Origin of the sequence: Burkholderia plantarii (assembly GCF_001411805.1) — a bacterium.
Lineage (GTDB): Bacteria > Pseudomonadota > Gammaproteobacteria > Burkholderiales > Burkholderiaceae > Burkholderia > Burkholderia plantarii.
Map to the genome: position 1 here is coordinate 57,672 of NZ_CP007214.1, position 57,196 is coordinate 114,867.

53 protein-coding genes, 1 tRNA gene and 1 pseudogene (2 of these 55 only partly in view) are annotated in these 57,196 nt (G+C 62.7%); 19 read left to right on the forward strand and 36 right to left on the reverse strand.

Features of this window, described 5'->3' with window-relative positions; genetic code table 11:
- The 4 genes from bpln_RS32820 to bpln_RS38095 all read left to right on the forward strand — a co-directional run.
- A protein-coding gene (locus tag bpln_RS32820; protein ID WP_148654283.1) for a hypothetical protein crosses the window boundary here: on the forward strand, nt 1-324 show its 3' portion. The gene continues 39 nt to the left of window position 1, outside the view; only the last 324 of its 363 coding nucleotides appear in the window; its start codon lies off the left edge, out of view; its stop codon occupies nt 322-324.
- A gap of 178 nt (nt 325-502) precedes the next feature.
- Complete coding sequence (locus bpln_RS32825; RefSeq protein WP_055141347.1) at nt 503-784, forward strand: type II toxin-antitoxin system TacA family antitoxin; 282 nt, start codon at nt 503-505, stop codon at nt 782-784.
- Nucleotides 781-1,275 (forward strand): GNAT family N-acetyltransferase, encoded by a 495-nt coding sequence (locus bpln_RS32830; protein WP_055141348.1) that lies wholly within the window; start codon nt 781-783, stop codon nt 1,273-1,275. Before bpln_RS32825 ends, bpln_RS32830 begins: the two co-directional genes overlap by 4 nt.
- Before the next feature lie 281 nt (nt 1,276-1,556).
- Complete coding sequence (locus tag bpln_RS38095; protein ID WP_244131996.1) at nt 1,557-1,838, forward strand: ProQ/FINO family protein; 282 nt, start codon at nt 1,557-1,559, stop codon at nt 1,836-1,838.
- Between the two features lie 272 nt (nt 1,839-2,110).
- Here the strand turns inward: bpln_RS38095 and mobF are convergent, their stop codons facing one another.
- Genes mobF through bpln_RS34825 form a run of 3 tightly spaced genes read right to left on the reverse strand, consistent with a single transcriptional unit; the run spans nt 2,111 to nt 7,544 of the window.
- The gene (mobF, locus tag bpln_RS32835; RefSeq protein WP_244486994.1) at nt 2,111-5,029 is read right to left on the reverse strand and encodes a MobF family relaxase; all 2,919 of its coding nucleotides are present in this window, start codon (nt 5,027-5,029) and stop codon (nt 2,111-2,113) included.
- A 12-nt stretch (nt 5,030-5,041) separates the two neighbouring features.
- Nucleotides 5,042-7,102 (reverse strand): type IV secretion system DNA-binding domain-containing protein, encoded by a 2,061-nt coding sequence (locus bpln_RS32840; RefSeq protein ID WP_055141350.1) that lies wholly within the window; start codon nt 7,100-7,102, stop codon nt 5,042-5,044.
- Nucleotides 7,095-7,544, reverse strand: coding sequence for a hypothetical protein (locus tag bpln_RS34825; RefSeq protein ID WP_082465560.1), 450 nt, complete (start codon nt 7,542-7,544; stop codon nt 7,095-7,097). Before bpln_RS34825 ends, bpln_RS32840 begins: the two co-directional genes overlap by 8 nt.
- A 1,869-nt stretch (nt 7,545-9,413) precedes the next feature.
- Between bpln_RS34825 and bpln_RS34830 the strand changes: the two genes are divergently transcribed.
- Entirely contained in the window at nt 9,414-9,695 is a 282-nt protein-coding gene (locus bpln_RS34830) for a hypothetical protein (protein ID WP_082465561.1), read from the forward strand.
- Nucleotides 9,696-9,848: 153 nt separating this feature from the next.
- Here the strand turns inward: bpln_RS34830 and bpln_RS34835 are convergent, their stop codons facing one another.
- From bpln_RS34835 to bpln_RS32915, 16 genes are all read right to left on the reverse strand, one after another.
- Nucleotides 9,849-10,127 (reverse strand): DUF3717 domain-containing protein, encoded by a 279-nt coding sequence (locus bpln_RS34835; RefSeq protein ID WP_082465562.1) that lies wholly within the window; start codon nt 10,125-10,127, stop codon nt 9,849-9,851.
- Between the two features lie 19 nt (nt 10,128-10,146).
- Nucleotides 10,147-10,223: transfer RNA gene (locus bpln_RS32860), tRNA-Arg, on the reverse strand.
- Nucleotides 10,224-10,228: 5 nt separating this feature from the next.
- A complete protein-coding gene (locus tag bpln_RS36945; protein WP_209444944.1) occupies nt 10,229-10,366 on the reverse strand; it encodes a hypothetical protein in 138 nt (45 codons plus the stop codon).
- 61 nt (nt 10,367-10,427) lie between these two features.
- The gene (locus bpln_RS32865) at nt 10,428-10,805 is read right to left on the reverse strand and encodes a hypothetical protein (RefSeq protein ID WP_055141354.1); all 378 of its coding nucleotides are present in this window, start codon (nt 10,803-10,805) and stop codon (nt 10,428-10,430) included.
- A gap of 56 nt (nt 10,806-10,861) precedes the next feature.
- A complete protein-coding gene (locus tag bpln_RS32870) occupies nt 10,862-11,137 on the reverse strand; it encodes a hypothetical protein (protein WP_055141436.1) in 276 nt (91 codons plus the stop codon).
- A 14-nt stretch (nt 11,138-11,151) separates the two neighbouring features.
- Nucleotides 11,152-11,442, reverse strand: coding sequence for a hypothetical protein (locus bpln_RS37550; RefSeq protein WP_244486995.1), 291 nt, complete (start codon nt 11,440-11,442; stop codon nt 11,152-11,154).
- 704 nt (nt 11,443-12,146) lie between these two features.
- Nucleotides 12,147-14,378, reverse strand: coding sequence for a ParB/RepB/Spo0J family partition protein (locus bpln_RS32875; protein ID WP_055141355.1), 2,232 nt, complete (start codon nt 14,376-14,378; stop codon nt 12,147-12,149).
- Between the two features lie 579 nt (nt 14,379-14,957).
- Nucleotides 14,958-15,143 carry a DUF6900 domain-containing protein gene (locus tag bpln_RS32880; protein WP_055141356.1) on the reverse strand — a complete coding sequence of 62 codons (186 nt, stop codon included), beginning with the start codon at nt 15,141-15,143 and terminating at the stop codon, nt 14,958-14,960.
- A complete protein-coding gene (locus tag bpln_RS36950) occupies nt 15,140-15,313 on the reverse strand; it encodes a hypothetical protein (RefSeq protein WP_158512105.1) in 174 nt (57 codons plus the stop codon). Before bpln_RS36950 ends, bpln_RS32880 begins: the two co-directional genes overlap by 4 nt.
- 49 nt (nt 15,314-15,362) lie before the next feature.
- On the reverse strand, nt 15,363-15,869 hold the full coding sequence (locus bpln_RS32885) for a hypothetical protein (protein ID WP_055141437.1): 507 nt from the start codon (nt 15,867-15,869) through the stop codon (nt 15,363-15,365).
- A 27-nt stretch (nt 15,870-15,896) separates the two neighbouring features.
- The gene (locus tag bpln_RS32890; protein ID WP_055141357.1) at nt 15,897-16,553 is read right to left on the reverse strand and encodes a DNA methyltransferase; all 657 of its coding nucleotides are present in this window, start codon (nt 16,551-16,553) and stop codon (nt 15,897-15,899) included.
- Nucleotides 16,554-17,434: 881 nt separating this feature from the next.
- Nucleotides 17,435-18,262, reverse strand: a complete 828-nt coding sequence (locus tag bpln_RS32895; RefSeq protein WP_055141358.1) for a DUF932 domain-containing protein — start codon at nt 18,260-18,262, stop codon at nt 17,435-17,437.
- A 576-nt stretch (nt 18,263-18,838) separates the two neighbouring features.
- A complete protein-coding gene (locus bpln_RS32900) occupies nt 18,839-19,300 on the reverse strand; it encodes a hypothetical protein (RefSeq protein WP_055141359.1) in 462 nt (153 codons plus the stop codon).
- Nucleotides 19,301-19,485: 185 nt separating this feature from the next.
- On the reverse strand, nt 19,486-19,848 hold the full coding sequence (locus bpln_RS32905; RefSeq protein ID WP_055141360.1) for a hypothetical protein: 363 nt from the start codon (nt 19,846-19,848) through the stop codon (nt 19,486-19,488).
- A 55-nt stretch (nt 19,849-19,903) separates the two neighbouring features.
- Nucleotides 19,904-20,560: an LPD29 domain-containing protein gene (locus tag bpln_RS32910; RefSeq protein WP_055141361.1), complete on the reverse strand. Its 657-nt coding sequence runs from the start codon at nt 20,558-20,560 to the stop codon at nt 19,904-19,906.
- A 79-nt stretch (nt 20,561-20,639) separates the two neighbouring features.
- Nucleotides 20,640-21,125, reverse strand: coding sequence for a hypothetical protein (locus bpln_RS32915; protein ID WP_055141362.1), 486 nt, complete (start codon nt 21,123-21,125; stop codon nt 20,640-20,642).
- Between the two features lie 884 nt (nt 21,126-22,009).
- On the opposite strand from bpln_RS32915, the gene bpln_RS33425 reads away from it, so the two are divergent.
- The 3 genes from bpln_RS33425 (at nt 22,010) to bpln_RS32930 (ending at nt 24,545) form a co-directional block, all read left to right on the forward strand.
- Nucleotides 22,010-22,486, forward strand: coding sequence for a hypothetical protein (locus bpln_RS33425; RefSeq protein WP_063891384.1), 477 nt, complete (start codon nt 22,010-22,012; stop codon nt 22,484-22,486).
- Between the two features lie 141 nt (nt 22,487-22,627).
- Nucleotides 22,628-22,978 carry a Fis family transcriptional regulator gene (locus bpln_RS32925; RefSeq protein ID WP_244132009.1) on the forward strand — a complete coding sequence of 117 codons (351 nt, stop codon included), beginning with the start codon at nt 22,628-22,630 and terminating at the stop codon, nt 22,976-22,978.
- Between the two features lie 1,285 nt (nt 22,979-24,263).
- Nucleotides 24,264-24,545 carry a hypothetical protein gene (locus tag bpln_RS32930; protein ID WP_055141364.1) on the forward strand — a complete coding sequence of 94 codons (282 nt, stop codon included), beginning with the start codon at nt 24,264-24,266 and terminating at the stop codon, nt 24,543-24,545.
- A 138-nt stretch (nt 24,546-24,683) separates the two neighbouring features.
- On the opposite strand, the gene bpln_RS36480 is transcribed toward bpln_RS32930, so the two are convergent.
- Nucleotides 24,684-25,304: a hypothetical protein gene (locus tag bpln_RS36480; RefSeq protein WP_148654284.1), complete on the reverse strand. Its 621-nt coding sequence runs from the start codon at nt 25,302-25,304 to the stop codon at nt 24,684-24,686.
- A gap of 516 nt (nt 25,305-25,820) precedes the next feature.
- Between bpln_RS36480 and bpln_RS36485 the strand changes: the two genes are divergently transcribed.
- The 3 genes from bpln_RS36485 to bpln_RS32935 all read left to right on the forward strand — a co-directional run bounded on the left by bpln_RS36485 (nt 25,821) and on the right by bpln_RS32935 (nt 28,280).
- A complete protein-coding gene (locus bpln_RS36485) occupies nt 25,821-26,129 on the forward strand; it encodes a hypothetical protein (RefSeq protein ID WP_148654285.1) in 309 nt (102 codons plus the stop codon).
- 205 nt (nt 26,130-26,334) lie between these two features.
- Nucleotides 26,335-26,622, forward strand: a complete 288-nt coding sequence (locus tag bpln_RS36490) for a hypothetical protein (RefSeq protein ID WP_148654286.1) — start codon at nt 26,335-26,337, stop codon at nt 26,620-26,622.
- A gap of 179 nt (nt 26,623-26,801) precedes the next feature.
- Nucleotides 26,802-28,280, forward strand: a complete 1,479-nt coding sequence (locus bpln_RS32935) for an ISNCY family transposase (protein ID WP_055140382.1) — start codon at nt 26,802-26,804, stop codon at nt 28,278-28,280.
- A 279-nt stretch (nt 28,281-28,559) separates the two neighbouring features.
- On the opposite strand, the gene bpln_RS32940 is transcribed toward bpln_RS32935, so the two are convergent.
- The gene (locus bpln_RS32940; protein ID WP_148654287.1) at nt 28,560-28,832 is read right to left on the reverse strand and encodes a hypothetical protein; all 273 of its coding nucleotides are present in this window, start codon (nt 28,830-28,832) and stop codon (nt 28,560-28,562) included.
- A gap of 261 nt (nt 28,833-29,093) precedes the next feature.
- Here bpln_RS32940 and bpln_RS34850 point away from each other — a divergent pair, with 261 nt between their 5' ends.
- Nucleotides 29,094-30,332 carry a DUF1173 family protein gene (locus bpln_RS34850; protein ID WP_158512106.1) on the forward strand — a complete coding sequence of 413 codons (1,239 nt, stop codon included), beginning with the start codon at nt 29,094-29,096 and terminating at the stop codon, nt 30,330-30,332.
- 187 nt (nt 30,333-30,519) lie between these two features.
- Here bpln_RS34850 and bpln_RS38100 read toward each other — a convergent pair whose 3' ends face one another.
- The gene (locus bpln_RS38100) at nt 30,520-30,789 is read right to left on the reverse strand and encodes a tyrosine-type recombinase/integrase (protein WP_055141366.1); all 270 of its coding nucleotides are present in this window, start codon (nt 30,787-30,789) and stop codon (nt 30,520-30,522) included.
- Nucleotides 30,790-30,975: 186 nt separating this feature from the next.
- Here bpln_RS38100 and bpln_RS32950 point away from each other — a divergent pair, with 186 nt between their 5' ends.
- A complete protein-coding gene (locus bpln_RS32950) occupies nt 30,976-31,254 on the forward strand; it encodes a hypothetical protein (protein ID WP_055141367.1) in 279 nt (92 codons plus the stop codon).
- A gap of 45 nt (nt 31,255-31,299) precedes the next feature.
- Nucleotides 31,300-31,743, forward strand: coding sequence for a hypothetical protein (locus bpln_RS32955; protein WP_055141368.1), 444 nt, complete (start codon nt 31,300-31,302; stop codon nt 31,741-31,743).
- A 121-nt stretch (nt 31,744-31,864) separates the two neighbouring features.
- Here bpln_RS32955 and bpln_RS32960 read toward each other — a convergent pair whose 3' ends face one another.
- The 5 genes from bpln_RS32960 to bpln_RS32975 form a co-directional block, all read right to left on the reverse strand.
- A complete protein-coding gene (locus bpln_RS32960) occupies nt 31,865-33,139 on the reverse strand; it encodes a hypothetical protein (RefSeq protein ID WP_055141369.1) in 1,275 nt (424 codons plus the stop codon).
- Nucleotides 33,136-33,498, reverse strand: coding sequence for a hypothetical protein (locus bpln_RS32965; protein ID WP_055141370.1), 363 nt, complete (start codon nt 33,496-33,498; stop codon nt 33,136-33,138). The genes bpln_RS32960 and bpln_RS32965 overlap by 4 nt, the downstream gene beginning before the upstream one ends.
- A gap of 773 nt (nt 33,499-34,271) precedes the next feature.
- Complete coding sequence (locus tag bpln_RS32970; RefSeq protein ID WP_055141371.1) at nt 34,272-39,818, reverse strand: sacsin N-terminal ATP-binding-like domain-containing protein; 5,547 nt, start codon at nt 39,816-39,818, stop codon at nt 34,272-34,274.
- Between the two features lie 54 nt (nt 39,819-39,872).
- Nucleotides 39,873-40,463, reverse strand: a complete 591-nt coding sequence (locus bpln_RS36495; protein WP_148654288.1) for a hypothetical protein — start codon at nt 40,461-40,463, stop codon at nt 39,873-39,875.
- A gap of 99 nt (nt 40,464-40,562) precedes the next feature.
- Entirely contained in the window at nt 40,563-41,282 is a 720-nt protein-coding gene (locus bpln_RS32975) for an SOS response-associated peptidase family protein (RefSeq protein WP_055141372.1), read from the reverse strand.
- Between the two features lie 74 nt (nt 41,283-41,356).
- Between bpln_RS32975 and bpln_RS32980 the strand changes: the two genes are divergently transcribed.
- Nucleotides 41,357-42,376, forward strand: a complete 1,020-nt coding sequence (locus bpln_RS32980; RefSeq protein WP_055141373.1) for an IS110 family RNA-guided transposase — start codon at nt 41,357-41,359, stop codon at nt 42,374-42,376.
- Nucleotides 42,377-43,010: 634 nt separating this feature from the next.
- On the opposite strand, the gene bpln_RS32985 is transcribed toward bpln_RS32980, so the two are convergent.
- From bpln_RS32985 to bpln_RS32995, 4 genes are read right to left on the reverse strand one after another with little or no spacing between them, the layout of a single operon-like run.
- Complete coding sequence (locus bpln_RS32985; RefSeq protein WP_055141374.1) at nt 43,011-43,652, reverse strand: DsbA family oxidoreductase; 642 nt, start codon at nt 43,650-43,652, stop codon at nt 43,011-43,013.
- 23 nt (nt 43,653-43,675) lie between these two features.
- On the reverse strand, nt 43,676-44,587 hold the full coding sequence (locus bpln_RS34865) for an oxidoreductase (protein ID WP_082465565.1): 912 nt from the start codon (nt 44,585-44,587) through the stop codon (nt 43,676-43,678).
- Between the two features lie 29 nt (nt 44,588-44,616).
- Entirely contained in the window at nt 44,617-45,270 is a 654-nt protein-coding gene (locus tag bpln_RS32990; protein ID WP_055141375.1) for an NAD(P)-dependent oxidoreductase, read from the reverse strand.
- Between the two features lie 4 nt (nt 45,271-45,274).
- On the reverse strand, nt 45,275-45,892 hold the full coding sequence (locus bpln_RS32995) for an FMN-dependent NADH-azoreductase (protein WP_055141376.1): 618 nt from the start codon (nt 45,890-45,892) through the stop codon (nt 45,275-45,277).
- A gap of 109 nt (nt 45,893-46,001) precedes the next feature.
- Here bpln_RS32995 and bpln_RS33000 point away from each other — a divergent pair, with 109 nt between their 5' ends.
- From bpln_RS33000 to bpln_RS33015, 4 genes are all read left to right on the forward strand, one after another.
- Nucleotides 46,002-46,436, forward strand: a complete 435-nt coding sequence (locus bpln_RS33000; protein WP_055141377.1) for a winged helix-turn-helix transcriptional regulator — start codon at nt 46,002-46,004, stop codon at nt 46,434-46,436.
- 607 nt (nt 46,437-47,043) lie between these two features.
- Entirely contained in the window at nt 47,044-47,763 is a 720-nt protein-coding gene (imuA, locus tag bpln_RS33005) for a translesion DNA synthesis-associated protein ImuA (RefSeq protein WP_055141378.1), read from the forward strand.
- The gene (locus tag bpln_RS33010) at nt 47,681-49,159 is read left to right on the forward strand and encodes a Y-family DNA polymerase (RefSeq protein WP_055141379.1); all 1,479 of its coding nucleotides are present in this window, start codon (nt 47,681-47,683) and stop codon (nt 49,157-49,159) included. The genes imuA and bpln_RS33010 overlap by 83 nt, the downstream gene beginning before the upstream one ends.
- A gap of 6 nt (nt 49,160-49,165) precedes the next feature.
- A complete protein-coding gene (locus bpln_RS33015; protein WP_055141380.1) occupies nt 49,166-52,315 on the forward strand; it encodes an error-prone DNA polymerase in 3,150 nt (1,049 codons plus the stop codon).
- A gap of 286 nt (nt 52,316-52,601) precedes the next feature.
- Here bpln_RS33015 and bpln_RS36505 read toward each other — a convergent pair whose 3' ends face one another.
- From bpln_RS36505 to bpln_RS38540, 5 genes and pseudogenes are all read right to left on the reverse strand, one after another.
- Nucleotides 52,602-53,135: a hypothetical protein gene (locus tag bpln_RS36505; RefSeq protein WP_148654289.1), complete on the reverse strand. Its 534-nt coding sequence runs from the start codon at nt 53,133-53,135 to the stop codon at nt 52,602-52,604.
- Between the two features lie 256 nt (nt 53,136-53,391).
- Nucleotides 53,392-53,676 (reverse strand): hypothetical protein, encoded by a 285-nt coding sequence (locus tag bpln_RS36510; protein WP_148654290.1) that lies wholly within the window; start codon nt 53,674-53,676, stop codon nt 53,392-53,394.
- 1,386 nt (nt 53,677-55,062) lie between these two features.
- Nucleotides 55,063-56,163, reverse strand: a complete 1,101-nt coding sequence (locus bpln_RS36515; protein ID WP_148654291.1) for a hypothetical protein — start codon at nt 56,161-56,163, stop codon at nt 55,063-55,065.
- Nucleotides 56,164-56,682: 519 nt separating this feature from the next.
- A pseudogene (locus tag bpln_RS38360) lies at nt 56,683-57,046 on the reverse strand (DDE-type integrase/transposase/recombinase); the annotation flags it as partial.
- 135 nt (nt 57,047-57,181) lie between these two features.
- On the reverse strand, nt 57,182-57,196 hold the end of the coding sequence (locus bpln_RS38540) for a hypothetical protein (RefSeq protein ID WP_148654292.1). 192 nt of this gene lie beyond the right edge of the window; the window shows 15 of its 207 coding nt (coding positions 193-207); its start codon lies beyond the right edge, outside the window; it ends in the stop codon at nt 57,182-57,184.

Below are 57,196 nucleotides of genomic sequence, written 5' to 3' on the forward strand. Positions count from 1 at the left end.
TTGGTGAAGCATATCTACGGCGAGATGAGCCAAGGCCATTTTGATGATCTAGTACGCCAAGGTCTCGCTGGGCCGAGCACCGCGTCAGAGTACAAAGCTGCGCTGGACGCCTGTTTGGGTAATGAGGCGATGGCACCGATTCCTGATCAAGCCCTGTTGGAAGGGTACGTATTTGAGATCGGTGGGAATGCGCCAGACCAGTTATCTATCGAGGTGCCGATCTTTACGGACGATGGGCGCTCGGATGCTTTTGCGGTTTTCCGGGTGAAGAGAGACGAGTCTGCAGAGCCAATACTGTACCTATACGACATATTGATGCCGTGAGAAGTCGCGCTGACCGGCCGTTGGGAAAGATCGAGTAATCGAAACATCACAGGACTCGATCGGCGCGGCAGAAGCCCGCCAGGTCGAGCCCGACTGCGCCGGGGCGGATTACATCTCGGCCCGTACTGACAATGTCAGTACAATTGCCCTATACTCGTGTCTTCACCGGGAGCAACTCATGACCTCGACCACCCCACGCGACACCCTGAACCTACGCATTCGTCCCGACGATCGCAGCTTGATCGACCGCGCCGCAGTAGCCGCCCACAAAACGCGTACGGATTTCGTCTTGGACGCAGCACGGGCCGCCGCCGAACAGACCTTGCTCGACCAGGTTGTTTTGAGTGCCGAGCCGCAGGCCTACGCGGCCTTCCTGGCGCGCCTCGATGCGCCCGCCCAACCGAACGCGGCATTGCGGCAGACCATGCAGACGCGCGCGCCCTGGGACCCCGCCGCATGACGGGCTGGCGCGCGCCCGAACCGCTCAGCGACGCGCATGGACTCGACGATTTCGATTCCGGCGTCGCGAGCCTCGACACGTGGCTCAAACGTCGTGCATTGGCCAATCAACGAAGCGGTGCGTCGCGGACCTTTGTGGCGACGAGAGACGGGCGGGTGGGGGCGTACTACGCACTCGCGTCCGGCGCGGTTACGCCCGAGGTCGCACCGGGCCGCTTCCGGCGCAACATGCCCGATCCGATACCCGTGGTTGTGCTCGGGCGTCTCGCCGTCGATCGCGCTCATCAGGGCAATGGGGTTGGGCGTGCGCTGGTACGCGATGCCGGTTTGCGTGTGCTGCACGCCGCAGCGGCCATCGGGATTCGCGGCCTGATTGTCCATGCGCTCACGGATTCGGCCAAGGCGTTCTACGAGCGGGTCGGCTTTGAGGCGTCGCCGATCGATCCGATGCTGCTCCTGATCACGCTGGCCGACCTCGAGCACGCCTTGTGATGACATCGGGCCTACGAGGCAACTGGCGAGCACCGAGTCAAACTGCAGCCGCTCGGCCCCCACACAACATTTGAATACCTGAGATGGCACCGATTAAGCCCGAACCGCCGCATTCGCCACGCAGCCGCCTCACGCTCAAACGCCCGAGTCCTGCACCAGCGCCAGCGAGTGCCGCCGAGCTGCCTGAACCCGAGCCGCGAAAGGGGCCGCCCCCGAAACGGGTTCCCTATTTCCCCGATCGCCCTCCGCTCCCGGTCGAGGCTACCCTGGCTAAGCTCCAGATGCACTTCCCGGTGGCGTTTCCGCCAGAGCCGGCCGCCCCGTTACCTTTGTGCGTGCGGGTCCAGCGCAAGTTTTGGCGATACTTGGCGCAATACGACATCGGCGAGGACGAATTGGACGCGGCGCTGGCTGTTTGGTGCTCGGCGCCGCGGTACCTGCGAACCATTGTCGAGGGCGCAACGCGTGTCGACCCCGAGGGCCGACCGGCAGGGCGGGTGCCGGCCGCCAATGCAGCGAATGCGATCGAGCGATTGCACGCCTTGTCGCGTCAGTCGACCTGACTTGGCCACGATCGTTTGACATGACCCTCGCGTCGCACATGCACCGCACCGGTTCCAGCCGATAGCGCCGCCCGAGCCGAGCGCGTACAGCCGCACTCACGGCGCTGCGCGCGTCTCAGAGGCCTGCCGACGGCGACCATCGCCCGGATGTACTTCGATCGCGAGACGACGCACTACGTGGACGCACCGCATACAGCAGGGCGCAGCCCTGCATTCGTGGGAAGTGCCACCCCAGGACGCCCGGCCAACAGCCGCCGGCGGACGTCCCGGGCTCAATCTATATCGAACTGAGTCTGCTGTAGCACCTGCTGTTGCCGCCGAGGCTGCGGCGCTGGATTGGCCGATTGAGGTTGCAGCGAGGCGTTAGCAAGCTGAGCCTCCTCATGCTCACGTAGCGTCTGGATCGCGCTCGACTTGTCCTGATGCTGGCTGACTGCCCAGCGGGCGGTCTCGGCACCGGTCGTGTAGACGAGCAGATCGTCAACGGCGCGGGTGATGCCGACGTAAAAACTGCGGTCACCGAAAATTCGCCGCACGGTCATCGCAATGTCCGATTGTCGGCGTGGGTCGTCAGGGTCACGCCCAAGCTTTTCGGATGGGATGTGCAGTATGGCCTGCTCGCGCGTCGCGCCCTGGCCAGCGTGGACCGTTACCGCGTAGGCATGATCCCAGTGACGTTGGGCGTCGAGATCCCACGGGATCTCCTTTCCGTCCGCGAGACGAAGAACTGCCTGGTTGCCGTGGATGGAAACCACCGTCGCCTCGTGGCCGTTCTTGACCAGTTCGTCTCCGCGCGTGAAGCGGATGACATCGCGAGCCGCCAGCGCGCGCTCCTCCGAGAGATAGACCTCGACGCGGTTGTATTTTTTCGGCTCCCACTCCATCAGAGAGCCATCGGCTTTGCGGAGCACAACGATGCCTTCGTCCGGTCGGGTCGCGACGACTGTCATGTATTCGCCTCGGGCCGCGAGGATCTTTTGGTAGTCCCGGCCGAACCGCACCGTCATTTCCTTCGTGTAATACTGCGCCTCCTTTTGCTTGGCGCGGGTCATCTCGCTTTCCGACCGGAAAATCGTGTGATCCGACTCCTGCGTATCAAGTTCGCCACGCTCCTGCAACTCGGAACGAATCGCGTTGTTGATGTTGACGCGGTCCTCGTTGAACGGCGTGATGATGATGGTCTCGTTGCGTCGATCGCCTCGCTCGACGTACCGGCGCGCCAAGTTTTGCACCAGCAGCTCCCCATCGGGAATTTCAATGACGCGGCCGGCTTGCTCGAGAAAATCGAAGGCACGGGCGTTGCGGCTGAGATCGAGATCGGTCAGCTCCTCGCCGGGCGCCAGGTCTGCGGTACCGACCGTGATCGCCACCGCCTGCTGCAGCTCGGGGTTTCGCTGACGCTGGATCTGCGTCATGAGCGCCGTCGAGAGGCCCTCGTCCTGCAAGACCTCGAACGGCTTGCCGGCCTCGATCGCCTGCAGTTGCAGCTTGTCACCGAGCAGAATGACCTTGGCGTCGGCTCGCTCGGCCATTTTGATCAGTCGGGCCATCTGGCGCTGGGCGAGGAACGACGCTTCGTCGACGAGCCAGAGTTCGGGCTCGCGCTTCATGTCCGGGACGTACTCGCGCAGCAACTTCAGATCGTCCTGCCGGCGCTGCTCGTGGATTTCGAACATCGTAACCGTGTCTGCATTGATCCCGCCATCGGCCGCGAGTTGCAACGCGGCCTTGCCGGTGGCCGCCATCCCACGAACGACGTAGCCCCGCTCGAGCGCCACTTGGACGGTGCCCTTGACCATCGTGGTCTTACCGACGCCGGCGAGCCCCTGAACGCCGGCGATGCGGTCCTCGCTGGTCAGGGCGAGTTCGATCGCCGCTCGCTGGCCGGTCGTATAGTTGAAAGTCGGGTCATTGCGTTCAGCCCGGGCGGCCTCAACGGCGTGATCAATGCGTGCGCGAACGACGTCGAGCGGCGCGATCGCCGGCGTCGTGCCTTGCTGAGACAGTGCTTGCTCGACTGTCCAGCGCTCGGTGTTCAGCATTTTCTCGGTGGTGATGTTGCCGTCCGGCAGGTTGACGATCTTGCCGTCCTCGACCAGTTTCTTGTACGCGGTCAGGATCGCAGCCGGGGAGGTGCGGCCAACGGCGTGCTCGATGGCGGTCTTGACCATGTCGTACCGGTTCAGGACGATCTCGCGCTCGCCGAGGTGGGCGGCAGAAAACCGAAGCGCATCAATGCCCGACATTTCGACAACACGGGCATCGGTGCCGGCCTCGCGTGCCTCGTGCGCCTTCGCCTGGATCGCGCCGTAGTCCAGGCCGACCGACTGCGCGCGCTCGCGCCAAGTCTGGGAGAGCAAGCCGTGGTCGACGTCGCGCTTGCGCTCGCGCGTGGCGAGCACCGCCCGTTCCTTCTCGGCCGGAGTCGCATTGGCCGGGTCAATGCCGTGCGCCACCAACCACCGATCGCGCGCGGCGGAGCGTTGGCTGAAGTGCTCGATCTGCTCGCGGGTGACGCCCACCAGCTCGAAGTTACCGTTCTTGTCCGGCGCCGTGATCGCATAGCCGCGCTTCTGCAGCCCGCGCGCGAGCGAGGCGGTGTAGACGGCGCCGATGACCTTCTGCTGCAGGTACAGCTCGTCGTTGGTGAGCGCACGCCACTCGCCGTCTTCTCGTTGCGTGGCATTGAGGATGACAGCGTGCGTATGCGTGTCCGGATCCAGGTCACGACTGGTGTTGTGGCGGAACAGGGCGGCGACGATGTTCCCGGTCTCCTCGGTGATCGTTTCCCCGTCGACCGTCTTGCGAGCCTGCGCAGCATATTCCTCGATGTACTCGAGTGCTTCCTTGACAGCCTCCTCGTGCGCGAGGCGGACCTGGTGATCTTCGAACACCTCGGCGGCGATGCTGACGCTCTTGGGCGCCGAAAACGTCAAATCAATGCCAGGCCGGTGGACCCACTCGGGTTCGCCGTTTTCATCGCGAACGACGCGGCCCAGCTGCTTGCCAGCAACGCGGCCGGACAGCAGCTCGAAGAATTCCTTCTCGTCCACCTGGCCGTCGAGGCCGAGCGAGGCGGCCCCTTTGCCGAACCACTGGGAGCGCTCGAGGCCCTGTTCGGTGGTGTAGTAATTGTCTTTTGAAAAGTAGTGCAGCGCCTGGCCGGCGCTGCCTACGTTGTGCATGCTCATCATGGCGCGGTCTCAGAAAATGTCGAAGTGGCCATTGGAATCGTCGGGCGCGCTGCCGAAGCCATCCGACTCGCCGCTGGTACGCCCCTGAACTTCGCCCGTGTCCGCGTCGACGACTTCACCGGACGGGAGCATGATGAGATTGCCCGGCGCGGCACCGGCACCGGCAGCGGCGGAAGCGCAAGCGGCGGAAGCGGCCGGCGCGGTCGCCGCAGCAGAAGGCGGCGAAGAGGGGACGGGAGGGGCCGATGCCGCCGGCGCCGATTGGACCGCCGCAGCAGTTGAGGAAGACGTCGCCGCCGGCGCCGGCACGGCGATCTGCGGATTCGGGGCCGCGGACGGCGGGAGCCACAACCCGGAAGCCTGGCGCGGAACGAATGGTGTCGCGATCTGCGCGATCGGAACGTATCCGTATTTCACGCGCGCGACCGGATAATCGCCCGGCGTCACGAGATAGCCCTCCATATCGGGCAACCGCAAGATCTCGGACGCGAGCACAATGTCCCGCAGGTTGCGGCGCGCGAAGACGCTCATGCTGTCGCGACGTTCGTCAATCCCGATGGTCGCGTTTTCCTCCTTTTCATCGATATCGGCCTGGCCGATCGCATTGACCAATGCCTTTGCCGAGTCTCCATCGGTCACACGCAAGAGCAGCTTGGTTTGGCAGCCCGAGATGATGGTGCGCGCGAGGTGATCGCCATAAGTTTCGAAAAGTTGGGAAAAATCCTGAAGTCCGAGCACGAAGCAGCCACCGAATTTGCGTGTTCCGGTGACGGCCATCTTCATGATCTCGAGCTTCTGCAAGCCCGGTAGCTCGTCGTAGAAATACCAGAAGCGCTCGGCGTGAATCGGATCCAGCGACAGCAGTGCCTGGATCGCGACGTCGCACCACAAACTGATGACTGGAAGCAGCGCGGATTTTTGTTCCTCATTGACGGTGATGAACAGCCAAGAGTCATCGTCCTCCTTCTGTGTCCACTCGCGAATCGAGAATGGCTCGCCCTCGTCATGGAGGAAGCGGAAGCTGTCCAGCTGATTTTGCACGGTCATCTTGAGGCTCATGCCGGTCCGCTCGGTAACGGGATCGACATACGTTGCGGCCGCCTCGCGAATCAAAAGCGCATGAAGTTCGTCGAGGTTGCTGCGCGAGATCGCTTTATATAGCTCAGCATTCGTTCGCTTGTTTGACTGGCCGAGCGCGCGTAGTGAATCCTTGAAGACCATCCGAGCCGCGATCGCGAAAAAAGGCTGCGGGTCCTTCGGTGGCAGCGGGATGAGCGCCTCCGCGATGTTGTCGTAATGGATCTCTCCATGAATCTCTCGCCATGGATTCCAATTCGGACTTCTCGCGTCGAGGGGGTTCAGGATCACATCCTTTCCTTCGCGGTAAAACGCCGCGGTGAACTCGCCCGAAGAATCGTAGACGACAGCCTTTTTACCGCGCGCTCTTACCTGCGCCATCAACTCGAAGAACTGCCGCGACTTGCCGGTACCCTGTGCGCCGGCGATGAGCGTATTGAGATTTTCGGCGCCTCTGCGCATTGGCACGCCGGCGATCCGATAGGGGCTCGCATCGTTGCGAGCCACCAATTCGGATTTGAGCTGTTTTGCCTTGACTAGGCGAGCGCCACGCACCTGATGATCGGTGAGTCGCTTGCGGCCGTACTCCATCCAGAAAAGCGTGACGAGCACGAAGCAGCCGATAGTGGTCAAGCCCCCGTAGAGAGCGGCATTGTAGATTTCGACGTTGACGGAGTCGGCGGCGTCTCGTGTAAAAGCGAGCGCCTCGGCCGGTTGCATGGAGGTGCTTGCCGAGTCGGAATTGAAAGTGATCGTGCGGTTCGCCATTGGCACAACGGTCAGCAAATCGGCCTGAAGGTGCTTGAGCGCGAGATACCGATCGTCAGCGGAAGTGGCGAGAAACAGCGAGCCCGCCGCGACCAGGATTCCGGCAATCAGCGAACCGGCCAGAACGAAGAGGACACCGCTGGCGAAGAGTTTTGCCTGCTGCCACCATAGGGCAATGCCGCGCGAAAAAGTAGCGGTGGTGCTCGGAGCGCGGGCGTTATTCATGGCCGCCCCCGGTCAATTCGCGAATTTTGGCCCGGGCCATGTCCTGCGCGCGATTGCGCATCTGCGGGTCGCGGTCGTGGGCGATCGCGCAGAGAATCTCGTTTCCGGTGAAGACGGCTTCGAGCTGGGCGTCCTGAACTTTGTTCAGCCGTATGCCGCCCGGTTGGGTCCGGTCCGGCGCGGGAGACGCTGGACGAGGGGGCGGCGTCGCCGCGACCTGTGCCACCAGTTCCTGCACGGCAGCCATCAGCGCGAGGATGCGCTGCTCGAGCTGGACCACATTGTCGTTGAGAACGCCTTGGGCGAGATATCGCCGAACGTATTCGGAAAGCGAAAGCCCGGCTTCGTGAGCCTTGGCGCGATAGAAGGCATCCGTTACCGGATCAGCCTTGATTGACCATGGGCTGAGCGCGCGCTTGCCCGGCGCTTTGAGACGCGGCATGGAGACCTCATGTCGAGAGATCCCTACCTTGAACCCCGAGAATTTTTTTGTCGGCTCGGCGAGAAATCTAGCCGTCCGTGTGGCGTGGATCGTAGCACGGCGAGCACGAGTCGGCACGTTTCCAAACGGGATTTTCTGCCTGCCTCGCTTTTACGGCCGGCTTGATTTTTCGCATTCTGGTAATACGCAGGAATGCTATACAATTATTTGAATTCAAAGGCTTATTCGACTGCCTATGCTCCTGAGTAACCGGTTTGGTGTATTACCGGCATGATTTAGGCGTATTACCGACAAATGTCCCGATGGGCAAACCTTTGCGCGGGGTGGTGCCGAGTTTCGAGGCGGCAGAGCGTATGCCAAGGCGTCATACCGCTAAAAGCCTTGCGGAGCAAGGCTTTTAGCGCCCGCAACGGAGTTGCGTGGTGTGTGACCGCCTACTCGGGGAGTGGGGCCTCAGCCCCACGCGGGTCCTGAGTAGGCGCGTTCATCTGGATGGGGAGGTCGGTCTCTGCCGACCGGACCGGTTTTTCAGCAGGCGTCGCGATCGCCATCGCAGCCAGCCGGAGCGGTGCTTCGTGGCTGGTGAGGCGGGAGCCTGGGTGAACGACATGGGGACTTCGCAGGACGGTTGCGGTTGTGGGCGTGACGAGAAAAGTGAGCACGGGAGGCGAGCGTCGATCACTCCGTCGTGGGCCGATTTTTCACGCGGGGGCGGAGCGCAGACAGGGCACGGGTAGTGAGAATTTCGGAGCGACGAGCGTGGTTATGCCACGCAGGTTTTCCACATGTCCACGGGTCCGGACCGACGCCGCGATGCATCCACATCGCAGAGCGTCGGCCGCGCGCCGTTACCCACAACGGTGTTTGTTGTGGATAACGGGAGAAGCGCGGGGACCGGTGCGTCATGTGGGAAACCTGCCCGCGTTGCGGAGGGGAGGCGGGCGAGATCGGATCGGTTTTGCTGTGAGGCGTGGGCGTCCGAGGGCGTGTCTCGAGAGGGTGATTTTCGGCGGCCGCGACGGTGGCGGCCGGCCGCGGTGACACAGCGCAGCGTGAGCTGCGCACCTGGATTTCCGCGCCGGGCGGCCCGCGCTCGATAGGAGCGGGCCGCCCGGCGCGGCGGCTGTGCGGCTGGCGCGAGCGCGGATTGGCGATCGCTGGCGCGGGCGGCCCCACCGCGCGCGCTAGCGCGCTCGTCCCTCACGACCGGCAGTACGCCCGCGAGCAGCGGGCGCGTTCGCCTGGCTGGCAGTTCCGCGCCGGGCGGCCCGCGCTCAGTAGGAGCGGACCGCCCGGCGCGGCGGCTGCTCGGATGGCGCGAGCGCGGATTTGCGACCGCCGGCGCGGCCGGCCCCACCGCGCGCACCAGCGCGCTCGTCCATCACGACCGGCAGTACGCCCGCGAGCAGCGGGCGCGTTTGCCTGGCTGGCCGTTCCGCGCCGTGCGGCCGGCGCACGTTGAAAGCCGACCGCCCGGCGCGGCGGCTGCTCAGGTGGCGCGAGCGCGGATTTGCGACCGCCGGCGCGAGCGGCACCACCGCGCGCGCCAGCGCGCTCGTCCGTCACGACCGGCAGTTCGCACGCGAGCAGCGGGCGCGTTCGCCTGGCTGGCCGTTCCGCGCCGGGCGGCCCGCGCTCGGTAGAAGCGGACCGCCCGGCGCGGCGGCTGCTCGGATGGCGCGAGCGCGGATTGGCGACCACCAGCGCCGACGGCCCCACCGCGCGCCAGCGCGCTCGTCCATCACGACCGGCAGTTCGCACGCGAGCAGCGGGTGCGTTCGCCTGGCTGGGCGCTCGCATTTTCGCGCCAGCGCGGTTCAGCTACACTTCGCGCAAGGGGGAGGGAACCACCATGGAGTAGGACCTACGATGTCGGACGCCACGCAAAAGACGCCGCGCGCACCGCGCGACCTTGACCGCGAAATCGAGCGAACACAGGCAAAACTGAAGAAGCTCGAACTGGAGCGAAAGGAGCAGGCGCGCAAAGCCGCCGAGCGCAACGAACGCGCCATTCTCGACAGCCTGCGTGATGCGAAGCTGCTGGAACTGCCGGCGGAAAAATGGCAAGAGAAGATCAGGGATATCGCGCGGCTTCTCTCGGGCGCTCCCTCAGTGAAACCGATAGCCGAGCAGAGTACGCACAGCACGTAATTCGCGCCAGAGACTGAGTCGGGGCAATCTGGTGTCGCGCACTTATTGCACGGCACGGGATTGCCCCGATTTGTCGGCGCGGGCACGAGCTGGATAATTCCCGCGCGCTCGGCTATCCGGCGGGCCGGCCATTCGAGCGCCCGCCACCCCGAGTCAGGCAGACCGTCCATCAAGCGCAGCCTGTTGTTCGGCCGTCAGTGCTGTCAGGGGGATCTGGGCCTGTCGATTCATGATCATCCATGCGTAGGGCTCGGCCAATACTCGCGCCTCACGGCACAGTCTGGCATCGCCGTCAGTGCTCGGACGACGTGCGCGCCACGTGTTGATCGCGGCCTCGACCTGTTCAATCGTGATCGCGTTTGCTTCCGTCTGAGTCGCTCCTTGGTGGCCGCCAATTGGCGGCAGTTCGGTTAGGCTTCGCCTCAAAACCATTGGTTCAACAACCTGTCGGTGGCGCGTCAGAAGGGATTCGAACCCCCGACCCTCGGATTAGAAATCCGCCGCTCTCTCCGGCTGAGCTACTGACGCGTGATTCAAACTGCTTCGACGTTGATGTCGCTTTCCTCGATGCCGTGATGCCGGCAGTAGTCCGCGTGGTCGATGAACCGGTGTCGCGCGCAAAAGCGATCGAGCGCTTCGTCCATGTCGGCGGCCATTACCGTCGTCTTCATCGCGGCGCCGTCGCGCCAAACATTGAACAGAGCCATATCGTTCTCCTGTACGGATGGGGGCTCACCAGTCGATGGTCTCGTTCATCCACACTGCGGCGCACACGCCGAGTGCAGCGGCGACCGCGATGTCGGGGCGCCCCAAACCGAGAGCGATGATGAGCAAGCCGGGCGCGGACGCGGAACCGACGACGACGACCTTCTTCAGTGCGGCGCGCACGGGCAGCTTGCCCCGGTTGGGCGCGAACGTTTCAACCGCGACCATCGCAGCGGCGATGGCGCCAACGAACGCCGCCGCGAGTTCGGGCATGCGGGTCTTGGCGCCGACATAGATAGCAAGAATCGCGAACGTGCCGGCAATCGCGAGAAAGCGAGTGATGATGGTCCGGATCGTGGCGCGAACACGGGCGTGTGCGGGGGCGAATCGTGCGGTGGAATCCATGATCAAATCTCCTGTCGTGTGATGGATGCGCCGGGCTCGGCGCCCGGCGCGTTGGCTTAGCTGCAAAGGCAGCCGATGAGTTCGCGCATCGCGCGTTTGGTCTTCGCTTCGCCGTAGCGTTCGCCGCCCGCATACGCCTGTTCATAGACTTTGATCACCACGTTGATCTGCCCAGCAGACCAGTTGAGCGTCGGCAGAGAGAACGCGAGATCACTGCCATCGTCAGCGTGGTACACGGCGATCAAGGGCGCCGCCGATGTCTCGGCAAGCGTCACGGCAAAGAAACCCTCGGCGATTCCGTCGATGTGATGCGTTTTTGCTTGATTGCTCATCGTGATTTCTCCGGTCAGTGCCAAACCGGCGCCCATGCACCGGTCGATTGGCGGAAAAGGGTGATGCGGGCCGGGCGGCCGGCGACGATCGCCTCAACGCGCACGGCGCGTGCATCGTCGTCGGGGCGGGTCCAACGGTGAAGCACGCGGAACGCCGCATCGGCGGAACAGCCGAGCCAGTGGGCCGCAGTCGCGCGAAGCCGGGACGGTTGACGAATGCCTGCCTGGCGGTGAGCCTCGGGGGGTCCGGGGGGAACGCCCGGGCCGTTGGTGTGGTTGGTTCGGTCGGGGGTGGTTGCGCTCACGGTTTCGTCCTTTTGTGCTGGGTTGTGGATCTGCCATTGGGAGCCGCCTCGACGCGTTTTTAGCGCACGCCGGCCGGGGTGCAAGGGCGCGCCTCTGGCGCGGGCGCAGCCTTTACCCTTGCGCCCCGGCCGGCGTGCGCTATGCGTCGAAAAGGGGCGGCTCCCAATGGCAGATCCACGCGCTTAACCCAGTACAAAAGGATGGAGCGCAACCACACGCTTTCCCCGGCCGGACCGACCACACGGCCCGGGGCGCTTCTGCCCCGGGTCCCCTCGCCCGGCTTTGCCGGGCGCTGGACCTGCTGTTCGCCCGCGAGCAGCGGGCGCGTAACCCCGGATGAGAAGTTGGCAAGCGAAGCGCGCAGCGCCGGAACGGCGCGGAGGCGTCATGGGATTGAAGCCCGAAGGGGCGAGACTCGCGTAGCGAGGCTCGACGCGCAGCGCGAAAGCCCGGTCCGTAGCGCAGCGAAGGAGACGCCCATCGCAGCGCGCGGCGGCGGCACCACGCAGGTAACGAGCCGGTCGGTGAGACCGAGGCAGAGAACTACCGGTGAGGATTTACGGGGGAGCGGACATTGCAAAGGTGAGCATGTCCGGGAACATGCTGGTGCTGCCGAGCCGAGCCGGCCGCACCGCCGCCGCGCGAAAGCGAGACGGCGGGCGCGGGGCGGCCGGCCGGCATACCCGCCGGCGCCGGCGCGTGCTCAGTCGCGAGCAGGCATGCCTTCGGCCTCGGCGTCGGCGACCTCGTCGCGATCGATATGGGGCGTGTTGGCCCGGTCGGCGGCATCGTCCGTAGTGCTGTCGTGGGCGCCAACGTCGTTCCCGCTACCGGCCGGGTCATCGGTGTCCGCCTCGTCCGTGGCCGGTTCATCGGGCTCGGACCGGTCCTCGTCGTCCTCATCGGCGCGCCCGACACGCCACAGTTCGCGCGGGCGGGTCTTGGCGGCGACAAAGTGCTCAGGGAGCCATCCGGTGGCGCTAACGAGGCGTTCGGCTTCAGCAGCGGCGGCGTCCTTCTTCAACTTCAGGATGCGCATACCCTCGGCAGGCGAAACGGCGGCGGTCACGACGTCGGCGATGCGGGCCTTCGGGACGTGGTCGAAGTAGCTGGCGCGGGTGGGCTTCCAGTCGTCGGCGAGATTCAGGCCGAGCGCGGGGATAAGTGCGTTGATGCTGTGCGGCGCTTCGTCGTGCGCGACACCGTCGAGGCTGGCGGCGACGTACTGCGCGAGGATCGAGAGCAGGCGTTCGTCGGTCTGTTCGATGCACCAGCCGAGCAAGGCGTCGGTGTCAGTTGGAATGACGCCGCCCCATGCGCCGCGCTGCTCGGTCGCGAGCCGGTAGGCGAGATCGTCGGCGAGTTCCGGCGCGTGCTTGCCAACCTTGCCGGTGTTGTCCTGCCACTGGATATCGATCGCGCTCCCGGCGGAGCCCGGTGCGTACTCGGAGACGAGGAACCGATGAACGAGCGCGGCGAGGGCGACGTGCGGCTGACGCGCGATCGCCATGGCGATGGAGGCGGTACGGCGGGCGTTGAGGCGCAGGGTAAGCGCGGCAGAGTGCGGTCCCTTCGTGGCTGGCGCTGCTGCGGGGGAGCCGCCGGGCGGCGACGTGGCGTCATCTGCGCCGGGGCCGTCGTCGTCCTCGCCGTCGTTGTCCTCGCCTTCGTCGTCTGCGCTGTTGCCGCCCTTTTCGGGGTCGGTCGTGTCGCGCGTGATCCATCCCCGCTCGATGTTGGGCACGCCGTCGCTGCCGATCGAGACAACCGCGCCGGCGGTGGCCATCTGCAAGGGCGTATACACCTGCAAAGATTCTTCGATCTGCACGTGGCGGTGTTCGAGCGCGGCGAACTCGTCGCCAAGCCGCTCGAAGGTATCGTGGTCAATTTCCTCGTGTTCCTGCTCGGCCTGAATCGCGTCCATGCGGGCGGAGATGGCGTCCATCTCCTGCTGCTGCTCGTCGGTCGGCGGCACAGCCATCGCCGGCAGGCGTTGGAGCGTGGCGCGCGCGGCGTAGTCGAAGATCGGTACGGCCTTGACCCATGCCCATCCCTCTTCCTTGACCGTGGCAGCGACGGTTTCGAGCAGGTCGGCGGCGACGCGCTCCATCAAGGCATGGTCGGCATACCACGCGGCGCCTTCGTCGGAGAACAGGTCGCGGCGCACGGTGCCGCCGGCCGCCTCGTAGGCGTCGATGCCGACGAACAGAGCGATGCGGTTGCTTTGGAAATCGTGCTCGCCGGCGACCAGCTTCCGACGAATCGTGGAAGCGGACCGCTCCCATTCCGGGGCGTCGAACCACGCGCGGTCCTGCTCGTCGTGACTGTCGGAGACGGCGAGGGCTTGCATCACGTCGAGGCGGATCTCGTCGTTGCGAAAAAGCTCGATCAGCTTCGGGGAGACGCGCGCCAGCTTGAGGCGCTGACGCACCATGGTTTCGCTGATCGCGTAGATGGCCGCGACCTCGGGGATGGAGCGGCCGGCATCGACCAGCGCGCGGAACGCGTCGCACTGGTCGGCCGGGTGCATCGGCTGCTGCGTCACGTTTTCGCTGGTGCTGATCAGCACGGCCGCGTCGGTCGAGACGACGAGGCAACGCACCTCGGTGTCGAGCGAACGCTTACCTCGCTCGACCGATAGGAGCATCGCGAGCCGGCGGGACTCGCCTGCGGCGACGCCATACGTCTGCGCGCGCTTCGCGCCGACCTTCATGGGGTGGACAACGAGGTTTTGCAGCAGACCGACAGCCTCGATGTTCGCGGCCAAGGTTTGCACGCCGGTGCGCTTCGCGCGGCGCACGTTGAACGGGGACGCAACGAGACGCCTGAGAGGAATCAGGCGTTCTTCGCCTGCCAGCTGGTGGGCCTCGGGGGGTGCGGGGGGAACGCCCGCGTCGTGAGCGAGAGCCGGGATTTCGGTGATCACTGCGTTCATGCTACCTCCTTGCTGTGGTGGAAAAATTGCTGCCTTGTGGAGCCGCCTCGACGCATGGGTGCGCGAGCGGGAAGGCATGGCAGGGGCGCGCGCCAGGCCGCATGCGGAGCGCAGGCGAAGCCGCGCACCGAACGGGCGCAGGGCGCGGCGAAGCGAACCCTTGCGATGTCGGCCCGCCGCGCTATGCGTCGGGATGAGGCGGCCCACAGGCAGCGCCACCGCAGCTGAGGGGGTGTAAGGCAGGGATGGGATGCCGAAGCCCGGGGCTCGCCGGCGCGGGCCGTGATCGGCCCGCGGCCCCTTCCGCGCGGCAGGCCGCGCGGCTGGCGGGGCGGCCAGCGCCGGGGCGGGCCGCGCGAGCGGCCAGGCCCCAGGAGCGACCGCACTGGGACACCGGCCGCCGGCGAGCGGCTTGCGTGACAGGCAGCGCCTGGCGCGCAAGGTGCGGCCAGGCGGCCCGGCTGGATAGTCAGCCAGGCGGAGGCCCAGCGAAGGCGTACCGGCGCCCAGCTGGGGTCGTGGTCGGCACCGCGCGCGGCAGGCCGGCGGTGGCCGCCGCCGGCACTGTGCCGTCAGTTGCTACCGGCCTGGTTCGTCCCGCGATCGTCGGCCGGCCTCGTAGGCCGCGGCGAGCGCGTCGCGAACGCACCAGACAGCGACGTCGTGAAAATCGAGGCGATCGTGGTTGCGGGTCGTCAGGGTCGGAATCAGGAGATGCCGGCGTGCGATGTCCTCGAAGAGGACGAGCAGGTCGTAGGGGATCATCGCGCGTCCTTCCGGACGTCCTGGCCGAGTTCGAACGCATCGCGCAGCGCGTGGATGAGTTCGGCGACGGAGACGGTGACGGTGTCGTCGTCGGTGGTGCCGGTCATGCGCGAGGCGAAATGCTTATCGACGACGGTACAGAGCAAGTGCTTGATGTAGAAGTGGTGCATGGGAACCCCGCAGATCGGCCGGCCGCGGCGAGCGGCCGGCACGGTATGGTCAAGAGAGCTGCACGGCGCCGCGATTGGACGCGAGCGTCAGCGCGAAATACCAGTTGCGATACGTTTCGGCCAGCATCGGGGCGGCGTCGGCGTCGACGATTCGCATGAAACGTTCGAAGTCTTCCGCCAGCTTCGCGCAGACGAATGTGCCGAGCGTCCCGGACACGATCGAGAAGTCGATTAGTTCCTTGAACGGCCCCTCCTTCGCGACGATGGCCCCGTTCGCGTGAGACATCTGCGAGCGCCCGATCACTGTCGGGGCATAGTCGGCGAGTTCGGCCAGCTGCTCGATGAACAGGCAATGCATGAGATAGGTGCCGGCGTTGAAGTCGAAGGCGATCTGGTGCCGATAGATGCGGCCTGATTCGATCTCGGGGGCACGCTCAGGGAACCGCGGCGACGGCATCAGTTTCACGGTGTGCGGCTCCAAGGGCTCGCCATGCGCGTCGAGCAGCGGCGATTCGGCGATTTCGAGTAACGCGTAAGCGGAAACGGTCAGATTCATGGTCATGGTCGTTTGTCCTCGAAGGGCTCAGGCGGCCGCGGCGAGCTGGGCGCCGGCGAGCGGAGCGGACAGGCGAGCCTTGGCCGCGGCGAAATAGGTCTCGTCGATCTCGATGCCGATGTAGCGGCGGCCGAGTTCGCGGGCCGCGACGCAGGTTGACCCCGAGCCCGCGAACGGGTCGAGAACCGTGTCGCCGGGCTTCGTGAACGAACCGATGAGGGCGCGAAGCGCCGAGACCGGTTTTTCGGTCGGATGGTGCCGGTTGCCGCTGTAGTCGAAGCGCTGCACGTCGGGAATCGGGTTTTCCGGCGCTGCGGGCCGGCCCTTGCCGAGCACGTACGCTGATTCGTGCTGGTACTTCACCATGCCGCCCTTCGACGCGTAGCTTTTCGTGAACACGATGTGGCCGCAGACGCGGAAACCGGCGGCCTTCCAGGCCCGGAAGAATCGATCCACCTTGTTCCAGCCGTAGAAGCTCACGCATACGGTGTCGGGCTTGAGCACGCGGTAGATTTCGGCGAACGCGGGATCGAGCCATTCGTCGCTTCGGTCGTTCGCGATCGACCGGCCGCTGCGATCGTGGAAATTGACGAGGTAGGGCGGATCCGTGACGACGCAGTCGACGGATTCGGGCGCGAGTTGGGGCATGGCGACAAGGCAGTCGCCGTTGTACAAAAGGCTCACAGCTGGCTCCAAGAGTCAAAGGGACGGCAGCCGGAGCGCTATCGTTCGCGCACCGTGCTACCTGGAGCCAGCGCGCGCCCGCACGAGAATGGCGGGCAAGCGAGCGTGGAATACCGGAGCAAGCGAAGCGCGCGAGGATATGCCGCGAAAGCGCTTGAAGAGGCTGGGGCCGTGCGACGCTCGTCGCGCACGGCGTCCGGGCTCGGTCCGCCAGGCACGGGCGGGCGATCGTGGGATCCAGGTTGAGAGGTCGACTGCGTTTGGCCGAGACGGCGAGCTGCTCGAACAGGACGGGAGACGCGGGCGGTGTTTCGTCCCGGTCATGAGCGACGCGTCGGCCGGCGTGCGACGCCTGGGGCGGCGCCGGCGGGCCGGCCGCGCGGCGCGATCGCGATCAGTCCCGCCTCGAGCGCATCGCGCGAGCTGGCATACCTGCGTTCCTGGCGAAGCGGTGGCCAGCGTGGTGGCGAGGCGCTCCGTCGTCTGACCGCGAGCACCAGCTGCTCGGGCGGATCAGCACCATCAGGACGCCGCCGGCGCCGCGCGGCAGCGCGCGCGGCGTACCGGTGCCGGCCGACGCGAGCACCAGCTGCTCGGCGCGCGGATCAGCACCACCAGGTCGGCGCCGGCGTCGAGCCGCGCGGCAGCGCGCGCGGCGCGCCGGTAATGGCCGGCGCGACCACCCGCTGCTCGGCGCACGGTTCAGCACCACCAGGTCGACGCCGGCGTCGAGCCGCCCGGCAGCACGCGCGGCGCGCCGGTGCCGGCCGGCGCGATCACCAGCTGCTCGATGCGCGGATCAGCACCATCAGGTCGACGCCGGCGTCGAGCCGCGCGGCAGCGCGCGCGGCGCGCCGGTGCCGGCCGGCGCGCGGATCGTCTTAGCGGATGCGCTCGCGCAGGGCGTCAGCGAGAATCCACAGCGCCCGGTTGAGGCGGACGTCTTGATCGATCCCGGTCACCTCGCGCGTGCGGCTGCGCCGGCCGGCCGCGCTGCGGCCCTGCAGGCCACCCCGGACGAGCGATTCCTGTACGCGATTGAGCGTCGTCCACAGATCGTCGGACGCGTCGGCGGCTCGGCGCGGGCGCAGGATCTGGGCCTCGGTCACGGGCGGCGGCGCTTCCGTCGTGTCGTAGCGGGCCGCCAGCGCGGCCTTGGCGAAAGCGTGCTGCTCACGCGGCGCCAGCTGGAGGCTGGACATCTCATCCTTCACCTCGCGGATCAGGTCGAAGCCATCGAGCACCTCATAGGCGCCGGCCACGACGTCGTCGACAACGTTCCCCTTGTGCGGGACTCGGACGTCGTGCGTTTTCTGGCCGAGAACGAGGCCGTTCTCGCAGACGAAGCGAAAATACCCTGCGAGCATCTGATAGCTTGAGCTGCCGTCGTGCGAATTCAGGAGGATGATTTCCGGCGAGTCGCCGCCGGCGGCCTGCGTCGCGTGGCGCAGTCGAATCATGTGCTTCGCATGCTCACGCTTGCCGAGATCGCGCACGCGCGATTGGCAGGCCATGAAGGGCTGGAACCCTTCGGCGCGCAGTTTCTCGATCACGGCGATCGTCGGAATGTAGGTGTAGCGTTCCGACCGGGACGCGTGCTTGTCGAGGGCAAAGATCGACGGCGCTGCACGGCGGATCTGGTCGTCGGTCAGGGGCGAGTGCGAGCGGACGATGTGGGCGGTGCGGCTGAAATTCGAGGCAAGGCGCATAGCATTTCTCCAGTGGGTTGAGGATGGGTGTCGAGCTGACCGGGACCGAAGATTCGGAGCCCCGCGTAGGGGTTGTGCGGTTTCGTTCCGGCCTCGGCTTCCTGCTGCCGCCGGTCCCGTTAGTTCGTCGCCCTGCGACACACGGAGCGCGGGCGCGGGGCCGTGCCAGGGCGGCCGCCTGCGGCCGGCGAAGCGAACCCTTGCGCGGCACCGTGTTCGTGCTACGGTCGCGATTTGGGCGGCGAACGGACGGGACTGGACGGAGCGCGCGGGCTGGAAGGGAAGCGCTCGCCGCGCGGCGAGCGCCGATTCGGGGCATCGCCCCGACTGGATAGCGGTGTTGTGCTCTCGTTAGGGCGTGACGCCCGCAGGGCCGAGCACGATGGGCTCGGCGCGCAGCGCGAACGCCCGACCCGGCGGGTCACGCCGGGGAACGCTCGAGCTGCTCGGATCTGCGTCGGACGACGGGCGCCCCGGCGCCCGCATGCCGAGCGGCCGGGCGCGACGTGCGGCGCGTCGCCCGGCCGCGCGGATTGCACGTCGATCACCTGCCGCCGCGCCGGCGGCGCCGTCAGGCTAGAACAGCGACAGTTGCGCGGGGGCTTCGGGCTCGCGCGCGCGGGCGGCCGACGCATCGTGCTCGAGCCACGGGTCCGCGTCGGTTTCGTCGTCGGGGGCGGTGGCGCTCGCAACGGGCGAAGCGCATCGATCGACAGCGCGCGCGATCGCTTCGAACTCGGCGAGCGTGGTGGCCGCCAGCGCGGCGCTCGCCTGCTCGGGCGTCGAGCACTCGGCGCTCGCATAGACACCGTCATATCGCCGCGATACACCGAACAGCCCGGCCTTCGCGCCGCGCGGAATGTAGGCAACGAGGCGGATGCCGTACCAGTCGTCGGTCTTGCGCGCCCATGCGCTGTCGATGTAATCACGAACAAGGCCGTGCGCAGCCGCCACCTCTGCGCCGCGTCGGATGTGCTCTTGGTACAGATAGTCGCGCGCGGTACGGAAGTTCGGGAGATCGAGATATCGCTGATGCATGGTCCCGCTCTTGGTGGTGTGGGTGCGGGGCAACGCATCCTGCAGGTGCCCCGCTTCGTCTTCAGTGGGAATCGCTGCGGGTGAACCGGGGGGCGGCCGTCAGAACAGCGGTAGGACGGCCGCCGCTCCTGTGCCGCGATCCCGAAGCGGCATCGGAGGCGACGATATGCGCGCGTCGGCTGCGATCAGCCGTGAGCCGCACATGGGTGGCCATGCTCGTTCTGGCAACCCGGGCACCGAAGCATCGCGAAAAACTCCCACTGCGCCACCCAGCCGTTCATCCAGGCGTTAGAGAGATCGGGGACATCCGCGAAGAACGCAGGCACTTCTTCGAAGGAACCTGCAGTCTCCACGTCCGCTCCGGCTGCGCGAGCCGCGATGGCGTCGGCGCGTCCGAGCGCTTCGGCATCCCAGATTGCGTTCAGGACGGCACCCTCGGCTGTAGTAATGGCCTCGTCGCCGCCGTCGCGGGCAGCAATCAGCGCCGTTCCACTGAAGGCGTAGGCGCATCGGACTTCGAGGTACGGGTTGCTAGAGATCTGGAGCATCGTCGGTTCTCCGTTGAATTGAGGTTGAAGCGGGCCTGCAGGCCGTGCTCGCGGATCAATGCACATCACGACGGACGAACAGGCCGGCCGCCGTGGGCGATCGCGGGAACCCGGCGACGTCAGTGCTGGCGCTCAGGATTTCGTCGATGTCGGACTGGAGGCAGCTGCCGGTACGCTTCGCTCCCACGCGGTGGACTCCCTCGACCTCCACGCCGCAGAGCACGCCGGCGCGGTAGCTGGCAACGCTCAGCGCCGCGCGGCTGTCCGGCGAGAGCCGTTCTCGATAGCGGCGCTCAACCACATTGAGCGCTCGTTCGACGGCGGCATCGCTGAACGCACGGGTGAGGGAGACCCGGTCGGCCGCGAGTCGAACGACGTGGCATCCGACAGGCGTCAGCGCAAAGTGCTCGACCGCAACCGTGCTCCCGCCGGCGCCGAGGCGTCGCGCCTGCAGCGGGTTGACGAAGCGGCCGACCTGGTCGACGCGCGGGCCGTCAGTCCACGACACGTCGAGCAGCGTGCCGGCGTCGGTCGAATGCACGGACACGGCAAAGGCGCAGGACGGGAACGCTTCGCCGAGGATCTTCTGCACGAGCTGCACGGTGTCGACGAGCGTCAGCACGGTGACCAGCGCGAGCGGTTGTTGAACGGCGGTGGCGCCGACATCTTTGTCGACGCGACGAGTTGGGAGAGCGGCGGGACGATTCAGCATGACGAGTCTCCAGATTCGAATGAAATGCGGATGGCACGCGCCGGCCGGGCCGGCGGCCGGGGTTACCATAGGAGGCGGCTCACGGGTTCCAGAAGTAGCGGCTCATGGGCTCGCGAAGGGCCTCGGAGAGCGCGAGGGCGCCGGAGAGATCGGCGATCAGCGCCGGGCTGTAGCTGCCGAGGACGTCCCAACCGAGATCGTCGTAGATCAGCCTGATGCAGCCCTTCCAACCGGCGGTGCCGACTTCCCCTGCGTAAAGTTCTTCTTCGCCGCTCGCCATCAGAGCGGCCATGATTTCGCCAAGGTCGGTTGTGACGGGGGTGGCCCACTTCTCGCCGTCGTGCAACCGGAGCGCATAGCCGGCGCCGATCAGGCCGGCCGCCGCGCAGGCGACGATCGAGCGCTCCACCAACTGCCGGAGAACAACGATATCGTCGGGGTGAGGATTGGCGGCGACGTATGCGGCAGTGACGGCATCCTTGAAATGACGGGTCGTGGCTTGCTCGAGCAGGTTCGCCACGATGGCGTAGCCGTCGATCATGAATTCTTCGGTTTCGTTGCTCATAGCGTGGTCTCCGGTAAGAGGGGATTTCATGTCGCCTGCCTGGCGGTGAGCCTCGGGGGGTCCGGGGGGAACGCCCGGGACGTTGGTGTGGTTGGTTCGGTCGGGGGTGGTTGCGCTCACGGTTTCGTCCTTTCGTTTCGGGTTGTGGATCTGCCATTGGGAGCCGCCTCGACGCGTTTTTAGCGCTCGCCGGCCGGGCCACAAGGGCGCGTCCTGGCGCGGTGGGTGCGCGGCGTAGCCCTGCACCCACCGTGACGGGACGTGGGCGCAACGCTCGCCCGGAAGCCGCAGGCGGAGCGCAGCCGCAGGCGAGCACCGAACGGGTGAGGACGGGCGGTGCGCCGAACCCTTGTGGCCCGGCCGGCGTGCGCTATGCGTCGAAAAGGGGCGGCTCCCGGTGGCAGATCCACGCGCTTAACCCGAGACGAAAGGACGGAGCGCAAGCACACGCTTCCCCGGCCGGAGCGACCACACGGCCCGGGGCGCTGCTGCCCCGGGTCCCCTCGCCCGGCCTTGCCGGGCGCTAGACCTGCTGTTCGCCCGCGATCAGCGGGCGCGTAACCCTTGACCGGCCGTTAGCCCGCGCTCAGCGGGCACGTTCATCACGAATGGGGCCGAACCGCGACCGATGGCCAGCCTCGACGCGCGACGCGAGCGGCACGACGGTGTACCCGCGCAGCGGGCTCGTCCATCTCGACCTGCTGTTCGCCCGCGACCAGCGGGCGCGTAGCCCACGACCGGCCGTTCGCCAGCAAACACCGGGCACGTCGTCGGCAACGCGAAGGCAGGCGGAGCGCGCAGGCGTCAGAGATAGACGAAGGGCGGGGCCTGCGCGTCATGCGAGTGCGGTATGCTCCGCAGATCACCGTCTGCAGATCTGGCACATGCTGATACGAGAGAACGGGCAACGCGTCACGCTGCTGCGAGCAGCATCAGATCGCGCACAAGCGCAGGCCGCGCCGGCGAAAAGGGGGCGGCCGCGCAAACACACGGTCATCGGAGCATTTCGGGCGACGGACGGCGTGCCGGAGGAGATCCTGCGCAGCCTGGGCACGGCCGAACGGAAGGCGCTCGAGCTGTGGATGGCGGCGCTCCGCGAAAGTCAGGCGCGAGCGGCCGCAGCGCCGGTGCTGGCCAGCGCCTGCCCGCGCCTGGACGAGTTGGTGAGCGCCCTCGACGCAGCCGCGGACACGCTCACGTCGACGGAAGCAGATGCGCTGTGGGAGCGGCTGCAGGCCGTGAAACAGTCGCTCCGCCGCGCCGGCCACGCCAGGCCGGCGACGAAGGAGCGGCCGCCTGCCGCAGCAGCTGGCCAGCGCGACCTGGTCGAGGAGCTGCAGGCGTCCATCAATGCCCAGTAGCGGGGGGCGCTGCGCACCTCCCGCCGGCCGATCCCTCGCTCAACCATGGCCAGACGCCCGACCAATCACGCCCGCCACGCGGCACTATCGCGACTTCACAAGCGCACGCTACTACCGCTGCCTCAGAAAGCCGTGGACGCGATGGCGCTGGAATATCATGCCGCGCTCGCGGCACTCGCGTCGGGACACGGATCGAGACACGGCGTGGAGTTGCTGCAGCAGCTGGCGGTGATCGCTCGGTTCATCGGGGAGACGAGCAGCACCCGGCTCGATCCCACGCTCCTGGATCAGCTGACGGCAGCGCTGCAGGCCACGCTCGAGCGCGGCACCGCCACCGGCGAGTGGTTGATCGATGCCGCGGACCGCGCGCTCTGCGCGGCGCTGGTGATCGAGCACGAGCGCCAGCTGCGTGTGATACCGATCGGCAGCTTGGAGAAGGCGGTCGATCGCGCAAAGCATTTCGCGACTGCCTGTCGGGACAAGGAGGAGTAGGCCGCGGCTCAACGCTATGAGCGACGGCGCGCGGCCGCCGCCGCTCGGGTTCCTGGTCCGAGCCGAGCTTGCGGCGAGGGTGGAGTTGCCGCGCCAAGCAAGGCGTGCGCGGCTGTGGCTCGAAAGGTGCGCCGGCACGGATCGCTCGAGCAGGCGAACCAACGGATGCTTCAAGTTGACCTGTTCGCACTTCGGTTGGCGGAAGAAATCTCCCTCTGGCACCGGCGTCTTCGGACCCATCCATACCTCGTCGAATTTGCAGGAAACTCGCACCAATATGCCTGTTCCTTGCAAATCTCACAACACCGTTTCGGCCTCGGTGCCTTCCCAAACAAGCCGTTTTGAATTATTCAGGGTCGACTCGTTGGGATAACCTTCTGATACTCCTTAGGGATACCAGCCACATTTTTGTTTGCAGGCGTTATCGAAAGTTCGCAAGCGTATACCCGATTACCGATGATGTATCACATCAGAAAATAACCGCAATGTTCAGTTCTGAAATGACTTGAAAAATCGCTGAGAGCTGCAGGAGACGGGGCCATTCCTTCAAAGAATGACAGCAATCATTGCGTCCGCTCTTCCTGGGTTCCCGATAACGGGCCAATCGACAAGTTGTCAGGAAAAAACAGGACATTTCCACCAGAGCTGCAGACGTGGACGGCAACGACACTATTGAAGTGTCACATGCACGACTTTTCCCGTCGCCCTAGACTTAGGAAGATTATCAATGATCGCCGTCATTTATTGACCCATGTATGTTTTCTCAGTTCGGACAAAGATAAAACGGCCATACATCTACCCCAAAGCACATCCTGAAGCAATCTGCACATTGACTGGTTCCATAGACACTCCCCGGCGTTTGACCCATTCTAGCTATACAGCTGGCGTAGAGTTCAGTGCAGTCATCTGCATTGGCCGCAATTGGGACGATCAGTGCTGCCCCTGATAGGATACATATGCCGAAAAATTTAACTAGAATGCGCTTCATGGACATCTCCGCACTTGAAAGGTTATAGAAATATAATGCGAGAAATTGCCAAGCTCATAAATTGAGCTCATTTATATTAGCGGTTCGCGCAGAAATAGATTATTAATTATTTGAGTTTTTTTGAAAAATCGTTCCACGAGCATGCAGCGCATGCATTGCTGCGAAACGCGAGCACGCGTATTACGTCGTGTACGCGCAGCGCAACAAGGCAACACGGCAAACCTTGGTCAACGTCGCATATCCTATATTTATCATGCCACGCTCGCGTCGGGACACGGATCGAGACACGGCGTCGAGTTGCTGCAGCAGCTGGCGGTGATCGCTCGGTTCATCGGGGAGACGAGCAGCACCCGGCTCGATCCCACGCTCCTGGATCAGCTGACGGCAGCGCTGCAGGCCACGCTCGAGCGCGGCACCGCCACTGGCGAGTGGTTGATCGATGCCGCGGACCGCGCGCTCTGCGCGGCGCTGGTGAGCGAGCACGAGCGCCAGCTGCGCGTTACGCCGATCGGCAGCTTGGAGAAGGCGGTCGATCGCGCGAAGCGCTTCGCGACTGCCTGCCAGGACAAGGAGGAGTAGGCCGACGCTCACGGCGATGAGCGGCGCGCGCAGCGAGCCCCGAGGCCGCCGACGCGCGGCGGCCTCGGGGCTCGAGGTCAAGGAGACGGCATATCGAACATGATCGGGCCGGCCTCCCATGGTCGGCTGTTCTCGATCCTATGTAGGGCGCCTGTAGGTTGATCGGGCCTCCAAATTGAACTTTTCCAATGCCCTGTCGCCCCTATGAATCACGGGATCGTCGCCCGAAAAATCAGTATAGGTGTAATCGTCCTCAGTACGAGTGAGGGTGCCAGCCAATTCTCGCCTCTGCACGCCAGTCGGCAATAGATATTCTTCTTCGCGGGAGTTGAAGGGATTAAGAAGAGAGCGGCTTGTATTGATAATCGATATCGAAGCATATTTTCCACTGGCTCGCGTGTCAAAATGATAGGCCTGACTTCCCTTTCCAACTGTAAAACGTGACGTGACAGACAGGAATGGACTACTCGCATTTGACTTGGCGTGGACCTCCATCAATCCTCTCAATTTTTTGATATTGGATTCGTTTTCCGGATCTTCCGCCACCTGTAAATTTCTGGAGAATTTTGCCGCCTCCGCGCGAGCCACCTTCGCTGCATTCGGCATGTTCCTTGCTTCATTTGAGGCGGCGCGGTTTTGGGCACGGTCGTATTTGACTTTTGCGCTTGAGACTTGCACGTAGTCGGGGTCAAGGCTTTCTGAGGGGTCAGCCTTCTCAAGTCTAATTCTTCTCTCGATGTCTTTCGGAAACTGGCCCAATTGATACCTGCGAGGCGACAGGGACCTGTCACCCTGTATCTCCCGAGGAGGCTGCAAATCTGCGGAATTGTCAGATTTCGGATGGTCAAGCAAAGGACTTAGGCCAGTTAACGCTTTGCTCGGGTGTTTAAGCAAAGGGCTTAGGCCGGCTGACGCTTGGTCCCCTCCGATCGTGGAAAGTGACGTTGACGCTTCTCGGGGTGGGGGCGTCGTGGATGTAGATCGAGACTTTCCTTTGGACTGCTCTTCTAGCTGCCGTCCGCGCTGCCAATTTGACGGAACCATTTGTGGCCCTCCTTGTGTAAATATTATTTCTTACGTCGCCATGGGAAACCGGAGCGGTGATACGAAACTATTTGCCCTCGGTTTCGGCAGATTTAAAAGCAATTTTTGCGCCACTACCGCTGCGGTTAAACCGTAATAGCCTCATCAATATTGTTAGTCAGTAGAGGGTAATTTCTGACTCTGTTTCCCCTGAACCCTTGAGCGAATTTCGACCCAAGTATGGCGGTGGGCGTGTTGCAACTGGTGCGTCAAGGCGACGACGTCGTGATCGGCAGCGTTCCCATACGGGTTCTTCCGGCGGGCATGTCGAGCTGCCTGATGGACGATCGATTCGCGACCTGGGCGCATGTCGCCGGGACGACGCTGCGGGTACCGATGGACATCGCCGAGTTTGCCAAACAAGTCAGCCAAGCTCGTGCGCCTGAGAACGCCTGGGTCGCCGACTCGCTTCCCCGACGAGGTGTTGACGCTCGATGCCGACCAGTGGCGCGCTCCGGCGTCTTGGGCGGCGCGATCGTTGGATGTGGTTCAGCGGCATGAGAGTGCAATTGAACCCTGCTGTCCGGTCGCTTCGTCCGGAACAGGGCAATCATTTACCCACCACGATCAGCCGAATGACGCCATAACTGCGTCGTTGAAATGGCACACATATTGCATAATCGATTTCTGGCGGGATGCATTGAACGAATCGGCTTCCCGCGACGAACGACGAACAGAGTGTTCAGACCAATTGAGGGACCATAAAATGAAATTCTTGAAAATCGGGGGTGCCATTTGCGGTGCCGTCATCGCTTGGCTAGCCTATCGGCATGCTTTCACAGATATGTTCGGTGCGCGAGGCAACAATGCATTCGCTTTTTGTGGCGTGGGCACTACCGCGGGGCTGGTGTTTTCGATGTTGCCGAAGCGTGGCGGTAAGGACGCGGATTCCGATGACGACTCGAGTTCAGACTCCGAGCCGGGCTCGTCTTCGGATCTGGTATGCGGACCGGATTTCCAGTTCGATCCCTCCGGGACAAACGACAAAGATTGAAGCAAGAGCGGGCGGTGGCCGACTGCGCCCGTGTCTGTCTAATTTGACATAAATCAAATTAACGGCGAACCGATTGTAGCGGCTAAGTTGTAATGTCCGCTTCTGGCTAAGTTCAAATGTCCGCTTTTCGACCCATCGTAAGCTGACCGGCCGCTGGGAATCCAGCGCTGGAGGCTGCGATGGCTGCAACGGAACGGATCACGATGACGATGCGCGAGCTGGACAGGTTCAAGGTCATTCAGGACGTGGCGGACGGCATGCTCAAGCCGTGGCGCGCCGCGGAACGGCTCGGGCTGACGACGCGGCAGATCCGCAGACTGGTCGGCAGGCTGCGTGATCTGGGTGCGCCGGGTCTCGTGTCGGGTCGTCGATCAAAGCCCAGCAACAACCGTCTGGATGCCGTGACGGCCGACCGTGCAATCTCGATCATCCGTGAGCGCTACGCAGATTTCGGGCCGACGCTGGCCTGCGAGAAGCTGTATGAGTGTCATGGCATTCGCCTGGCGAAGGAAACGGTGCGTGGGCTCATGACGGCCGCCGGCCTGTGGGTGCCGCGCCGCCAGCGTCCGCCGAAGGTCTACCAGCCGCGAGCGCGGCGCGCGTGCCTGGGCGAACTGATCCAGATCGACGGCAGCGAGCATGCGTGGTTCGAGCAGCGCGCACCGCAATGCACGCTGCTGGTGTACGTCGACGACGCGACGAGCCGGCTGATGCATCTGCACTTCACGGTGAGCGAATCGACGTTCAGCTACTTTGAGGCGACGCGCGCGTACATCGAGCTTCACGGCAAACCGGGCGCGTTCTACAGCGACAAGGCCAGTGTGTTTCGCAGCACGTCGGCCGGCAAGACGGGCAACAGTGTGACGCACTTTGGCCGGGCGATGTACGAGCTGAACATCGACACGTTCTGCGCGAACTCAAGTTCCGCGAAGGGACGCGTGGAGCGCGCGCACCTGACGCTGCAGGACCGGCTCGTCAAGGAGTTGCGTCTGAAGGGTATCAGCACGGTCGCCGACGCCAACGCGTACGCGCCCTGCTACATCGCGGCCTATAACGCGCGCTTTGCGAAGCCGCCGAGAAGCACGTTCGACGCGCACCGTCCGTTGCGTGACGATGAGGATCTGGATCTGCTGCTGACGTGGCGCGAACTGCGGCGCGTGACGAAGTCGCTGACGGTGCAGTACGACCGTGTGCTGTACCTGCTCGACGACACGCCGGCGAACCGCAAACTCATCCACCGGTATATCGACGTCTGGGAGTACCCGGACGGGCGCATCGAGATCCGGGCGGATGGCCAGACATTGCCCTGCCGGCAGTATGACCGGCTCGCGGAAATCGATCAGGGCGCGGTGGTCGAGCACAAGCGCCTGGCTCACGCGCTACAGGTCGCGCAGGCGCTGCAGGCGCAGCGTGACAACCGGCGCATCTCGGGCTCGCCATCGCGCACGAACCAGGGCATCGAAGTGCGCAAGCCCGGGCGTCCACCCGGTACAAAGAAACAGCGCGAGTTCACGCAGGCCGATGTCGAGCACGTAGTCGTGGAACTCTCGCAACGCAAGACCGCGCCACCGCGCAAACCTGGCCGGCGGTCCGCAAGCGACAGTGGAACAGGCGTAAGCGCCCTGCCCGTTAAGGCGCCATCCTTCGACACTGCGTGAGTTGAAACCCCGAGATAGAGATTTCTAACCCCGCAAGAGCGGACATCTGAACTTGGCTGGACAGCGGACATCTGGATCTGGCTTTGACACCGATTGTTGGTCCAAAGTTCAAATGTCGTGTTTCCGCTAAATTGAAATGTCGTGTTTACGGGTTCTGGCTGTTGGCCAGCATTACCTGAGGAGCGCTGGCCATGAACGGAACTGGGACGATCACCACGTCGATGACCGAGATGGGCCAGGTGAAGGCGCCGGGGCGCCTTGAACTTGCATGGGAGTGGGTTATATCCGCAGGTTGTCACCATTCATCTTAACCGTATATGCGATGCATGCAGGCATATCCATATCGGCGTCGACGAACGTGAAAACGCCAAGCGCGTCCGAATCGGCAGCCTCTGCCTGAATGGTGTCGACGATAGAGAATTGGTGCATCTGTTCATCTTCGAAAATTTGCCGCGCTTTGAGGGTGTTATCGTCGCAGGAACTCATAATCCAATACTTCACATCTCCGTCAATTGTAGCGCGGCATTTAATTACCTCGACTATTTTACTCATATTTTACTCATTTGATGGCGGTTAATATTCAAACAACATAACCATTATATCAAACACAAGATGACAAAAGGTCATTGAGTGATTTTGTTTTATTTAAATACCGAACGCGTCTGCCATGCTCAACGCTAAACCCGTTGAGAGATCGGGTCGCGTATGCCTCTCCGCGCTGAATACGGGATATCATGCGGGGGCTACGAACATTCCGTCCACCTGCGAAGGTGCCCCTGCCCGCTTGGGCTATACGTCCTCTTTAGATTAACGATGATTGAGATCCGCATTGGAACAAGGCGCGTCCCTCAAGAAGAAATTCTCGATGACCCATCAAAATTTCAGGATCTACTTGAACCGGCGCATAGCGACCATCGGGAGATCAAGTGTTTGTGCAGTTCGTCAGCACCACCACTCGTCGTCCGCAGCGTAAAAGCTGGTTATATTCTGGCGCGGTGGCCACGATCTGGCCCTCTACACAATAAGGACACGTGCCGATTCCACGCGGCTGCGCCGAACTCCTTGTCGCCGGTAGCGGGAGATTTGAGATCGGCGTTCTGTGCGACCGACGAAGGCTTGGACATCAAACTCGACTTCAATCTCGCCGTGCGGAACGAGCCGATCGCGCCTCGCGGCGAGCCTGGCGTGGGTGCAAACGGCGGCGGCGCCACGACAAGTCGGGCGTCAGTTGGTCTTCTAGCGATGCTTGAATATCTGTGGGAGCAATCGAGCCTTCATAAATGGCTTGGCGACGGAACACGCCGAAATTGGTCGACGTGCTATTCGATGCTAGTTAGCACCGCCGGACAAGGGAAGATTAATGGAAGATCGATGGCAAATGTTCTCCATATCATGGAGCCGTTTGACGAGTCCAAAAAGCGGGAGATTGACGCAGATCTCGATGTCTTTATAAGCGGCTTGGGAAACAACGGGAATGTCGATCGACGCGGAATAATAATCGGAGAAATTAAGAGTTTGACACCAACAAAAAAAGGCGATCGATTCAAGATAACACTCAAGAACTCGAGCATCGGAAATATTTTTGTGTCGAAAAATATCTACGACAACGCCCAAAAGTCCTACAAAGCAGCCATAGCGTCAATTGGCACCGACAACTGCAAAGTCGTTGCCATTATCTACATTAAACGATTGGACAGCGGGTTTGTGGACGTTTTGGGCCTGGCCGCAATGATGACCAATCGAGTGTTTATTCCGTGCGATTCAAGCTATGAAATGGAAATGGCCGATCGACTTGTTCGTGACCGGAGGCGCTTCACGAAGCCTCTTCGACATCTCGACAAGGCACCGGTGCATCCCGATTTTATCCTGGACGACGTTCGGTCCTCGACTGTTATCGAAGTATGGGGAATGGCGGGACTCCAAGAGTACGAGACGAGAAAGCAGGAAAAAATAAAGCATTATCAAGATACCGGGACCGAATGTATCGGATGGGAACCCGCAAAAGCAACGATCGAATCGATCAAGCTTCCTTCGCCGGTGACGCGACTGTGAGAGCCTGCGTGCTTCTATTCTTGCCTAGCAGTTTTCTGAAATATCACGCGGCCCGTCTTGGGTTGCTAGATGCGCGAGGGCTGTCGTCGTTTCACAGAGTATCGGATAACGATTTCAAGAGAAGCGGCTGGCGATGGTGCCGGCGGCCGGGCGACGTTCATCCCCGGTCAGCCAGGCGGCCCCTCGCTCACTTGGCTCGGCGTGCGGCCAAGCGCGCATGATACTTCGCGCTCTCCAGGCGCATGCGCTGCTGCTCGGCGTTGACATAGATCGTGGTGGTTTGCAGCGAGCCATGGCCCAGCACCTGCTGCAGGACCTCGATCGCCATGCCGGCCGCGGCCGACTGCGTCCCAAACGTGTGCCGAAACGCGTGCGGCGAGGTCGCGGCCAGCTGCCGGCGGGCCGACTCCTCAAGGTCCGGCAGTTGCTCGTGCAGGCGCCTGAGCGCCCGCGTCACGACCCGGCGCGCGGCGTGTAGCCGGCCACGCGCGTCACTTCCCCTGCGTCGGTCACCCCAAACTTTTCCCGACTGGCCCGCGTGGGCGGCACCACCGTCGGCGCCACCAACGGCACGCCATCGGCCGCCGTGCCGGGCGCGTCCAGATCCAGGCCGCGGTCCTAACGGAAGGCGCTCGAGCTGTGGATGGCGGCGTTCCGCGAGAGTCAGGCGCGAGCGGCCGCGGCGCCGGTGCTGGCCGGTGCCTGCCTGCGCCTGGACAAGTTGGTGAGCGCCCTCGACGCGGCCGCGGACACGCTCACGTCGACGGAAGCAGATGCGCTGTGGGAGCGACTGCAGGCCGTGAAACAGTCGCTCCGCCGCGCCGGCCACGCCAGGCCGGCGACGAAGGAGCGGCCGCCTGCCGCAGCAGCTGGCCAGCGCGACCTGGTCGAGGAGCTGCAGGCGTCCATCAATGCCCAGTAGCGGGGTGCGCTGCGCACCTCCCGCCGGCCGATCTCTCGCTCAACCATGGCCAGACGCCCGACCAATCACGCCCGCCACGCGGCACTATCGCGACTTCACAAGCGCACGCTGCTACCGCTGCCCCAGAAAGCCGTGGACGCGATGGCGCTGGAATATCATGCCGCGCTCGCAGCGCTCGCGTCGAGACACGGATCGAGACACGGCGTCGAGTTGCCGCAGCAGCTGGTGGAGATTGCGCGGTTCATCGGGGAAGAGAGCAGCACGCGGCTCGATCCCACGCTCCTGGATCAGCTAACGGCAGCGCTCCAGGCCACGCTCGAGCGCGGCACCGCCACCGGCGAGTGGTTGATCGATGCCGCGGACCGCGCTCTCTGCGCGGCGCTGGTAATCGAGCACGAGCGCCAGCTGCGTGTGATACTGATCGGCAGCTTGGAGAAAGCACTCGATCGCGCGAAGCGGTTAGTTAGGGTGCGGCGCGACGGCGAGTAGCGGGCGCGCTCACCATGCTGGTTGTGCGATGCCGGCGGTGGCCGCAGCGCACGCGAAGCGAGCGCGGTGTTTCGCTGCGGCACCGCCGGCCTAGCCGACCGACAGTGAGTGGATGAGTCGATCAGACCAGCTGCGCGGCTTCGGCCGCGCGCCAGCGAACGCCGGCCGGGCTGGCCGTGCGACGCCACCACGCCATATCGGTAAGGCAGCCTTGGGTCACCAACGAGAATACGGGCTCCGACCACACGTGTGGGTAGTCGTCACGCGCGTTTGCCCGCTGTTGGGGTGTCTCCAGCCAGGTGTACCCAGTCATGTTGAGCGAATACCCGTTCGCGGGTTGATACCACCGGCTGTAGCCTGCTCGAAAGCCGTCTGTCGGATAAGCAACGCGTCCAAACGAATCCCGGTAGAAACCGTCGCGCCCATATGCGGCAAGCGCAGCATCTAGTGCGTCAAAATCGGGAGCACGCCGGCCGATTTCTCGAGATGCGTCCAACAGGAAAGAGGCCCGGGGGATCTCATCGCCTGGTGCGATTACTGAGACGTCAATTTCGAAAATGCTTCCCCCGGCGACGCGAGTTACGCGCTCCACTGCAGCCTTGACGGCTTCGATGTCGGTTGCACCTCGGATAAGCAATACGAAATCGCCATTGCCCTGCATCGTGTCGAGCGAGTACATCCACGACACTTCGGCATATTTGTTGCGCTTACCAGCCTGCTTGGATGGGGCCTTCCATTCAATGTCCCGCATACCAAAAGCGAAATCGAGCGTCTGGTTGGTATTTCGCTCAATACCATGAAGCAGTCCACCGATCGCCGTCATCGCGGGAAATCCAAGGCAGATCAGTCCGCTTGCGAGGTTCGCGCTCTCGACGTGCCCCGTCAAAGCGACCAGGTCGTCGTTACCTCCCCATGCTGGGGATTCACTGACACGGGCGACACCACGCCGGAGCAATCGAAGACGACCGCCGGCCTGCATGACCATTTCACCGTGGTTCGATAGCGAGGTTGAAACCGGCTGAATGAGCCACTGCGTGCTGGGCAACCACTTCTCCCACAGTCGCTGCGCGACTTCGTGGGACAACCCCATGCTCGCCACGGGTGTGGTGGTGACATACTGATTTTCGCGCCAACCGTCCAGGGGCAACAGGATCTGCTTGAGTGCGCCGTCGGTGATGTCCGGCAGCGACGGTCGGAGTGAGTCAAGGTCGGTTTCCGCGATCTCAATGCGCACTTTGGCCATGTCGGCCGCATTGTACGGGCATGCCCAATGTCGACGCCGCATGTTGGTGGTCGCGGATGAAACTACGTCCATTTCCGCGCTGAGGATTTGTGCGCGTAGCGCCGCCTGCTGCAGGCGCGCATTCATCATTTTCGGGGCGTGGGTGGCGATCATTTTGCGTATCCTGCGACCCATCCCTCCGACAGCATCAATGCCGCCATCCGCCGCACTTCGTCGTTGGCATCGGGATCGCCGTGAAAGATTTTATCGACCGTCTCATTATCGGTATCAGTCTGATACATCACCGTGAAGTTATAATTCTCCCGAAAGTCAACCTTAACAGAAAAATCTCCAGCCACGAATTCAGCATCAACCGAGAAGGCGTTTTCGTTGGCGCCGCCGGCATCGCGAAACTCCGCGACCGCGTCCCGAATCAGTTTCCCCAGGCGCCAAACGGCCGGATCCCCCACGGATTCAGCTTGCTGCTGCAAAAAATCAAAAACCTGCGACTTGAAACCATTATGCTGGGTCATTTTATCGCACCTATTTTTACCGACCCGCCTATCGGATCAGGCGCTTCTATTATACATGAATCACCAAGACAAAATGATATTTAATTGATTTTATTTTCAACGAGATACGATTCGAAAATTAAGACCCAATTCCAAATCATCCGATAAAAATGGCGCTTTGTTGTTATTTTCAAATTCGATTATTTAATTAAATTCAGCCCCTGGAAAAACCGTTTCTTATCCAACTGGGGCGACTTGAAGAAGGCTTTCCCTCGAATATCAGCGCACTTGGCGAGTGTGTGCTGGGTGCGCTCTCGGGCGTGCTCTGTTGCCGGCCGCCAACATAGAGCGAGCGAAGGAGCACCCACGATGCCGTGGTTCACCTGGCCGGCTGCATTGCCGAGCGTTGCGCCGGCCAGGGGGGGGAGATCGCTCGGGCCGACCCCGAGAGCTGCGCGCGGTCGGTGAGTACCATATATAAACGCCGCGATTTGGCAAGCGGCTTTGGTGAGCGTAAGGTGCTAGGATGAGCGATAGCGCCCCAAAAATCTAGAACGAGTCGACTGGCTGCGATCGGCCAAAAGCAGACAGTTGTCCTGCGCGTCAGTGGGCCGAACAAATGGCCGCTCTACACGAGCGAGCAGCCATTTCTGCGCGTTAGATGCGGGACGCTTCCTTTTCCCTCTAGTCGGCGGGGTAGGAAGGTGCGAACGGGTAGAGTTTGAAGATCCTTATGCGGCGGGCATCTCGCTGCCATCTATCCAACTCGCCTCCTGAACCTTCCAAATTTGACTCTATTTTGGCCTGAACCAGAAGCGGGCGCCCTCGCCGAGCAGACGGAGGATGCCGTCGGCTTCCTCGCTCATTGGGTTTGGCAAAATGTCGATTCGCGTTGCGCTCGAAGTTGCCGGATTGGCGACGTAGATCACGACATAATGCTGACCGGACCGGACGCGGGCCGCCTTCCGGGCGGCGCGGACCTCGGACTCTCCCATCTCGAACTGGCACCGGTCGCCCTGGCTGGATTTGACCTCGATAAGCCAAGTCCGCCGATCATGCTTTAGCTCGAAGTCGTAGCCAAGGTCGTCGGACCAAGCCTTACCCTTCTGCAGGGCGCCGAAGCGCGAGACCCACGCCTTGTCGATGTCTTGGTTACGGAAGCGGTTTTTGAGCCAGTGATAGACTACGAGTTCTCCCAAGCGCCCAATCATGTCCTTCTTTGCTTGCGGTGTTCGATCCGGCCCGGGCGGCACATCGCGCGGATTACGGTTAGTCGGTGGCTTGTTGGTTGGCTTTTCGAGCAGAGCCAGCTCGGTCGGCGTGCCAAGGCGCGCCGATTTGACCTGCTTGGAGAGCCGAGCGGCGATCTCGGCCGAGATTTCGGTCCAGTCCGCGTGTTCGGGGTCGACATCGAGGTCGTTTATGCGAACGGAGCGTGCCTTCGCCGCGCGCTCCTCCTTCTCCCGCTGGGCTTCTTTCGCAGCAGCGTCGATCGCATCGGCACCGATGCCCAGCGCGTCACGATCGAGCGTGGGATCCATGCCGTTGGGCCAGAGGCCGAGTTTGACACACCAGGCGATTAGCACGCATTCGTCCATTGGCTTGACATCGACAGCGCCGGTTGCGTCGAGCTTGGCGCGAATATGCTGCTCGGCCGCTTTTGCCTCGCGCCAATAGTCGGGGATACTCGAGGCTGGACCCTTCCACCATGCCCGCACGATGGGCGTCGCCGCGGTTGCGAAGCGGCTGATCGCCGACAGGTTGGCGGATCGAACATCGGCAAGATCGGGCAACCCGTGTGGGTTCGCGCCGATCGCAGGCGCCCCTGCGCCTTCCAGCCACCGTGCGACATGCTCCTCCAGCACAGCTTCCGGCACGAAATGGTAAAGCGTGAGCCAGGCTGGCTCCGCCTTCATCAATCGCAGGCCGTCACGGCGTTGCGCGTACTCGGGAGCGGGCGTGAAAGTTTCGAGAGTTGGCGCGGCCGCATTGCGTAGCGCCTCCAAAATGGACACCTCATGTTCGACGATGTAGTTCAGGAGCTGCGAGGCGTGGACCGCAGGATAGGTCAGCGGGTCGCTTCCTGTCGCCGCGAGGCTCTCGTTGAATCGCGCAAAATCGAAGTCGAGAAGCTCGCTGAATTGCGCGGCGGATTGAGCTTGCCGGCACGCCTTGAGCAACGCGTCGGCATCCGTCGAGGCGGCGGTGATGAGGCGCATAAGCTCAGCGAGCAGACGAGCGGGGTCCGCGCCGTGCTCGACCTCAAGCCGATCGCAGTCATTCAGCGCTTCCGGTCCCGATCCATAGTGGATGGCGGCGCGAATCCACGGCATCCGATGGTCGACGCGCTCGCCGACAAGATGCTGGATCGAAGCCACGGAGCCGTCTTCGAGCTGGAGGGTGCGACCGAGCCGAGAAATTACGTCCTCATTGAGGCCGACTTCGTCGATCTCTTCGCCGACAGAGGCGAGCTCGTGGGCTAGAAGACGCATACCATTGGCGACCGGGGAGAGATCGATCGCCTCGCAGATCGCCGGCAGGCAGAGTTGTAGGCCGTTCCAAGTTAGCGGATCACCGATCCGGGTAACGACAAGAGTCGGTCGGTCAGAACGTCGAAACACATAGGCTGGCCGATCACCGGGAGCTGTGATTCGCTGATCGTTGATCTCGAAGGCGACGTCTTCGGCGGCAACGAGGGCAATATTGCCGAGGCGCTCGAGAACGAGCCCGCGGTCTGAAGGAAGCTGGCCGGCGTCGGTGCCCCGCAGCCCCTCCATGGCCACCGCGAGCATCACGCGAAGCCACGGACATTGGTCTAGCACCGTTTCACTGGTCTCGATGTCGTCGAGCGCCACGTCGTCGATCTTAACGTCGTAGCGCATCGTCGACAGGCGGCTCACCTTCTTGCCGAACAGGGCTTCCGCTGCTGCACCCACCCGCGCGCGATCAACACCCTTGATGTCGAGAAGGAGGCCATCGATCGACGCGACGAGGCTAGGCGCAAGGTCGTCGTCGCTATCGCGAACGTAGAGCGGTGCGGTCTCCTTGTTCGCGATCGTGACGGCAAGATCGGCGCGTCGGCGGACCAAGATCGGCATATCGTTCGCCGCCTTGCCGGTCGCTTGCGCATCCCCAGCATGCTTGTCCGCGATGACCTTCCAGGTGGCGTTGTAGAGGTTGGCGAGCTGCTGCTCATAGTGCGGGCGAACCGCGCCAGCGGCATATTGAGACGCTAGGAAACGGGCTTGTTCGATGGCGGTCGTGGGATCGTTTAGGACACGAAGGTGCCCGTAGATGCGCAACATCTTGAGCGCGTCCGGCTGCCGGCGGTCAATGATTTTGCCGATCGTAACCGCCACCTGCCGAAGATAGAAGGGAAACCGCTCGTTGCTGGAGACCCAGACGTCCGATGGCCTGTAGAAATGGCGAACCGGACCTTCGGACGATGGATCGTCGGCGGGGAGCCATGCACTGCTACGAACGAAGGCGCCCGCTGGTGTCGACCATGGATATTGGTCATTCGGGTAGTGCTCGTGACGAAGGTCGCCTCGAAGCAGTTCCTTTCCGGCGCCTGCCAGCCATTCGATCACCAGACCGGCGTAGATCTCACGGCAGTCGTCGGAGAAGCGTTCGTGGTCGCTCTGGCCTGGCAGGTGCCATAGAGCGTTCGCGAACTTGTAGTTCGTGGAATAGGTGTGGCTGAGGCTTTCCTTGTTGAACTTGCTGACATCCCGCTTCCAGTCGGCGATGGCCGCGTCGCTAAGACCTAACTTCCTGGCGAACCCGAAGCTCGTCACCTCGTAGGACCGGGTGGGGGGCATGAAGGGCAAGGGAAGCGCGCGTAGACCGCTCCCGACGCCCAATCCGCGCAGAAACTCCGCCCAAAGCGCCACCTGGCCCTTGAAGGCGCGATGGCTCGTCGGCGCGAGGAGACGCTTTCGATACAAGGCAAAATCGGCGACGTCGGGCGGCGCGGAGCTGAAGAGCGCATTTAGCCGTCGGCCGAGGAGTTCTTCGGGCCAGGTTTCCGAGAAAACAGCCTCCGTCGCGTGGATCATCCCATCCGCCGTGGGAACGAGCAGGCTATAGGAGGAATCGACCTTGATGGATCTGGTTGCCTGGGCGCGACGCCAGATCGCGAATGCCCAGCGTAGACCGGCCAGAGCCTCCTCGACCGAGGCGCCCGCGTTGACCACCTGAGAGATGCGGGTGAGGACCGTTTCGCCGTCATAGGCCGAGACTTGGCCGCGCTCAAGGAACTCGCGCGCGGCGCGCAGTTCGCCGTGCCAAGGGAGCGTGCTCGCTGCGAAGGCGAAGTGGGCCGCCAGCGGCGCTGGTACGCGGAGCTGCTCGAGCGGGATCTCCGCATTCTCGCCAGACGGCCGGGTCGCGGGCGGAAAAAAGAGGGAGGGTTCGATCTGCTCGCCCTTGCGCCGCCGGCGCCGGACGCGCGGAAGCTGACCGCCGTTCTGGACGTCGCGGTGACCAGCGCGAACTGTCCCGTCATCGCATAGGATGACGGGCAAGCCGACGAGCATCTCCGGCCCCTCTTTCATGAAGGAGGGGAGATCCCGATAGAAGGCGGTCCAATGACTCGTCGCTGGGCGCTTACCCGCGCGAAGGGTGCCGGCGACCTCTGCCGCAATCCGCGCGCACTCGAGGGGCGCCAGCCGGTCGCGGAACAAATTTGGCGCGTATTGCCGAAGGAAATGCGTTAGCCGGGCCATGCGCTCAACTTTGAGCTCGGGCAGGAGCGGCGCGATCGGCGGGGATATAGTCGCGCCGTGCCTCGCGATCGCCAAAAGATCGAAGGTCGGCGACGCCTCGAAGGTGGCGCGCACCTCCCTGGGGCAGCGCCAACCGACCGAGAGCAAACCGCCCAGCGTGACGGCACATGGGATAACTTGGGCGGATCCGAACTCCTGATCGCCGAGACGCGCAATTTCCGCGGCCGAGAGGGCGGGCAAATCGAGTCGCTCGTTCGGGCTCTTCGCTGCGGTCAGGCTGGATGGGTTCGTCCAGACAAGGAGATCGACAGATGCCTTCGCCCGGGCGATCGCTGCGAGAGCCGAATGGCTGCGGCCGGCATCGCGGTCCGCCAGCCAACGCACGCTCGCGGCGGCGAGTGTGACGGCTTGGGTAAGGAGCAGGCGATTTAGCGCGACGCCGGCATCGAGGGCCTTGCGGTTCGAGGACGGGAAGAAGCTGCCGTGAAGATGTCCTTGAAAGGGCGCGGTGGCGCCCTCCCCCATAGGCAGGAACGTGTAGAGACGAGGCGACGAGATCTCGTGATCGAGGGGCACCGCCAAGCCGACCTCACCAACGCCTGACCAATCCTTCCAACTGCTATGGAGTTGCCTGGCCGCGACGCCATCGTCGACGGCTCGCCGCATTAGCTCTTCGGGTGCATGATCGCGGACCAGTAGCCAGTGAGCTCCGCTTAGCGTGACGATTGACGCGGCAATCGGCGCAGATGCGATCGGCTCTTCATGCCGCTTGAGTGTGAACGCCGAGGAGGTCTCGCCAGCTCGATTCCGAACCCTAGCGTCGAGCTTCGCGAGACGATCGAGAAAGAGGAGCAACGGCGCGGACTCGTCGTCCAACGCTGCGACCTCGTCCCGCGCAATCTGCAGCGAGTCCGAATCCCGAAGTGGAAGCCGAATGACGGACGAGAAGCCGCGCGCGGCATAATCTGCGATGATCGCCGGCTGCGTGCCAAGCGCGATCGGCAGGAAGAACATCGGCAGATCGGACTGCGCGAAAGCAAGGACAGTCGGATGATTGATCCGGGAGGTCAAATCTTTGGATCGTGCGAAGGTGAAGCAATATCCCTCGAACGTGGCTACGCCACTCACGCCGAGCGCCTGCGAGTAAATCTCGGGAGAATCGCAGACATGGCTTACGCTCCGGAAACCGAGCCCCTTGTTGCCGATCGACTCCCCAGGCGGTTTGGTGGACATGCCGATGCGTGAAAGCGCGACCACATTGTCGTGGGTGAACGGCTTTCCGCGATTCGCGACATAGAGCGTGCCGAAATCGCCCTCGTCTTCGACCAGGAGCACCTCTATCTGACCATTATGCTGGCCTCGCTCATGGACGTCGTTGGCGTTCTGAACGAGCTCGATCAGGAACCGACCATGATAGTCGGCCGCCGTGTGCTCAGCGACGCTTTTATTCTGGGCGTAGACGTCGTCGAGATAGACGCCGGTGGTCACGTTGATCGTCCCTGCAAACGCCTGCAGCTTGTCATTCGCAAGACGATCGATCTGATCGGCGGGCGTTAGGGCCTCGTCGTGTGCCGCCGCAACAACGGCAGAAGTGAAATCAACAGCGCTTACCAAGCTGCCCCCACGTCATGATTGCCTCTTCAACTGCTAACCTAAAGCTATGAGCGATCATAGCTTAGGATGATGTTGGAGTTCATTTGTTGCTGCGTTGCCGAGCAGAGACAAAGGGTTTGCCGTTCTCGAAACCGAGCAATCCAAGATAAACAAGGCATTTTTTATGAATTGACCATGCAACAACGCGACACCTTCTGTCCGTCGCTGGGAGATCAAGGCATCAAACCGGCCAGGATGGAGCGAATTACTGGCAAGAGTCAACCAAGGGTCAACCGACATCTGAATGGCAAAAACAGCTAGTCGAATTCGCGAACTGTAGAGACGAGAAAGCGGCTGTAGCCGCTTTCTTCTTTTCGACTGTTTCATTGTCACATTCGAGCTGTCATCATCCTGCAGCTTAACGACAAGATCGGACCCAGGAGTGGAAAGAAAGCCGAACACGTGGTGACAGGCAGCGCGCCGGTTGCGCTCCCTGCACGGCTCCGCTCTCGTGATGTGTAGTAGGTCATAACGTGGCGCATAACGACGTGTTGACGTGGCCGCCGTATGACTACTTTGAACCCGCGAGCGGTCATGCGAAGCCAGTTCCTCCCATTGACCGCGATGGGTCGGATCGAGTCCTCCGCGCTTCTCCAGAGCGGCCATTCGATTTCGCGGGCACGCGCCATCGCCGACGGCAGTTGCCCCTGCCTGCCTCGCCACTCGCAGCGGCCGACCACTGCGGATCGAAGCCGACACCCGCTTCTATTCCACCTCGGCGGCCGGCCTTTTACGGCGCGGCGGCCTCGGCGCCGGGGTGCCTCGATAGGCCTCGGGCGGTAGCAACGACAGGAACGTCCGAGCCTGTTCCGGGTCCGTGCAGCTGAGCCAGTCATCGTACTGGTCGGGCAGCAAGATCACGACGCCGCGCTTTTCGTTGGGGGAGCCTTCCCCCTCGAGATGTCGGTGGAACTGGCTCAGGAACGGGTGACCATCCGCGTTGACGGTCAGCATCGTGAAGCCGTAGGTGACGGCGCCATCAGGCTCCGGCCACGGCTTCCACAGCCCGGCCACGGCGCACGGCGCGCCGCTGGCCAGCTCGATCCCCCATCGCTCCGATTTGTCCTTCAGGACCTTGCGCACCAGGTCGGCGCGGTTCGGCCCATCGAGATCGGGGAGTGGTGGATACCGCGGCTCATAGATGACCTCCGCCGGCACGATAGCAAAACGGCACGCGTGCCACGAATCCTTGAAGCTGGCTTTCTGTCCGACCGTCTCGCTGCGCGCGTTCATCGTGTCGAACTTGAACTTGCCGATCTTCGACTGCGGCCGGATTCCGAAGCTGCCCAGCAGCGATTCGCGATCGCCCCCGGCGCCGCGGCGGATTAACGGCGCGGGGTAGTCGCAGTAGACCTCGGCCGGCCATTCACCGTCCGGCGGTGCGGACTCGAAGCGCTCGGCGTACCGGCTCCTGCTGGTGGCCACGAAGTTCGATGGGATGAACGCCGCTGCGCACTGAGCGCATCATACGCGTGCGGTACTTCTGAACGGAGGCAGCTATGAATCCCATCCCTGTGGGAGTCGATATCGGCAAGAACGTCTTCCAGATCCACTACATTGCGCCCGGGAGCGGCGAAATCGTCAACAAACCGCTCAAGCGCGCCAACTTTCTCGAATACTTCGCCAACCTAGAGCCCTGCCTGATTGGCATGGAGGCATGCGGGGGCTCCCAACACTGGGCGCGATCGCTCAGCAAGCTCGGGCACAAGGTCCGTCTCATGGCCCCGCGCTTTGCCAAGGCATTCAACATCGGTAACAAGAACGACGCGGCGGATGCACGAGCAATCTGGCTTGCAGTCCAGCAGCCCGGCAACAAGGTAGCAGTGAAGAGCGAGGCTCAACAGGCCGTGCTGGCCCTGCATCGGCTGCGCCAGCAACTCGTGAAGTTCCGCACCTCCCAGATCAATTGCATCCGCGGACTCTTAGGCGAATACGGCGAAGTCATGCCGGCAAGCCGGCGCGCCTTCGACGCAAATATCGCCGCAGTCTTAGACCGAGTCAGCCAGCATGTCGCAGCTCCGTTGATCGATACACTCCGCGAACAGTGGTCGGCCTTGACGCACCTGGACGAACAGATCGCGCGCATCGAGCAAAGGCTCAAACAATGGATGAGCACCGACTCGAGCGCGCAAGCGGTCGGCGCCATTCCGGGTGTTGGCTTGCTGACCGCCACCGCTGCGGTCGCCACGATCGGCGACGCATCGGCGTACAAGTCCGGCCGTGAGTTCGCCGCGTCGATCGGTCTCGTACCGAGGCAAGTTGGCTCGGGCGGGCGAACGACACTGCTCGGGATCAGCAAACGGGGCGACGCTTATCTACGCACCCTCCTCGTGCATTGCGCGAGAGTCATCAGCGTGCAGCTCCGATCCAAGCATCCGTGGATTGAACAGTTGCTGAAGCGACGACCGTATAACGTAGCGATTGTCGCACTGGCCAACAAACTGGCGCGCGTCATCTGGGCCGTGCTCGCTCGCGGCAGACCGTATCAACAAGATTTTGTCAGCACCAAGCCGGCATAGCCTGGCAGGAATCGTCAACGACAGAGGAGTGAACTTCATCCGATCGCTCGGCGTAACAGAAGGAGATGACAGGACAGGTTGGACCGTGACTCGCTAAACCTGAGTGTGTACTGGCGCTTCGAGCGCGAAAGTTCGTATAGGAGCGAGTCAGCGGTTCTCATCGTGGCCCGCGACAGCATCCACGTCGCAACAAGGCCGAATATACGTACGCGATCCGGCTTTTCCGTCCTACCCTTCTCCATTTTTGGAGCGCTATCGACCGCACTCGATACTTGATGCATCAGGGTCACTTACCTTCGCCCGCTCTTGGCAGGTGGGGGAATTCGTGCTGCGAAAATTTGCTCCTCGCCCGTGACGTAGGTGGTTGGTTTGACCGTGATCCGCTAAACCTGAGTATGCACTGGCGCTCACAGCACGATAATTCGACAAGGAGCGGGCTCACGGCAGTTGGCTGCTTCCGACCCGAAGCGGTCGATCGTAAGCTCGCGCTCCCTTTGTCGCTTTTTGAAGTACTGCAGTCATCCGACCGTCGGTCTTTTTGGTCAGGCATCGTCCAACACGGTCAACAGCGCGGCAGAACCTTATCGACTTGACGTACACCGAGCTCCGAGTCATTGGATGCGAGGAAGCCGCATCAGAGAGAGATTGCACCGGAAGCCGCTCGTATTGCCGCAGCAATCTCGTCTTCGCCGCGTCCCCCATTGATGGCAATGCTTTCCCCAAAGACAAAGTGAGGAACCGAACGGACACCGGCACCGGCCGACCTGGCCGCTTCCTGCTCGACGCGGCGGTGCTGTTCAGGATCAAGTGCGATGGCACGCGCCTGGTTGCGGTCGAAACCGTAGTCGGCTGCGATGTCGGCCAATACATCCGCGTCGGAAATATTCTTCGCTTTGATGAAGTATGCGTCAGTGATTGCAACGGCGAGCCTGTGCTGCGTGTCACGCCCAGCGGCTGCCAGAATCACGGCATGAGCAGCTTGGGTCGGATACGCCCAGAGCTGGCGGCCAAGATCTAGTGAGAAACCCGAAGCGCGAGCTTCTCTCTCGGGGCGAGCAAAGGCCACTTTCGGATCGGTTATGCCGTAGCGCGAACGCAGCAAGTCGGGAATATAGAGGCCCCCCGCCGGCGCATCGGGCAGCAGCAAGACGGGATGCTGCCGGATATCAACGACCAGGTCGGGAAAACGCTCCGCCAGCACTTTGTCGAGACGGTGATGCCCGACGATGCACCACGGGCATGTGATTTCAGTATAGAGGTCTATTTGCATAACCATGTTCTGGCGGTCTGATCTGCACGCTATGCATTTGAAGGTAGCTCGGCATCGATTCTGGTCAATTGAACCGATACGTCCCACAGTCGTCTTGCGAGTTCTGGATTCCGCGCGTCCTGAGACGGAGTGCATTCACCAGAGGGACCTCGCAATTCGGAAGTTTTCGTCGGCCCGTAATAGCCGCCGCACTTTATTTGTCCGGTCGCCGCTTGCAATGCGCCCCACGCGCCCTGAGCCGGCGTGTTGAAAAACAGGCCGATCAATGACATTGCGATGTTGCCCCACCAGCTATCGCGCGCAAGGTTGGTTCCAGCAAGACCCGGGTGGCAGGCCAAAGCCGTAACCGCTATCCCCGCCGCCCGCAGTCGCCGATCCAGCTCAAAGACAAAAAGCAGATTCGCAAGCTTGCTGGCTGCATAGCGAGGCATCCACTCGTAACTCTTCTCCGCATCAAGATCGTCCCATTCGATCTTCGCGCTCTTGTGCAGACCGCTGCTCGTGACAACGATGCGCGACCCGGATGTTTCCGTGAGCCTGGGCAACATGAGCACGGTGAACGCAAAGCAGCCAAGATGATTGACGCCGAATGTCAGCTCGAAGCCTTGCACCGTGCGCTTCAGCTTCGGCCCTTGCACGCCCGCATTATTGATGAGCGCGTCGATGCGCGGTTCCTTTTCGGCCAGTTTTGCTGCGTTCCGCACGCTCGTCAGGTCTGCGAGGTCAAGCGGCAGGAATGCAAGATTCGCTTCGGGGGTCATCAGACGAATCCGGCTAATGGCAGCTTCCGCCTTCGCCGCGTCGCGGCACGCGAGAAGCACCCTGGCTCGCCGTGCCGCCAACGTACTCGCTATTTCAAGGCCTATGCCGGTGTTGGCGCCGGTGACGATAAAGGTCTTGCCTGATTGATCGGGTACATCGGCATTGGTGAATCCGCTCATGGCGTGAACCGTGTCGAGACGTTATTGCGTCAATGGTTAGCGATGCCTGGCGCGGCGCGCACGAACTTCCTGTCGGTCACCTGTTCGACCAGGAACTTCGCAAGGTTGCCTCTGGAGAGCTTCGTGCCGAGTCTGGTTTTTCCGTACCAGCCCACATCCACGCGGCCATCGGCGGGACCATCCTTTAGGTTCGGAATGCGTACCAGTGTCCAGTCCAGGTCCGAATTGGCGATCAATTCGCCAGTCGCGTTGATGTCCTCATACCCCTTGCGCGCGATAACCTTGAACAACAGCGCGAACGCATGGGTTTTGAAGGCAAAACCATCCTTGGGATCACGATAGGCAGCCGTAGAAATCTGGATAAGACGGCGCCCGCCCGCGTGCTTCATCGCGGCGATGACGTTGGTCAAGCCGCGCATGATCGGCTTATCGCCCTGCACCTTGAGACTGTTGGGACCCAGGGCGCTGATGACCGCATCGGCACCCTGGACGCACTTCGCAATGGCACGCTGGTCTTTGAGGTCGCCGACAACCATTTCCACCCTTGCCGCGAACGGCGCGAGTTTCTTGGCGTCGCGCGTATAGACCGACAGTTTGTAGCCCTGCGTCAAGGCTTCCTCGATGATGTGCCTTCCGGTCGGCCCGGTCGCACCGAACAGTGCGATGGTTTTCTTCCCGGCCATGAGGTCACGCCGCCTTCGCCAACAAGGCTTTGATGGCCGCTTCGGTGTTGGCGATTGCGGTGTTCACCGCATCGGGGCCGAAAACCGTGCCCTCGACACGCACCACCTTAACGTCGGTCAGGCCGATGAAACCAAGCAGATGCAGCAGATAGTTGGTCTGAAAGTCGAACGGTGCCCAAGCACCTTCCGAAAACACGCCTCCGGTAGCGGTAACGAGATAGACCTGCTTGCCGGTCAGCAGCCCCTTCGGCCCAGTATCGCTGTAGCCGAAGGTGACGCGCGGCCAGGTGACGTGATCGAACCAAGCCTTGAGCTGCGAGGGCAGACCGAAGTTGATCATGCCCGAACCGAGCACGATCACATCGGCGACCTTCAACTCATCGACCAACTCTTGCGCGACCTTCACCGCCTCGACCTGTTCCGGTGTGCGATCTTCGGGTGCCGTGACCCGGCCCTGGATGTAGGCCGGCGCGATGTGCGGCGGCGGATTCGCGGCAAGGTCGCGCACGGCCAGCGGACCGCCCGAGCGGGCCTGGATACCATCGGCGATTTCGGTGGCAAAGCGGGTGGAAAGGCTGTCGGGCCCGCGCGGGCTGGAAGTGATCAGTAGGGTGTGGCTCACGGCGGCTCCAAGGTATAAAAAGAGAACTAAGTAAGATATCGACTCTTACTTACCAATTCATACAAAGGATGGTATGGTTCCTGCCGTTTCCCCACAAGAAGGCACACGCATGTCACTTAGTCACCCGGAGCTACCTGCCGACATGCCTGCGCCGGACGCTGGCGGCTGCCTGGCAACCCGTGAAATCCTGGATCGCATCGGCGACAAGTGGAGCCTCTACATTGTCGCTACGCTGGCCAATGGCCCGCGGCGCTTCAACGAATTGAAGCGCGGCATCGACGGCATTTCCCAGCGGATGCTGACACTCACCTTGCGCGGACTGGAACGCGACGGACTGATAACGCGAACGATGTATCCAACGATTCCTCCTCGCGTCGATTACGAACTCACTGACATGGGAAGAACGCTGTTGAAGCCTGTCATGGCGTTGGTCAACTGGGCGAGCGAGAATCAAGTCGCCATTGCCGAGGCGCATAAACGTTTTGACGAGGCGCCGGAGCCAGATCAGGTCTCGATTCAGGGCGTTGTCTACCAGCGTCGATAGACGGGTCCAGACCGTAGGCTTGTGCCAATACAGCGGCGAAATCCAAATGCCGGCTCCCGTTGGGACCTGTTCCAACGCGGATCTTTCGTGGGCTGAGAAGGCGCTGCATTTTCCGATCTATCCAACCATGAGTCGGCCACGACCAATCGGAAAAGTTGCATAGGCTGCTTGGGTGTCCGCTCCCTGAGCCAAACGGGACGCCTCAACGTCTCGCCGTTGACGCAAACCAATGACGCTTCATGGCCGATCGCAGCCAGTCGACCCGTTCTAAACTATAGGGCGCTATCGCTCATCCTAGCACCTTACACTCACCCAAACTGCTTGCTAAATTGCGGCGTTCATATAGGTACACATCGACGTTCCTCCACGATTCGCGATGCGTTGCATCGCTGCACACGCGGCCAAGAGGCGGCCGATCGGCGGCAGCAAACCGCCGTATCTCGACGCAATATACGTGACTTTCCGCCACCCGCGCGGCGCTCGGCCGGGATCGAGCGGGCTGGCACGACGGCGCGGTAGGCCGCGCGACGCGGGGCTCGCTTTTTGAGACGGCTAGGTTACAATGCCTGAAAGCTGTATATCCATACAGTATTAGTGAACGAACACCATGCACCCCGCTCTCGCCCATCCTGAACGCATCCACCCGGATTTGTGGCGCGCCAACCAGTTGGCGCAGGCCGGCTCGCGCGGTATCGACACAGGCCACGCGGCGCTGTCGGCCGAGCTGCCCGGCGGCGGCTGGCCACCTGGTTGCCTCGTTGAGCTGCTGGCACAACAGCCCGGCATCGGTGAACTGCGGTTGCTGGCGCCCGTGCTCGCGCGCCTGGCGCCGAAGCCGGTCGTCATCGTCCAGCCGCCCCATCGGCTGCAGCCGGCCGCGCTCGCGTACTGGGGTGTCGATCCTGCCGGGTTCGTGAACCTGAAAGCGCCCCGCACGGCCGATGCCCTCTGGGCCGCCGAGCAAGCACTACGCGCCGGTACGTGCGGGGCGGTGCTGCTCTGGCAGCACGCGGTGCGATCGGACGCGCTGCGGCGCCTCAATCTTGCCGCGCAGTCCGGTGCCGCCCTGTTCTTCCTGCTCCGACCAACCGCGGCCGCGCGCGATGCGTCGCCGGCGCCGCTGCGCCTCGCGCTCGCACCGAGGCGCGATGGCATCGACGTGACGTTCGTGAAGCGCCGCGGCGCGCAGCGCGATGAGCCGCTGTTCGTGCCGTTGTCCCCCTCCCCGATTTTGCTGGACCGCCATGCTCGTCTGGATCGGCGTGCATCTGCCGCGCCTCACTCTCGAATCGTTCCAGCCCCTGTCGCCCGGGCCATCGTCGAATGACGTCGACGGCCTGGTGGTGCTCGAGCAGGACCGCGTCGTGACGCTCGATCGCGCCGCGCGCGACCTGGGCGTCACGCCCGGCATGCGCCGCGGCGGCGTTCTCTCGCTCGCGCCCGACGCGCAGATCTGCATGCGCGACACCGCGCGCGAGGACGAGCTGCTGCGCGGCGTTGCCTACGCGTTGCTCCAGTTCACGCCGAGCGTGGTGCTCGAGGCGGAGGCCGTCGTGCTGCTCGACGTGACCGCAAGCCTGCGACTGTTCGGCGGCATTCGCGCGCTACGGCGTCGCGTGCGCCAGCTGGTGGCGTCATTCGGTCTGACGGCCGCCGTGTCCTTGGCGTCGACCGGCGCGGCCGCCTGGACGCTTGCCCGCGGTCTGCGCGGTGGCGCCGCGTTGACTCCTCGCTCGCTGCGCCGCGCGCTCGCGCGTGCCCCGCTCGCCGTGGCGCCGCCGGCGCGCCGGTATGCCGAGTGGTTCGACGAGCTGGGCTGCACGACGCTCGCGGAACTGCAGCGCCTGCCGCGTGCCGGGCTCAAGAAGCGCTGCGGCACCGCCCTGCTCGACTGGCTCGACCACGTCGCCGGCTCGGCGCCGACGGCTTACGAGTGGCTCGAGGCGCCGCCCGCGTTCGACGTGCGCATCGAGCTACCGGACCGCGTCGAGCACGCCGACGCGCTCGTGTTCGCCGCGCATCGCCTGGTGCTGCAGCTGACCGGCTGGCTGACGGCCAAGCAGCTGGACGTGTGTGCGTTCGTGCTGAAGCTCGAGCACGAGCGCGGCCGGGATGCGATCGCCCCGACAGAGTTGGAGATCGTGCTCGGCGGGCCGACCCGCTTCGAAGAGCATCTGATGCGCCTGGTCAAAGAGCGCCTCGGCCGCCTCGAGCTGCCGACGCCGGCGATCGCGATCGCATTGCACGCGCATCGCGTCCAGGCCGCGGCAGCGCCGAGCGAGACGCTCTTTCCCGAGCCCGGCGGCACGCCGCAGGACCACGCGCGGCTCCTCGAGCTGCTCACCGCGCGTCTCGGTGCCGAAAACGTGCTCACGCCGGCGCCGGCGCCCGACTTCCGACCGGAGGTCGCCGCGCAGTGGGTGCCCCTCGATCAGCGCAAGAAGGCGGCGTCGGCGCCGGCAGATCTGCCGCGGCCAGCCTGGTTGCTGGAGGCGCCGGTGCAGCTGCTCATGCGCGCGAATCGCCCCTTCTACGGCACGCCGCTACGCATGATGTCGCCCGGCGAACGCATCGAGTGTGGGTGGGAGGACGGCCAGGCCGTCACGCGCGACTACTTCGTCGCGGAGGACGACCACGGCGTGTGCTACTGGTTGTTTCGCGAGCGCGTGTCCGCGCGCGACGAGCGCGAGCCTCGCTGGTTCCTGCACGGCCTGTTCGGCTGACGTGCGATGTGTGCCGCGCCGATCGGCGTGCTGCCCGCTTACGCGGAACTGCAGTGCGCGAGCAATTTTTCCTTTCTGCACGGCGCGTCACGCGCGGAGGAGCTGGTCGAGCGCGCGGCGCGGCTCGGCTATAGCGCGATCGCGATCACGGACGAGTGCTCGCTCGCCGGCATCGTGCGCGCGCACGTCGAGGCGAAGGCGGCAGGCCTGCCGCTCATCATTGGCTCGCACTTCCATCTGACGTCGGCCGACGGCTCGCCGGCCCTGGCGTTCACGGCACTCGCGATGAACCGCGAAGGCTACGGCAACCTCTGTGAGCTGATCACGCTCGCACGCACGCGTGGCGCAAAGGGCACGTATCGGTTGGCGCCGCTGGATCTCGAGCACCCCGAGGCACCGCTCACGCACCTCCGAGGCCTGCCTGACTGCATGGCGATTCTCACGCCCGACTTTCCCGCTAACGAACAACGGCTCGACGCCCAGATCGAGTGGTTTGCGGCCGTGTTCGGCGATCGCGCGCGCGTCGCGCTGACGCTGCACGCCCGGGCGATGGACGATATCCACCGCGGCGCCGTCGAGCGAGCCGCAGCACGGCACGGCGTGTCGGTGGTGGCCACCAGCTGGCCGGTCATGCACGTGCGCTCGCGAAAACCCCAGCAGGACGTCCTCACGGCTATCCGGCTCGGCCGTTCGGTCAAGGAGTGCGGCTACGAGCTGGCGCCGAATGCCGAGCGGCATCTGCGTTCGCGCCTGCGTCTGGCGAACCTCTACCCCACCGGCGCGCTCGAGGAGACGGTGCGCATCGCGAGGCGCTGCACGTTCTCGCTCGACGAGCTGCGCTACGAGTACCCCGACGAACTGGTGCCGGCCGGCTACTCGCCGGCGTCGTACCTGCGCGAGCAGACCTACATCGGAGCCCACGAACGATTTCCTGACGGCATTCCGTTCAACGTCCAGGCGCAGATCGAACATGAGCTGCAGCTGATCGCGAAATTGAAGTACGAGCCGTACTTTCTGACGGTCTACGACATCGTCCGGTTTGCGCGTAGCCAAAACATCCTGTGTCAGGGGCGCGGCTCGGCCGCGAACAGCGCCGTGTGCTACTGTCTTCGTGTGACCGAGGTCGACCCCGCACGCGGTAACATGCTATTCGAGCGCTTCATTAGTTGCGAGCGCAACGAACCGCCCGACATCGACGTCGACTTCGAGCACCAGCGTAGAGAAGAGGTTATGCAATACATCTACGCCAAGTACGGACGCGATCGCGCGGCACTGACCGCGGCGGTGTCGACCTACCGCCCGCGCGGCGCGCTGCGCGAGGCCGGCAAGGCGCTTGGCGTCGATCCCATCATCGTCGATCGCGTCGCGAAGGCACATCACTGGTTCGATTCGAAAGCGGATCTGCTCGCGCGATTCGCCGAGGCCGGGCTCGACGTCGAGGCACCCCTGAACCAGCAGTGGGCCGCGTTCGCCACCGCCCTGCTCGGCTACCCGAGGCACCTGTCGCAGCACTCCGGCGGCTTCGTGATCAGTCGCACGAAACTCTCGCGCATGGTGCCGATCGAGAACGCCGCGATGGAAGATCGCACGATCATCCAGTGGGACAAGGACGACATCGAGGCGCTGGGCCTGCTGAAAATCGACATCCTGGCTCTGGGAATGCTGAGCATGGTGCGGCGCGCCTTGGAGATGATCTCGGAGAAGCGCGGCGAGCCCTTCGAGCTGCAGGACATTCCTCCCGAGGATGCCGCGACCTACGAGATGCTCTGCGAGGGTGACTCCATGGGCGTGTTCCAGGTCGAGTCGCGCGCGCAGATGTCGATGCTGCCGAGGCTGCAGCCGAGATGCTTCTACGACCTGGTCATCGAGGTGGCCATCGTCCGGCCCGGGCCGGTGCAAGGCGGGATGGTCCACCCGTTCCTCCGCCGGCGGCAGGGCCTGGAGCCCGTGACGTTTCCGTCTCGAGACGTCGAGAAGGCGCTCAAGCGCACGCTCGGCGTACCCATCTTCCAGGAGCAGGTGATGCAGGTCGCGATGCTCGCGGCCGGGTTCTCCGCCGGCGAGGCCGACCAGTTGCGCCGCGCGATGGCCGCCTGGAAGCGCAAGGGCGGGCTGGAACCCTACCGCGATCGGCTCGTGAACGGCATGCTCGTCCGCGGATACGATCAGGAATTCGCAGAAGCGATTTTCGAACAGGTGAAAGGCTTCGGCAGCTACGGCTTCCCGGAGAGCCATGCGGCCAGCTTCGCCCTGCTCGTCTACGCCAGCGCCTGGCTGCGCCGGCACGAGCCGGCCGTGTTCCTGGCCGCGCTGCTCAACAGCCAGCCGATGGGCTTCTACACACCGTCTCAGCTGCTGCAAGACGCCAGACGCCGCGGCGTGCGCATCCTGCCCGTCGACGTCACGATCAGCACGTGGGATTCGACGCTCGAGAGCGACACCACCGCGGCGCCCGTGCGCATCGGACTATCCCATCTGCGCGGCATGCGCGAGGAGGCTGCCGCGCGCATCGAGCTGGCGCGATCCGTGCGGCCGTTCGTCGACGTCGCCGACCTGGCGCGGCGAGCGGCGCTCGATCGCCATGACCTGCAGGTGCTCGCGGCCGCGGGCGCGTTGCGCTCGCTCGCCGGCGGCAACCGGCGTGATGCGATGTGGCTGGCCGCCGCCGCAGTGCCCGACCGGGATCTGCTGCGCGGCACCGAGCGAGATGACGTGGCGCCGGCGCTGCCGCAGGCCTCGGAGGGGCGCGAGATCGTGTCCGACTACCGGTCGATGGGCTTCACGCTCGGCCGCCATCCACTCGAGCTGCTGCGCGTCCGTCTGCGTGCCGACCGGCTGCTGCCGGCGGCCGAGTTGGCGTATCTGCGCAACGGCCAGTTCGCGCGCGCGTGCGGGATCGTGACAGTGCGTCAGCGGCCGGGTACGGCTAAGGGCGTGCTGTTCATCACGCTCGAGGACGAGACCGGGCAGACCAACGTCATCATCTGGCCCACGCTGCTCGAACAATACCGGCGCGAGGCGCTTGGCGCGTCACTGCTCGCGGTGTACGGTATCTGGCAGACGGATGGGAAGGTGCGGCACCTGGTGGCGAAGCGCCTGGAAGACCGGACCACGCTGCTCGGCGGTCTGCACGTCGAGTCGCATGATTTTCACTGAGGGGAGGGAACGATGGACCGGGAAGCAGCGAGTGAAGCGTCACGTCGATGGGTCCAAACTGCCACGCAGACCGCTGAGGCACAAGAGCTGGTTGCCTCGTTGAGCTGCTGGCACAACAGCCCGGCATCGGTGAACTGCGGCTGCTGGCGCCCGTGCTCGCACGCCTGGCGCCGAAGCCGGTCGTCATCGTCCAGCCGCCCCATCGGCTGCAGCAGCCCGCGCTCAATGCGCTCGAGCACGCGCTTCGGCGCGGGCGCAACTGCGCACGCGGCAGACCAAGGCAAAATCAACTGACCGGGATGATGACCCATTTAAACCGGTCATTTTCATTGGAGTTCGGCTGTGCAAACACCCCACGGTCGTCACCACTGCCTTTCGAGTTGGCACCCTTTACGTAGTGGCCATCTTTGGTGCGCAAATAAAAGACATTCCCGTAACTATCCGTGTCGCTCACCTGAAAAAGTTGGAATTTGTAACGATCGCCTTTCGATCCATCAATATGACCTGCGTTGTGCCCCCATATTTTACGGTCGCCATCGCTGTCTGTTTGGTTACCTTGAAAAAGAAAGCCCCCATATCTGGAGTTGTTCAGGAACGATACAGTACCGTCGCCTTGATCATGAGTAACCGTCCAGCGATATCGACTATCATCTCCACCTCGGTCACCCTCATGAATATAGGCCTCCCGATCGCCATAGGAATCCGTGTGCTGCCCGAGCTTCAAATAGGCCCCGAATCCGTGATTGATAACATAATACTCAACTGAACTATCCAAATTTTCGATCTTGATGGCTCGCGCAAGCACGTCATCGCCAATCATATATTTCTCCTTAGTTTTAAAAATTATTACTCAAAAATCGAGTGATCAAACCATTCAATCCCAGAAACCAATTGACCGGCTTTTTCTGAAAATCATTGATAAAGCGAACTGCCTTCGAAATTCCGGAGCGTTGCTACCTCATGGACCAGACCCAGCTTATAAGCGACCGACGAAACGTATCGGCGCTCTGACGGCTCCGAGCGGGTCGCATTCGACTGCTTGATCTACTAAAGCCTCTGTCGCACCGGATGCCAAATCAGTTGGAATTGTCAGTAGCGGGCACCAGTGTCCGATCGTCTTCGGTTACTTTGTATGGATGGACAACGATGCTGCTGTTCGCCCTTATGTAGTAGAGAACATAATTCGACAAGTCAGCCGTGTCTCGGTAGATTACCATCAACACTCCCTTAGGATCTTCATTGGAATAACCTCTGTAATCGTCCCGTTTTATTTCAAGAGCACGCGGCGCCAACGGCTGCGGGTACAAAACAAAATCTATCGCGATGTCAACGTCAGCCTTATTGCGCACTGTAATAGTCACGATCCCTCCGAAAAATAATTTTTAATCACCTGATCACGGCATGCCCTATCGGACAGCAGCCATATCTCCACCCTTCACTATAGTTCAAATCAACTTAACAATTCTTATCGATTGAGTTGCTAAGTATTGTGATTTTCCATCTATCTGGCATTTTTCAATTTGACCATTCTGACACCATCCCCTCGATGCTGTGAAGCTCACAAAATGAAAACTCGAAAGAGCCGAGCGCATAGACATCTTTGGACTTGCGATAGCATCGGTCGGTGGAACAAAAACGCCTATTGTTCCAAGAAATTGCTCCGACTGGCGCAAATGATATAACAACGAGAACTAGCCATTGAAACGAGAACCGTTATCTTCGCGCAGCTTTCGATTACGACCATCTAAATAGATGAATCGCTCGCACGCAGCAGGATTCCGTTCATGTGCGGACGCTAGCGTGCGGCGCATGCCGCAACACATCCACGCGCGTCGAGGCCATAGAAACCAAGGGAAATATCTAGCCGTAATCATTCAGACGGGAGTGGTAACCGTTAATACAAGGAAGCGGGCAGCTCCGGGACAGAAGCGATACGCTGATTAACCATGTCCTCGATCACGCCAGACGAAGCGAATTGTCGAAGGGATGTTGGAGTAGGCCATGGCATTGAGCATGGCCAGGAGCTTGCGTATGCAGGCGACCGCGTTAATCGAAGACCTCATGGACGGGTACGGTGCGTCGCGATGGGCGCGTCTAGGTAAAGCACGCGGCGAATCTCGAAGCCCCCCCCCTGCATACATCGGCGTCCTTTTCCCAAAGCGCTGTCAACCGGAGGGACGCCCATGAGTGTTGTGAGATGGCACCGATCGATCCTGCCAAGTTTGTGCAGTTGAACGATCAAGCAGTCCGCACTCCAGACCGGCTGGATTCCGCCACGCGCTCGCTGCAATCGGTCGAGTTCGCTCGAATGCTCGCTCACGCGGCCAGCTTATCCCAGCGTCGACGCCGTCGAGTTGGGCCTGAATGGAGACAATGTTGGCGTGCAAACTGGGACGCAGACGGCTCAGGCGTCGTTAGCAGCCACTGCCGCTCGGATCCGAGCATGGCAATCAACTAGCGCCGTCGAGTCAGCTGGGCAGCCAACCCCTTGCTGGCGCTCGTCGAAAACAGAGCCCAGCAGACGGGCCAGGTCCTCGTAACGGGTGAGCACCGAGGCCGTTTTTGCGAGCGCGCTTCACCAAATCGGCCCCGGCGCGCGCCATCAACAAGCGCCGCGCGCCAGTGGCGCCCAACCGAGGTACTTCGATTCTTACCGCTGGCGCCGGAAGAGGATGAGCGCCAGCAGTTAAAATCCACATAGATTTGATTAAATTCGCGCGTTCAGCGCACCACCGGATGCTGCGGATTCAGACGCGCCGCTGCCGTAAAAACGGCTCCTCGGAGCTCACCGGAATATACACAAACATGCGCTGTTGGAATGCAGCCGGCGCACGAACAATATTCATCGCTGTGAACGATCGATACCCATTAACCACTTGACCGGGTCCACCCCAAGAATAGGCATTGTATGGGGAATCGTCTTTAATGCGCGTCAGCACATCTAATTGCCCGCCCGCAGAACCACCGGACAGGTTCTTCTGTTCGCCATCATTCACGTCAGTGATGATGTAACCCTTAAGGCGAAGAATCAAACAGCGCTCACTTATCGATTTGGTATATTCGACCACGGCCGTCTCATCATATTGCCCCGCACCCTGCGGCGCAGGCAGGATCGATCGCGGCGTTGGAGCAGCAATAAAGGCGCCGTCGAAATTTTTGTCGAACCTGAGTTCAAGATTCTTGGTCCAATCGTTAAATGAATATTGAAGAACGCGGTTGTTTTCGATACCTTGCGGATATCTAAACCAATCCCCAGAATTGTATTTTATGAGATTAACACCACGCTCAGCCGAGCCAGTGGCTTCATTATTTGGGTGAAAACCTGGCACCCAAAATAGAGAATTAGTCACCAATGAAAGTGGGGCGTCAGCAGATAACTGTAGCACCGGCTTCCAGTCTCTTTCTTTAAGCATTCTTGAAAGATACAAATGTCCACTATCATGCGCAGAAATTCCTTTTATGCGTTCGAGAACTACGATAGTGGAATCGTGAGGGTCAATCCGCATACGCATTAACGCAAGGGCGTTGTTCGACCAAATCGAAACCGTTTCATTAGGTACGCTTCGACCAGGAGATAGGATACCGGCGGCACCGCCAGTGCCGAATATTTGTGGATCCAGCCACGTCGCGACGGTGTATGCGACCCCAAAGATTCCCATTGACAGCCCGAAAAGCGGTATCTTGCTGGAGTCCGGAAAGGGAAGTGCGCCCATAACTGCATAATTTATGCTTAACAGAGACAGCGTTAGGGGTTTCCAATCCGGCTCAGTGTCCGCGCGGTGGAGTGTGAAGGAATAGAGATACTCGGTATCGTTAACGATAGCGTCCGTGATGGCTAGGTTTTCCATTGTTGACTATCCTTCTTGGGTCGATTGGCTCATGGAGGGATTTTTACAGCAACTGTGGATATTGCCGCATTACGCGGTCAAAGTAGCCGATCTTTTTAATAAAAAAAAGAAATTCAACACAATGAATCGAAGTGGAGAATGCGGCAGACAACGCTATGCGTTTTACGGCCTTCAGAATGGCCAACCGTGCATGCTTGCACTATTCGATCAGCGCCTGTCAGTGCCACTCAAAATTTTGCGGGCCTGGCCGCCCGCGAGGACATGGCTTGAAGGGACGACCACAAGACGTGCGAGGTCGCCGCCCTTAACACATAATGACGCTTGAGATAACGTGAAGGGCTGGGCTGGCTTCACCAGCGCCAAGTCTCTCCGTGGACGTCGGCCCGCGCCTCGCTGTCCGACACGTAGTCGTGCATTCCGACGGGTATCGTCGGGTTCTTCGGATGACGCGCGAACCAAGACAGTGGGAGCCGGTTATCAATCGATTTATAAGCGGGCACAGGATGCCCTTTCCCAGAGCTACGTCGCCTGAGGCTGGGCCACTCGTTTCTGTTGCACATCGCGATGGTAACGGCAACCCATGAACAAGTCCGAAGCCTGGGCGTGGACCGAGGCGAGTCGCAGCAACTGACGTGCCAATTTGAACCCCGCATGACCTTCTCGCGGATGCGGGTGGGCTGGTGCGAATTCTCGGTTCGGTTGTTCTGCCCCTGTGCTACCGGTGCTCGACGTCCAGACGCGAAGCTTGTCGGTCATCATCACGCGCGGGCGGCCGTGGCACTTGAGCAGCTTGCGCATCAGCCGCTTGGCGGCGGCAACGATGTCGCTGCTCCAGCACGTCATTGTTTGCCTGACTGTTGCCGCGCGCCCGCCATCCGGCGTGAAACTTCGCCGCCTCGACGCGCTGCCGGCACTGCGCGGCCGTGACGTAGACGGACGTGATTTGCAGCGACGCACGGCCGAGCAGCTGCTCACCGGCCGCCGATTGCTGTCGCGTCACAAGCGCGCTCCGCAATGGCTAGATGATCGTGAT

What these genes read in the sequence shown, in the direction of transcription:
- bpln_RS32825 (WP_055141347.1), top strand. Translation starts at nt 503, where the DNA reads ATGACCTCGACCACCCCACGCGACACCCTGAACCTACGCATTCGTCCC.
- bpln_RS32830 (WP_055141348.1), top strand. Translation starts at nt 781, where the DNA reads ATGACGGGCTGGCGCGCGCCCGAACCGCTCAGCGACGCGCATGGACTC.
- bpln_RS38095 (WP_244131996.1), top strand. Translation starts at nt 1,557, where the DNA reads ATGCACTTCCCGGTGGCGTTTCCGCCAGAGCCGGCCGCCCCGTTACCT.
- mobF (WP_244486994.1), bottom strand. Translation starts at nt 5,029, where the DNA reads ATGAGCATGCACAACGTAGGCAGCGCCGGCCAGGCGCTGCACTACTTT.
- bpln_RS32840 (WP_055141350.1), bottom strand. Translation starts at nt 7,102, where the DNA reads ATGAATAACGCCCGCGCTCCGAGCACCACCGCTACTTTTTCGCGCGGC.
- bpln_RS34825 (WP_082465560.1), bottom strand. Translation starts at nt 7,544, where the DNA reads ATGCCGCGTCTCAAAGCGCCGGGCAAGCGCGCGCTCAGCCCATGGTCA.
- bpln_RS34830 (WP_082465561.1), top strand. Translation starts at nt 9,414, where the DNA reads ATGTCGGACGCCACGCAAAAGACGCCGCGCGCACCGCGCGACCTTGAC.
- bpln_RS34835 (WP_082465562.1), bottom strand. Translation starts at nt 10,127, where the DNA reads ATGGTTTTGAGGCGAAGCCTAACCGAACTGCCGCCAATTGGCGGCCAC.
- bpln_RS36945 (WP_209444944.1), bottom strand. Translation starts at nt 10,366, where the DNA reads ATGAAGACGACGGTAATGGCCGCCGACATGGACGAAGCGCTCGATCGC.
- bpln_RS32865 (WP_055141354.1), bottom strand. Translation starts at nt 10,805, where the DNA reads ATGGATTCCACCGCACGATTCGCCCCCGCACACGCCCGTGTTCGCGCC.
- bpln_RS32870 (WP_055141436.1), bottom strand. Translation starts at nt 11,137, where the DNA reads ATGAGCAATCAAGCAAAAACGCATCACATCGACGGAATCGCCGAGGGT.
- bpln_RS32875 (WP_055141355.1), bottom strand. Translation starts at nt 14,378, where the DNA reads ATGAACGCAGTGATCACCGAAATCCCGGCTCTCGCTCACGACGCGGGC.
- bpln_RS32880 (WP_055141356.1), bottom strand. Translation starts at nt 15,143, where the DNA reads ATGATCCCCTACGACCTGCTCGTCCTCTTCGAGGACATCGCACGCCGG.
- bpln_RS36950 (WP_158512105.1), bottom strand. Translation starts at nt 15,313, where the DNA reads ATGCACCACTTCTACATCAAGCACTTGCTCTGTACCGTCGTCGATAAG.
- bpln_RS32885 (WP_055141437.1), bottom strand. Translation starts at nt 15,869, where the DNA reads ATGAATCTGACCGTTTCCGCTTACGCGTTACTCGAAATCGCCGAATCG.
- bpln_RS32895 (WP_055141358.1), bottom strand. Translation starts at nt 18,262, where the DNA reads ATGCGCCTTGCCTCGAATTTCAGCCGCACCGCCCACATCGTCCGCTCG.
- bpln_RS32900 (WP_055141359.1), bottom strand. Translation starts at nt 19,300, where the DNA reads ATGCATCAGCGATATCTCGATCTCCCGAACTTCCGTACCGCGCGCGAC.
- bpln_RS32905 (WP_055141360.1), bottom strand. Translation starts at nt 19,848, where the DNA reads ATGCTCCAGATCTCTAGCAACCCGTACCTCGAAGTCCGATGCGCCTAC.
- bpln_RS32910 (WP_055141361.1), bottom strand. Translation starts at nt 20,560, where the DNA reads ATGCTGAATCGTCCCGCCGCTCTCCCAACTCGTCGCGTCGACAAAGAT.
- bpln_RS32915 (WP_055141362.1), bottom strand. Translation starts at nt 21,125, where the DNA reads ATGAGCAACGAAACCGAAGAATTCATGATCGACGGCTACGCCATCGTG.
- bpln_RS33425 (WP_063891384.1), top strand. Translation starts at nt 22,010, where the DNA reads ATGCTGATACGAGAGAACGGGCAACGCGTCACGCTGCTGCGAGCAGCA.
- bpln_RS32925 (WP_244132009.1), top strand. Translation starts at nt 22,628, where the DNA reads ATGGCGCTGGAATATCATGCCGCGCTCGCGGCACTCGCGTCGGGACAC.
- bpln_RS36490 (WP_148654286.1), top strand. Translation starts at nt 26,335, where the DNA reads ATGAAATTCTTGAAAATCGGGGGTGCCATTTGCGGTGCCGTCATCGCT.
- bpln_RS32935 (WP_055140382.1), top strand. Translation starts at nt 26,802, where the DNA reads ATGGCTGCAACGGAACGGATCACGATGACGATGCGCGAGCTGGACAGG.
- bpln_RS32940 (WP_148654287.1), bottom strand. Translation starts at nt 28,832, where the DNA reads ATGAGTAAAATAGTCGAGGTAATTAAATGCCGCGCTACAATTGACGGA.
- bpln_RS34850 (WP_158512106.1), top strand. Translation starts at nt 29,094, where the DNA reads ATGATTGAGATCCGCATTGGAACAAGGCGCGTCCCTCAAGAAGAAATT.
- bpln_RS32950 (WP_055141367.1), top strand. Translation starts at nt 30,976, where the DNA reads ATGGCGGCGTTCCGCGAGAGTCAGGCGCGAGCGGCCGCGGCGCCGGTG.
- bpln_RS32955 (WP_055141368.1), top strand. Translation starts at nt 31,300, where the DNA reads ATGGCCAGACGCCCGACCAATCACGCCCGCCACGCGGCACTATCGCGA.
- bpln_RS32960 (WP_055141369.1), bottom strand. Translation starts at nt 33,139, where the DNA reads ATGATCGCCACCCACGCCCCGAAAATGATGAATGCGCGCCTGCAGCAG.
- bpln_RS32965 (WP_055141370.1), bottom strand. Translation starts at nt 33,498, where the DNA reads ATGACCCAGCATAATGGTTTCAAGTCGCAGGTTTTTGATTTTTTGCAG.
- bpln_RS36495 (WP_148654288.1), bottom strand. Translation starts at nt 40,463, where the DNA reads ATGGCCGCTCTGGAGAAGCGCGGAGGACTCGATCCGACCCATCGCGGT.
- bpln_RS32980 (WP_055141373.1), top strand. Translation starts at nt 41,357, where the DNA reads ATGAATCCCATCCCTGTGGGAGTCGATATCGGCAAGAACGTCTTCCAG.
- bpln_RS32985 (WP_055141374.1), bottom strand. Translation starts at nt 43,652, where the DNA reads ATGGTTATGCAAATAGACCTCTATACTGAAATCACATGCCCGTGGTGC.
- bpln_RS34865 (WP_082465565.1), bottom strand. Translation starts at nt 44,587, where the DNA reads ATGAGCGGATTCACCAATGCCGATGTACCCGATCAATCAGGCAAGACC.
- bpln_RS32990 (WP_055141375.1), bottom strand. Translation starts at nt 45,270, where the DNA reads ATGGCCGGGAAGAAAACCATCGCACTGTTCGGTGCGACCGGGCCGACC.
- bpln_RS33000 (WP_055141377.1), top strand. Translation starts at nt 46,002, where the DNA reads ATGTCACTTAGTCACCCGGAGCTACCTGCCGACATGCCTGCGCCGGAC.
- imuA (WP_055141378.1), top strand. Translation starts at nt 47,044, where the DNA reads ATGCACCCCGCTCTCGCCCATCCTGAACGCATCCACCCGGATTTGTGG.
- bpln_RS33010 (WP_055141379.1), top strand. Translation starts at nt 47,681, where the DNA reads ATGCTCGTCTGGATCGGCGTGCATCTGCCGCGCCTCACTCTCGAATCG.
- bpln_RS33015 (WP_055141380.1), top strand. Translation starts at nt 49,166, where the DNA reads ATGTGTGCCGCGCCGATCGGCGTGCTGCCCGCTTACGCGGAACTGCAG.
- bpln_RS36505 (WP_148654289.1), bottom strand. Translation starts at nt 53,135, where the DNA reads ATGATTGGCGATGACGTGCTTGCGCGAGCCATCAAGATCGAAAATTTG.
- bpln_RS36515 (WP_148654291.1), bottom strand. Translation starts at nt 56,163, where the DNA reads ATGGAAAACCTAGCCATCACGGACGCTATCGTTAACGATACCGAGTAT.